44 protein-coding genes and 25 pseudogenes are annotated in these 57,671 nt (G+C 37.3%); 39 read left to right on the top strand and 30 right to left on the bottom strand.

Translation table 11 applies throughout. From position 1 onward, the window contains the following. Positions 1–231: 231 nt before the first annotated feature. Positions 232–645 (bottom strand): H-NS family histone-like protein, encoded by a 414-nt coding sequence (locus AYJ55_RS08825; protein WP_063655671.1) that lies wholly within the window; start codon positions 643–645, stop codon positions 232–234. A gap of 617 nt (positions 646–1,262) precedes the next feature. Between AYJ55_RS08825 and AYJ55_RS08830 the strand changes: the two genes are divergently transcribed. After that, positions 1,263–1,892, top strand: coding sequence for a thymidine kinase (locus AYJ55_RS08830; protein WP_063655674.1), 630 nt, complete (start codon positions 1,263–1,265; stop codon positions 1,890–1,892). Positions 1,893–1,941: 49 nt separating this feature from the next. Here AYJ55_RS08830 and AYJ55_RS08835 read toward each other — a convergent pair. Beyond that, positions 1,942–2,346: pseudogene (locus AYJ55_RS08835) on the bottom strand (transposase); the annotation flags it as partial. A 41-nt stretch (positions 2,347–2,387) separates the two neighbouring features. On the opposite strand from AYJ55_RS08835, the gene AYJ55_RS08840 reads away from it, so the two are divergent. Beyond that, positions 2,388–2,666 (top strand): hypothetical protein, encoded by a 279-nt coding sequence (locus tag AYJ55_RS08840; protein WP_063655680.1) that lies wholly within the window; start codon positions 2,388–2,390, stop codon positions 2,664–2,666. Here AYJ55_RS08840 and AYJ55_RS08845 read toward each other — a convergent pair. Continuing rightward, a complete protein-coding gene (locus tag AYJ55_RS08845) occupies positions 2,653–3,552 on the bottom strand; it encodes a transposase family protein (protein ID WP_063655683.1) in 900 nt (299 codons plus the stop codon). The genes AYJ55_RS08840 and AYJ55_RS08845 overlap by 14 nt on opposite strands. A 47-nt stretch (positions 3,553–3,599) precedes the next feature. Between AYJ55_RS08845 and AYJ55_RS08850 the strand changes: the two genes are divergently transcribed. Beyond that, a complete protein-coding gene (locus tag AYJ55_RS08850) occupies positions 3,600–4,292 on the top strand; it encodes a transposase family protein (RefSeq protein WP_063655686.1) in 693 nt (230 codons plus the stop codon). On the opposite strand, the gene AYJ55_RS08855 is transcribed toward AYJ55_RS08850, so the two are convergent. From AYJ55_RS08855 to adhE, 6 genes and pseudogenes are all read right to left on the bottom strand, one after another. Next, a protein-coding gene (locus AYJ55_RS08855; protein WP_162505424.1) for an IS3 family transposase occupies positions 4,208–5,373 on the bottom strand; the annotation gives its coding sequence in 2 pieces (ribosomal slippage) (positions 4,208–5,118 and positions 5,118–5,373; 1,167 coding nt in all). The two genes, AYJ55_RS08850 and AYJ55_RS08855, sit on opposite strands and share 85 nt — an antisense overlap. 204 nt (positions 5,374–5,577) lie before the next feature. Next, positions 5,578–6,477 carry a transposase family protein gene (locus AYJ55_RS08865; protein ID WP_063653812.1) on the bottom strand — a complete coding sequence of 300 codons (900 nt, stop codon included), beginning with the start codon at positions 6,475–6,477 and terminating at the stop codon, positions 5,578–5,580. Between the two features lie 85 nt (positions 6,478–6,562). Then, positions 6,563–7,002 (bottom strand): annotated as a pseudogene (locus AYJ55_RS32890) (transposase); the annotation flags it as partial. A 93-nt stretch (positions 7,003–7,095) separates the two neighbouring features. Further along, positions 7,096–7,557, bottom strand: a complete 462-nt coding sequence (locus AYJ55_RS08875; RefSeq protein ID WP_063654041.1) for an IS630 family transposase — start codon at positions 7,555–7,557, stop codon at positions 7,096–7,098. Beyond that, on the bottom strand, positions 7,554–7,919 hold the full coding sequence (locus AYJ55_RS08880) for an IS630 transposase-related protein (protein WP_063653415.1): 366 nt from the start codon (positions 7,917–7,919) through the stop codon (positions 7,554–7,556). The genes AYJ55_RS08875 and AYJ55_RS08880 overlap by 4 nt, the downstream gene beginning before the upstream one ends. Before the next feature lie 190 nt (positions 7,920–8,109). Next, entirely contained in the window at positions 8,110–10,776 is a 2,667-nt protein-coding gene (adhE, locus tag AYJ55_RS08885; protein WP_063655695.1) for a bifunctional acetaldehyde-CoA/alcohol dehydrogenase, read from the bottom strand. Positions 10,777–11,280: 504 nt separating this feature from the next. Between adhE and AYJ55_RS08890 the strand changes: the two genes are divergently transcribed. Further along, entirely contained in the window at positions 11,281–11,925 is a 645-nt protein-coding gene (locus tag AYJ55_RS08890; protein ID WP_063655698.1) for a YchE family NAAT transporter, read from the top strand. Between the two features lie 492 nt (positions 11,926–12,417). Here AYJ55_RS08890 and cls read toward each other — a convergent pair whose 3' ends face one another. Further along, positions 12,418–13,878 carry a cardiolipin synthase gene (gene cls / locus AYJ55_RS08895; RefSeq protein ID WP_063656273.1) on the bottom strand — a complete coding sequence of 487 codons (1,461 nt, stop codon included), beginning with the start codon at positions 13,876–13,878 and terminating at the stop codon, positions 12,418–12,420. Positions 13,879–14,314: 436 nt separating this feature from the next. Between cls and AYJ55_RS08900 the strand changes: the two genes are divergently transcribed. Beyond that, positions 14,315–15,028 carry a TonB family protein gene (locus AYJ55_RS08900; protein ID WP_063655701.1) on the top strand — a complete coding sequence of 238 codons (714 nt, stop codon included), beginning with the start codon at positions 14,315–14,317 and terminating at the stop codon, positions 15,026–15,028. A gap of 680 nt (positions 15,029–15,708) precedes the next feature. Here the strand turns inward: AYJ55_RS08900 and AYJ55_RS35790 are convergent. Genes AYJ55_RS35790 through AYJ55_RS31835 form a run of 3 tightly spaced genes read right to left on the bottom strand, consistent with a single transcriptional unit; the run spans position 15,709 to position 16,519 of the window. Then, entirely contained in the window at positions 15,709–15,819 is a 111-nt protein-coding gene (locus AYJ55_RS35790) for a transposase (RefSeq protein WP_245677292.1), read from the bottom strand. 11 nt (positions 15,820–15,830) lie between these two features. Then, positions 15,831–16,127 (bottom strand): transposase, encoded by a 297-nt coding sequence (locus tag AYJ55_RS34530; RefSeq protein WP_425393790.1) that lies wholly within the window; start codon positions 16,125–16,127, stop codon positions 15,831–15,833. After that, positions 16,049–16,519, bottom strand: a complete 471-nt coding sequence (locus AYJ55_RS31835) for an IS630 transposase-related protein (RefSeq protein WP_063654407.1) — start codon at positions 16,517–16,519, stop codon at positions 16,049–16,051. The genes AYJ55_RS34530 and AYJ55_RS31835 overlap by 79 nt, the downstream gene beginning before the upstream one ends. A 423-nt stretch (positions 16,520–16,942) precedes the next feature. On the opposite strand from AYJ55_RS31835, the pseudogene AYJ55_RS08915 reads away from it, so the two are divergent. Then, a pseudogene (locus AYJ55_RS08915) lies at positions 16,943–18,109 on the top strand (IS3 family transposase). 7 nt (positions 18,110–18,116) lie between these two features. On the opposite strand, the pseudogene AYJ55_RS35795 reads toward AYJ55_RS08915, so the two are convergent. Then, positions 18,117–18,908: pseudogene (locus AYJ55_RS35795) on the bottom strand (IS91 family transposase); the annotation flags it as partial. A gap of 94 nt (positions 18,909–19,002) precedes the next feature. On the opposite strand from AYJ55_RS35795, the pseudogene AYJ55_RS08925 reads away from it, so the two are divergent. The 8 genes and pseudogenes from AYJ55_RS08925 to rnd all read left to right on the top strand — a co-directional run. Then, positions 19,003–19,449: pseudogene (locus AYJ55_RS08925) on the top strand (integrase core domain-containing protein); the annotation flags it as partial. Positions 19,450–19,505: 56 nt separating this feature from the next. Then, positions 19,506–19,929 (top strand): annotated as a pseudogene (locus AYJ55_RS35800) (ATP-dependent helicase); the annotation flags it as partial. A gap of 189 nt (positions 19,930–20,118) precedes the next feature. Continuing rightward, positions 20,119–20,728 (top strand): annotated as a pseudogene (locus AYJ55_RS28470) (ATP-dependent DNA helicase); the annotation flags it as partial. Between the two features lie 106 nt (positions 20,729–20,834). Beyond that, positions 20,835–21,530, top strand: coding sequence for a tRNA (adenosine(37)-N6)-threonylcarbamoyltransferase complex dimerization subunit type 1 TsaB (gene tsaB / locus AYJ55_RS08940; protein WP_063655712.1), 696 nt, complete (start codon positions 20,835–20,837; stop codon positions 21,528–21,530). A gap of 40 nt (positions 21,531–21,570) precedes the next feature. Beyond that, positions 21,571–22,173 carry a Slp family lipoprotein gene (locus AYJ55_RS08945; RefSeq protein ID WP_063655714.1) on the top strand — a complete coding sequence of 201 codons (603 nt, stop codon included), beginning with the start codon at positions 21,571–21,573 and terminating at the stop codon, positions 22,171–22,173. A 421-nt stretch (positions 22,174–22,594) separates the two neighbouring features. Continuing rightward, positions 22,595–22,930 (top strand): AMP-binding protein, encoded by a 336-nt coding sequence (locus AYJ55_RS28475; protein WP_342668155.1) that lies wholly within the window; start codon positions 22,595–22,597, stop codon positions 22,928–22,930. A 136-nt stretch (positions 22,931–23,066) separates the two neighbouring features. Beyond that, a pseudogene (locus tag AYJ55_RS08955) lies at positions 23,067–24,445 on the top strand (AMP-binding protein); the annotation flags it as partial. A gap of 75 nt (positions 24,446–24,520) precedes the next feature. Next, positions 24,521–25,645, top strand: coding sequence for a ribonuclease D (gene rnd, locus AYJ55_RS08960; RefSeq protein WP_063656274.1), 1,125 nt, complete (start codon positions 24,521–24,523; stop codon positions 25,643–25,645). A gap of 821 nt (positions 25,646–26,466) precedes the next feature. Here the strand turns inward: rnd and minE are convergent. The 3 genes from minE to minC are packed head-to-tail and all read right to left on the bottom strand — an operon-like array spanning position 26,467 to position 28,243. Next, a complete protein-coding gene (gene minE, locus AYJ55_RS08965) occupies positions 26,467–26,733 on the bottom strand; it encodes a cell division topological specificity factor MinE (protein ID WP_032115886.1) in 267 nt (88 codons plus the stop codon). Positions 26,734–26,736: 3 nt separating this feature from the next. Further along, positions 26,737–27,549, bottom strand: coding sequence for a septum site-determining protein MinD (minD, locus tag AYJ55_RS08970; RefSeq protein WP_063655718.1), 813 nt, complete (start codon positions 27,547–27,549; stop codon positions 26,737–26,739). 22 nt (positions 27,550–27,571) lie between these two features. Next, positions 27,572–28,243 carry a septum site-determining protein MinC gene (gene minC / locus AYJ55_RS08975; RefSeq protein WP_063656276.1) on the bottom strand — a complete coding sequence of 224 codons (672 nt, stop codon included), beginning with the start codon at positions 28,241–28,243 and terminating at the stop codon, positions 27,572–27,574. A gap of 134 nt (positions 28,244–28,377) precedes the next feature. Between minC and AYJ55_RS08980 the strand changes: the two genes are divergently transcribed. The 5 genes and pseudogenes from AYJ55_RS08980 (at position 28,378) to AYJ55_RS09000 (ending at position 30,522) form a co-directional block, all read left to right on the top strand. After that, positions 28,378–28,650 (top strand): YcgL domain-containing protein, encoded by a 273-nt coding sequence (locus AYJ55_RS08980; RefSeq protein ID WP_063655720.1) that lies wholly within the window; start codon positions 28,378–28,380, stop codon positions 28,648–28,650. Between the two features lie 16 nt (positions 28,651–28,666). After that, positions 28,667–29,049, top strand: a pseudogene (locus tag AYJ55_RS28480) (lytic murein transglycosylase). 145 nt (positions 29,050–29,194) lie between these two features. Then, the gene (locus AYJ55_RS08990) at positions 29,195–29,854 is read left to right on the top strand and encodes a fumarylacetoacetate hydrolase family protein (protein WP_063655726.1); all 660 of its coding nucleotides are present in this window, start codon (positions 29,195–29,197) and stop codon (positions 29,852–29,854) included. Positions 29,855–29,887: 33 nt separating this feature from the next. After that, positions 29,888–30,118 (top strand): annotated as a pseudogene (locus tag AYJ55_RS08995) (YcgN family cysteine cluster protein); the annotation flags it as partial. After that, the gene (locus AYJ55_RS09000; protein WP_063655729.1) at positions 30,115–30,522 is read left to right on the top strand and encodes a GNAT family N-acetyltransferase; all 408 of its coding nucleotides are present in this window, start codon (positions 30,115–30,117) and stop codon (positions 30,520–30,522) included. The pseudogene AYJ55_RS08995 and the gene AYJ55_RS09000, both read left to right, overlap by 4 nt. Positions 30,523–30,873: 351 nt before the next feature. Here the strand turns inward: AYJ55_RS09000 and AYJ55_RS09005 are convergent, their stop codons facing one another. Beyond that, positions 30,874–31,872: a 2-hydroxyacid dehydrogenase gene (locus AYJ55_RS09005; RefSeq protein WP_063655732.1), complete on the bottom strand. Its 999-nt coding sequence runs from the start codon at positions 31,870–31,872 to the stop codon at positions 30,874–30,876. Between the two features lie 423 nt (positions 31,873–32,295). On the opposite strand from AYJ55_RS09005, the gene AYJ55_RS09010 reads away from it, so the two are divergent. The 5 genes and pseudogenes from AYJ55_RS09010 to AYJ55_RS09030 form a co-directional block, all read left to right on the top strand. After that, a complete protein-coding gene (locus AYJ55_RS09010; protein ID WP_063655734.1) occupies positions 32,296–35,004 on the top strand; it encodes a YdbH family protein in 2,709 nt (902 codons plus the stop codon). Further along, a complete protein-coding gene (locus AYJ55_RS09015; protein ID WP_063655736.1) occupies positions 34,916–35,110 on the top strand; it encodes a YnbE family lipoprotein in 195 nt (64 codons plus the stop codon). Before AYJ55_RS09010 ends, AYJ55_RS09015 begins: the two co-directional genes overlap by 89 nt. A gap of 11 nt (positions 35,111–35,121) precedes the next feature. Beyond that, positions 35,122–35,454: a YdbL family probable chaperone protein gene (locus tag AYJ55_RS09020; RefSeq protein ID WP_063655738.1), complete on the top strand. Its 333-nt coding sequence runs from the start codon at positions 35,122–35,124 to the stop codon at positions 35,452–35,454. A 281-nt stretch (positions 35,455–35,735) separates the two neighbouring features. Continuing rightward, positions 35,736–36,086: pseudogene (locus AYJ55_RS32905) on the top strand (hypothetical protein); the annotation flags it as partial. Positions 36,087–36,463: 377 nt separating this feature from the next. Continuing rightward, positions 36,464–36,776 (top strand): annotated as a pseudogene (locus AYJ55_RS09030) (helix-turn-helix domain-containing protein); the annotation flags it as partial. Between the two features lie 187 nt (positions 36,777–36,963). Here AYJ55_RS09030 and AYJ55_RS09035 read toward each other — a convergent pair. Beyond that, positions 36,964–38,155, bottom strand: a pseudogene (locus tag AYJ55_RS09035) (IS91 family transposase). Between the two features lie 86 nt (positions 38,156–38,241). Between AYJ55_RS09035 and AYJ55_RS25510 the strand changes: the two are divergent. The 6 genes and pseudogenes from AYJ55_RS25510 to AYJ55_RS09055 all read left to right on the top strand — a co-directional run. Further along, positions 38,242–38,409 carry a hypothetical protein gene (locus AYJ55_RS25510; protein WP_425393786.1) on the top strand — a complete coding sequence of 56 codons (168 nt, stop codon included), beginning with the start codon at positions 38,242–38,244 and terminating at the stop codon, positions 38,407–38,409. 164 nt (positions 38,410–38,573) lie between these two features. Then, a pseudogene (locus AYJ55_RS09040) lies at positions 38,574–39,161 on the top strand (integrase core domain-containing protein); the annotation flags it as partial. Positions 39,162–39,515: 354 nt separating this feature from the next. After that, the gene (locus AYJ55_RS09045) at positions 39,516–40,859 is read left to right on the top strand and encodes a basic amino acid/polyamine antiporter (RefSeq protein WP_063656277.1); all 1,344 of its coding nucleotides are present in this window, start codon (positions 39,516–39,518) and stop codon (positions 40,857–40,859) included. Between the two features lie 298 nt (positions 40,860–41,157). Beyond that, a pseudogene (locus AYJ55_RS35805) lies at positions 41,158–41,439 on the top strand (hypothetical protein); the annotation flags it as partial. After that, on the top strand, positions 41,436–41,618 hold the full coding sequence (locus AYJ55_RS09050; RefSeq protein WP_063655744.1) for a hypothetical protein: 183 nt from the start codon (positions 41,436–41,438) through the stop codon (positions 41,616–41,618). The pseudogene AYJ55_RS35805 and the gene AYJ55_RS09050, both read left to right, overlap by 4 nt. A 146-nt stretch (positions 41,619–41,764) precedes the next feature. Then, positions 41,765–42,214: pseudogene (locus tag AYJ55_RS09055) on the top strand (IS256 family transposase); the annotation flags it as partial. Between the two features lie 8 nt (positions 42,215–42,222). Here the strand turns inward: AYJ55_RS09055 and AYJ55_RS25520 are convergent. Next, positions 42,223–42,708 (bottom strand): annotated as a pseudogene (locus AYJ55_RS25520) (IS3 family transposase); the annotation flags it as partial. A gap of 31 nt (positions 42,709–42,739) precedes the next feature. Between AYJ55_RS25520 and AYJ55_RS09060 the strand changes: the two are divergent. Next, positions 42,740–43,087, top strand: coding sequence for an IS630 transposase-related protein (locus AYJ55_RS09060; RefSeq protein WP_063655750.1), 348 nt, complete (start codon positions 42,740–42,742; stop codon positions 43,085–43,087). Continuing rightward, positions 43,056–43,544: an IS630 family transposase gene (locus tag AYJ55_RS09065; RefSeq protein ID WP_063653499.1), complete on the top strand. Its 489-nt coding sequence runs from the start codon at positions 43,056–43,058 to the stop codon at positions 43,542–43,544. The genes AYJ55_RS09060 and AYJ55_RS09065 overlap by 32 nt, the downstream gene beginning before the upstream one ends. Positions 43,545–43,581: 37 nt before the next feature. On the opposite strand, the pseudogene AYJ55_RS09070 reads toward AYJ55_RS09065, so the two are convergent. Further along, positions 43,582–43,836, bottom strand: a pseudogene (locus AYJ55_RS09070) (transposase); the annotation flags it as partial. A 74-nt stretch (positions 43,837–43,910) separates the two neighbouring features. On the opposite strand from AYJ55_RS09070, the pseudogene AYJ55_RS09075 reads away from it, so the two are divergent. The 3 genes and pseudogenes from AYJ55_RS09075 to AYJ55_RS09085 form a co-directional block, all read left to right on the top strand. After that, positions 43,911–44,681 (top strand): annotated as a pseudogene (locus tag AYJ55_RS09075) (IS256 family transposase); the annotation flags it as partial. Beyond that, positions 44,665–45,030, top strand: coding sequence for an IS630 transposase-related protein (locus AYJ55_RS09080; protein WP_063653415.1), 366 nt, complete (start codon positions 44,665–44,667; stop codon positions 45,028–45,030). The pseudogene AYJ55_RS09075 and the gene AYJ55_RS09080, both read left to right, overlap by 17 nt. Further along, complete coding sequence (locus AYJ55_RS09085; RefSeq protein WP_063654041.1) at positions 45,027–45,488, top strand: IS630 family transposase; 462 nt, start codon at positions 45,027–45,029, stop codon at positions 45,486–45,488. Before AYJ55_RS09080 ends, AYJ55_RS09085 begins: the two co-directional genes overlap by 4 nt. A 688-nt stretch (positions 45,489–46,176) precedes the next feature. On the opposite strand, the gene ydgH is transcribed toward AYJ55_RS09085, so the two are convergent. Continuing rightward, complete coding sequence (ydgH, locus tag AYJ55_RS09090; RefSeq protein ID WP_063655753.1) at positions 46,177–47,127, bottom strand: DUF1471 family protein YdgH; 951 nt, start codon at positions 47,125–47,127, stop codon at positions 46,177–46,179. A 369-nt stretch (positions 47,128–47,496) separates the two neighbouring features. Between ydgH and pntA the strand changes: the two genes are divergently transcribed. Then, positions 47,497–49,029, top strand: a complete 1,533-nt coding sequence (gene pntA, locus AYJ55_RS09095) for a Re/Si-specific NAD(P)(+) transhydrogenase subunit alpha (protein ID WP_063655756.1) — start codon at positions 47,497–47,499, stop codon at positions 49,027–49,029. A gap of 12 nt (positions 49,030–49,041) precedes the next feature. Then, complete coding sequence (gene pntB, locus AYJ55_RS09100) at positions 49,042–50,430, top strand: Re/Si-specific NAD(P)(+) transhydrogenase subunit beta (RefSeq protein ID WP_063656278.1); 1,389 nt, start codon at positions 49,042–49,044, stop codon at positions 50,428–50,430. A 44-nt stretch (positions 50,431–50,474) separates the two neighbouring features. On the opposite strand, the pseudogene AYJ55_RS25525 reads toward pntB, so the two are convergent. From AYJ55_RS25525 to AYJ55_RS09125, 6 genes and pseudogenes are all read right to left on the bottom strand, one after another. Then, a pseudogene (locus AYJ55_RS25525) lies at positions 50,475–50,693 on the bottom strand (universal stress protein); the annotation flags it as partial. A gap of 22 nt (positions 50,694–50,715) precedes the next feature. Beyond that, positions 50,716–51,249 (bottom strand): IS630 family transposase, encoded by a 534-nt coding sequence (locus AYJ55_RS09105; RefSeq protein ID WP_162505291.1) that lies wholly within the window; start codon positions 51,247–51,249, stop codon positions 50,716–50,718. Further along, positions 51,173–51,538: an IS630 transposase-related protein gene (locus AYJ55_RS09110; RefSeq protein ID WP_063653415.1), complete on the bottom strand. Its 366-nt coding sequence runs from the start codon at positions 51,536–51,538 to the stop codon at positions 51,173–51,175. Before AYJ55_RS09110 ends, AYJ55_RS09105 begins: the two co-directional genes overlap by 77 nt. 32 nt (positions 51,539–51,570) lie before the next feature. Continuing rightward, positions 51,571–51,998 (bottom strand): annotated as a pseudogene (locus AYJ55_RS32910) (universal stress protein UspE); the annotation flags it as partial. A gap of 6 nt (positions 51,999–52,004) precedes the next feature. Continuing rightward, positions 52,005–53,183, bottom strand: a pseudogene (locus tag AYJ55_RS09120) (IS256 family transposase). A 56-nt stretch (positions 53,184–53,239) separates the two neighbouring features. Next, positions 53,240–53,540 (bottom strand): annotated as a pseudogene (locus tag AYJ55_RS09125) (universal stress protein UspE); the annotation flags it as partial. A gap of 30 nt (positions 53,541–53,570) precedes the next feature. Here AYJ55_RS09125 and AYJ55_RS09135 point away from each other — a divergent pair. Next, positions 53,571–54,736, top strand: a pseudogene (locus tag AYJ55_RS09135) (IS3 family transposase). A gap of 22 nt (positions 54,737–54,758) precedes the next feature. Here the strand turns inward: AYJ55_RS09135 and AYJ55_RS09140 are convergent. Continuing rightward, positions 54,759–55,138: pseudogene (locus tag AYJ55_RS09140) on the bottom strand (transposase); the annotation flags it as partial. A gap of 287 nt (positions 55,139–55,425) precedes the next feature. Next, positions 55,426–56,172: a fumarate/nitrate reduction transcriptional regulator Fnr gene (locus AYJ55_RS09145; protein WP_063656279.1), complete on the bottom strand. Its 747-nt coding sequence runs from the start codon at positions 56,170–56,172 to the stop codon at positions 55,426–55,428. 674 nt (positions 56,173–56,846) lie between these two features. Between AYJ55_RS09145 and AYJ55_RS34535 the strand changes: the two genes are divergently transcribed. Further along, a complete protein-coding gene (locus tag AYJ55_RS34535; protein WP_281181113.1) occupies positions 56,847–56,978 on the top strand; it encodes a hypothetical protein in 132 nt (43 codons plus the stop codon). Positions 56,979–57,671: the final 693 nt, after the last annotated feature.

Raw genomic sequence — 57,671 nt, forward strand, 5'->3', positions numbered from 1 at the left:
TGTACATTTTTATGTCGGCTTCTTTATTATAGGAAAAGGTATGGTTAGTTATTAGTGAAAAGTGCCTGGCATGTAAATGTATTTAGTATTTATCTTAGCGAGCAGAGTTTTACGCTTTGATATATATTAGACCTTATTAAGGTTGGTTATTTATTGTGTAATAAATGTTAATGATATGCGCAATAAAAATACCCTTTATATAAAGGGCATTTTTAAAGTAAGAAAGGACATTTAGATTAAAAAATCATCCATATTTTTACCCTTCGCTAGTGCTTTTTTGATGACAGCTGGTGTGCGACCTTGACCGGTCCAAGTTTTGATCTCGCCATTTTCATCTTTATATTGAAATTTAGCCGGTCTTGCTGCGCGCTTAGTACGGTTAGATGTTTTTGAAGGTGTTTTTGCAGTAACTAGATCATCTAGACTGAGTCCTTCCCCTTCCAGTAATTTAATATATTTTGCAATTTTTTGACTATGAGCTTCTAATTGTGCTCTCGCTTGATTTTCATCTTCGCGACGTTCATCTACAACGGTATTAAATTTATCATGTATTTCTTGCAATGATTCTAACGGCATTTCTCTTGCTATCGCACGTAAGGTACGAATGTTATTTAATGATTTAAAATATTTCAATGAATCGCTCATTTTCCTGGTCTCGAATTAAAATGAATGTTGGCTGATGTCTATTAATAATAGATTGCTATTTTATTTTCTGCAATAGTGAAGTTACAAAATAAGGTTAAATTTATTGTTTTTTTAAACTTAAACTTCTTTGCAAAAGCAATATAAGCTTTCACTGTAAAAATATTATATATCTTATATTAGATACCCTGGATACTTAAAAATCTATACGAAAATGATAGAACTGCTTTTATATTTGAATTTCATTCAGATGTAAAGATGATGTTTTTTATTATTATTCAACTTTATGGTATGTAACATAAATTAAATTTTAACTTAATATGTGTAAAAGAGTTTGCTTATTAAGCTTTTGTTGAGTTATCACTACTAGGTATCTAAGTTTTTTGATGAATGTTAGCTATTAATAATCTTTTCTTATCACATACCTTGTTAAAATAAAGATGTTGTTTGTAGAGGATGACATTTAAACATACTAACTTTTTCATGACTATAAACATTACTAAAAAATCTGTTTTGTTAGTTATCAATATTTATAATCAAATGAAATGAAAAATAATGTTTGATAATGTATGTGGTAAACTTTCAAAATGTTTGTCTAAATAGGTAAGAGGAAAGGGCTAATGGCTCAGCTTTATTTCTATTATTCAGCAATGAATGCAGGTAAATCAACTTCACTACTTCAGTCTTCATATAATTATAATGAACGGGGAATGAATACGCTTATTTTCACCGCTGAGATTGATACCCGATTTGTTCAAGGTAAAGTAACCTCCAGAATTGGTTTAGTTGCAGATGCAATTTTATTTTCGCAACAGACAGATATGGGGAGATTAATAAAAGAAAAAAATAGCTGTCAAAAAATTCATTGTGTGCTTGTTGATGAGTGTCAGTTTTTAACTAAAGAGCAAGTTAGTCAGCTTTGTGAAATTGTTGATTATGCCAACATACCGGTTTTGTGTTATGGATTAAGGACAGATTTTCGTGGTGAGTTATTTATTGGTAGTCACTATCTGTTAGCTTGGGCAGATAAACTTATTGAACTAAAAACCATTTGTTATTGTGGTCGTAAAGCAAGTAGGGTTTTGCGATTAGATGATAATGGGCTTGCTGTCTATCAGGGAGAACAGATTGAAATTGGTGGCAATGAAAAATATATCTCAGTTTGTCGTAGACATTATATGGATGCAATTAATCACACAAAATGTATTGAGGCGGGTGAAAAACCTTTTTCCGTTGTTCCATTTAAATAATTTTTAACTCCCCATATTGAGGGTGTTCATAATTCTGTGTCAGGGGATTTTATATTTTGATTATACCATCTAGGCGCCCTTTAAAATAGATGGACAATTGAGCAATGGTCAACGCCCAGTTACTAATCGGCATAGTCCATTTGTTGGATACCTGATTGATGCCAATATAAAGTAATTTTAATAAGCTGTTTTCATTAGGAAAAGCCCCTTTGGTTTTAGTTAATTTCCTAAACTGCCGATGAACCGCCTCTACTGCATTGGTCGTATAAATGGGTTTTCTAATGGCTTTAGGGTATCGAAAATAAGCACTGAGCAACTCCCATTTACTTCGCCAGGATTCTAGCACTATCGGGTATTTTTCACCCCATTTCGTTTCCAGTTCATCAAGGACAAGCTCAGCAGCCGCTTTAAAAATAGTTGCTGAATAGAGACTTGTATTTTTTGTCACGCTATAGACAATAAAAAGAGGTTTAACTTAGAAAATAACGGTTTGAAATGATCAACAAAGAGCGGTTGTTACGAGATAATCGTTTATGTAAAGCAATCATTGGATTATCAGTCGAAGAATTGAAAAATTTAGCCGCTGAATTTTCAGCTTGTTATTTGATTTATCGGAAAAAGAATCGAAAAGATCACGAGCGGCAGATGGGTGCAGGGCAGAAAGGATTTATCCCAAACCCATTAGATAAACTGCTTTTTATTTTATTAAGCGTGTTGCTTAATAGTGAAATAAGGGTATTTTCGGTGATTGAAGTAAATTTTAGGCTGTTCTGAGATGGAAATTCCAAAGACCGGCACTAAGGAGTAAAAAGGTATCATCAATAAAGGGTCTACGATTCCGTAAAATTTGGGTCATACAACCGAGGCGCTTGATACCCGCGATGGCGTGTTCAACCGTAATACGGATGCCCGAGATTATTTTATTTTCTTGTTTTTGTTCAGGCGATAAAGGTCTTTTTCGAGTTCCTTTTTTTGGGATTTGTGTATTAGGATGCTGTTTATCTATACCTTGAAAACCGGTATCGGCCCAGATGGTTACCTCAGGGGGAATATGGCGAATTATATCGACTTTATCGAGTAAGCGTTTATCGTGACGGCGCCCATTTTTGATCATGGGGATAAATCCAATTTTCCTCGTTTCGCCAGTCATAATAAGCCCTTTTCGAGTGGTCTGTCTTTTCTTTCCCGAATACATTTTTTTTCGCCGACGCAGATTCTTAGGCTTTTGGACAGGTCGCTCTGTCCCATCAATAAAGACGTCTTTAACTCCAGGAAAGGCGCGAAAAAATTCCTCAGCAGAGCGAATTTGACGAGCGGGCAAAACACATTCTCGCCCCAAGGTCATCTCTAAAACCGGCAATAATATTTTTACCCAGCGACATACCCGTGTTCTATCTAAACCAAAAAGAAGTCCTTGCAAATCATAGGTCGGATAACATTTTAAATACAATAAAATAAAAAGCAGTTTATCTAATGGGGTTGGGATAAATCCTTTCTGCCCTGCACCCATCTGCCGCTCGTGATCTTTTCGATTCTTTTTCCGATAAATCAAATAACAAGCTGAAAATTCAGCGGCTAAATTTTTCAATTCTTCGACTGATAATCCAATGATTGCTTTACATAAACGATTATCTCGTAACAACCGCTCTTTGTTGATCATTTCAAACCGTTATTTTCTAAGTTAAACCTCTTTTTATTGTCTATAGCGTGACAAAAAATGCAAGTCTCTATTCAGCAACTATTTTATTGTATTTAAAATGTTATCCGACCTATGATTTGCAAGGACTTCTTTTTGGTTTAGATAGAACACGGGTATGTCGCTGGGTAAAAATATTATTGCCGGTTTTAGAGATGACCTTGGGCCGCGAATGTGTTTTGCCCGCTCGTCAAATTCGCTCTGCTGAGGAATTTTTTCGCGCCTTTCCTGGAGTTAAAGACGTCTTTATTGATGGGACAGAGCGACCTGTCCAAAAGCCTAAGAATCTGCGTCGGCGAAAAAAAATGTACTCGGGAAAGAAAAGACAGACCACTCGAAAAGGGCTTATTATGACTGACGAAACGAGGAAAATTGGATTTATCCCCATGATCAAAAATGGGCGCCGTCACGATAAACGCTTACTCGATAAAGTCGATATAATTCGCCATATTCCCCCTGAGGTAACCATCTGGGCCGATACCGGTTTTCAAGGTATAGATAAACAGCATCCTAATACACAAATCCCAAAAAAAGGAACTCGAAAAAGACCTTTATCGCCTGAACAAAAACAAGAAAATAAAATAATCTCGGGCATCCGTATTACGGTTGAATGTAGTGGTCAACTAAAATTGGCCACCCTACCTGACTGTTCACGGAACAGTCGCTCTGATTCGTTTGGCGTTAATCCACCGTTATACCAGTGAGGTCTTATATCGCTATAGTAGTGGGTTATGTAGCGAATAATGGCTGACTGAGCAGTACTAAAGCTTTGGTAGCCAGTCGTTGGCACCCATTCGGTCTTCAGACTACGGAAGAATCGTTCCATCGGACTATTATCCCAACAATTCCCTCTGCGACTGATACTTTGGGTCATCTGATAACGCCACAATGCCTGCCTATACTGACGACTGGTATAATGACTTCCCTGATCACTATGGAACATCACCTGTTTCGGATGCCCACGTAGTTCCCAAGCCATTTGTAGTGCTTTGGCGGTTAATTCTGAGTCTGGTGCAAATGACATTGCCCAGCCCACCGGTTTTCGGGCAAACAAATCCAATACCACAGCCAGATAGGCCCATCGTGAGCCTGTCCAAATATAGGTTACATCGCCGCACCAAACCTGGTCAGGCTTTGTAACAGCGAACTGCCTATTGAGCAGATTTGGAATATCAATACGTTCATTTCCACCGCGGTTGTATTTATGTTTTCGCTCTTGGCAACTGACGATGATTAATTCTTTCATCAACTTACCCGCTAACCACCGCCCAAGTTTCACGTTGTGTGTATTGGTAACCATCGTGGCGATAGTCCTTGCGCCAGCAGAGCCGCCACTAACGTTCCACGCTTCGCTGACTAGGCTACGTTTTATCGTCCGCTCAATATCTGGCTCCTTAGGCTGACACCAATAGCGATAACTGCTTCGGTGAACATTAAAAATACGACACAAAGTTTTCACCGGATAAAGCACTCTTAGCTTTTCAACTACCGAAAATTTTTCAGTGAGTCGGACATTAAGAGCGCAGTAGCCTTTTTTAAGATGTCATTCTCCATTTCCAGCCGGTGGATTTTTTCCTTCATTTCTCTGAACTCAATTTGTTCAGGTGTTAATGGCAGACCAGGCGATGTTTTCCCTTGACGTTCTAAACGAAGGGCTCTTACCCACCGGCTAATCGCTGAAAGACTGACGTTCATGCCTTTCGCGGCTTCCTGGTAGGTGTAATTTTGGTCAAGGACTAATTTGGCGGTTTCACATTTAAATTCAGCAGTAATTATTTTACTCATTTCGGCACCTATAAAAATTATGAGGTAAGCATATCACCTCAACTTAGGTGGCCAAATTTAGTATGCCACTACACATCATGTTTTACTTGTAATGAATGGCATCGAGCCAGATAAAAGAATAGAGCGCCTCCAGAGGGCGTTGCCAGGCTTTAAGCGTGTTGCTTAATAGTGAAATAAGGGTATTTTCGGTGATTGAAGTAAATTTTAGGCTGTTCTGAGATGGAAATTCCAAAGACCGGCACTAAGGAGTAAAAAGGTATCATCAATAAAGGGTCTACGATTCCGTAAAATTTGGGTCATACAACCGAGGCGCTTGATACCCGCGATGGCGTGTTCAACCGTAATACGGATGCCCGAGATTATTTTATTTTCTTGTTTTTGTTCAGGCGATAAAGGTCTTTTTCGAGTTCCTTTTTTTGGGATTTGTGTATTAGGATGCTGTTTATCTATACCTTGAAAACCGGTATCGGCCCAGATGGTTACCTCAGGGGGAATATGGCGAATTATATCGACTTTATCGAGTAAGCGTTTATCGTGACGGCGCCCATTTTTGATCATGGGGATAAATCCAATTTTCCTCGTTTCGTCAGTCATAATAAGCCCTTTTCGAGTGGTCTGTCTTTTCTTTCCCGAATACATTTTTTTTCGCCGACGCAGATTCTTAGGCTTTTGGACAGGTCGCTCTGTCCCATCAATAAAGACGTCTTTAACTCCAGGAAAGGCGCGAAAAAATTCCTCAGCAGAGCGAATTTGACGAGCGGGCAAAACACATTCTCGCCCCAAGGTCATCTCTAAAACCGGCAATAATATTTTTACCCAGCGACATACCCGTGTTCTATCTAAACCAAAAAGAAGTCCTTGCAAATCATAAGTCGGATAACATTTTAAATACAATAAAATAAAAAGCAGTTTATCTAATGGGGTTGGGATAAATCCTTTCTGCCCTGCACCCATCTGCCGCTCGTGATCTTTTCGATTCTTTTTCCGATAAATCAAATAACAAGCTGAAAATTCAGCGGCTAAATTTTTCAATTCTTCGACTGATAATCCAATGATTGCTTTACATAAACGATTATCTCGTAACAACCGCTCTTTGTTGATCATTTCAAACCGTTATTTTCTAAGTTAAACCTCTTTTTATTGTCTATAGCGTGACAAAAAATGCAAGTCTCTATTCAGCAACTATTTTTTTTAATTCAGGGAGTAATTTGTCAGTAATATGCGTAATAGCTCCATCTGATATTTCCAGTCCATATAATTCTGCAACATGTTTTTGAATATCACGATAACTCACGCCTAATGCAAATAACGATAGGATTTTGTTATCAATATCCTCTGATAATTTTGTCTGATTTTTCTTAAATGAGCTGAGGCTCAAAAGCACCTGACCTGTCTCTGGGCGTTTTCAGTTCAAATTGACCTGATGTCGATTTAACCGTTTTTCGAGTATAGCCATTTTTACGCGTATCGATTGACCTTGTCGATAGGGTAGTGTTCTATTTCTGCCTGCAGGGCAGCTTCGGTCAGCTGTTTTATGAGTGGTGTGAGTATTCCATCCGTACCGAGTAAATTTTTACCTGATTGTAATTGCTTCAACGTTTCATCAAAATTAAATGATTGATTTCTCATATGTCATACCTCTTTTTTTTTGAGTTTAAGATATGACACAGATTTTTGAACACTACTCCTATATTAGGTTATAGCTAGGCGACTTAATTTTGATTACAGCATATGTATTAAAAACAGGTCATCGATAGTGCATCCTGTTTCCATCTTTTTACGTTTAGCTTGAGACCATTTATGTTCTATAGGATTTAAATCTGGTGAATACACAGGCAAATATTCTATCTGGTGTCCTGCGTTTATAATTGCCTGTTCAATATTCTTACCTTTGTGAAAGCTAGCGTTGTCCATAAAAATAACAGAATTTTCAGGAAGTTCTGGGAGCAATATTTTTGTGATCCAAACATAAAAAACATCACGGTTAATATTGCAATCAAATAATCCGATAGCAAAAAGGGTTGTTCCCAATAAAGCGCCAATAACATTTGTTCTTCCCTTAGCACCCCAGTTTTTCAGGCCAAAACAACGGTGACCTTTTGGGGAATAGCCGTGAGTTCGTGGAGTGTCATGTGAAAAACCACTTTCATCAATAAAAACAACAGATTTATCTTTTTTTTTCATACTGTTGTCTTTTTTGCTGATGTGCCAGCCTGTCGCTTTCGTTGGTTTTTGGATGGAATAGAGTTTTTTTTATAGGTTAATCCCAGCTTTTTAAGGGATTGCCAAATAGTCTTTTTACAAACACCGAATCGCTCTGCCCGTTCCTTTTGGTAAGCATCTGGATACTGTTCCACATCTTTTGCTAAAGCATTTTTATCGAGCTTCCTCTTACGTGGCGTTGAATTTTTTGGCTCTGGTCGTTTAAGCCAACGTACTAAAGACGCTTTTCCAATACGGAATTGTTTCGCAGTTTCTCGAATTGTTAAACCTTCGGCTTTCCTTACAGATATTACTTTACGTCGAAAATCAATTGTATAACTCATAACACACCTTGTAATCAAAATTAAGTCGCCTAGCTATATTATTCTTAAATGAAAATTAATTACGTAAAATAACTATTTTGGTTTTAAATTATTTTCAAATAAGGATCGGTAAAATATTTTGGGATTAAAAAAGCACCGAATATATTTTCAGTGCTAATTATTAAATAAATGGTTACAAATAAAATGTTTATTAAGTAGATTCTTTTACTAGATGACTTTTTTCCTCTGCTTGCAGAAATATATTTTTCTCTTCAGTAAAATTATTACCATAGTATGAATCTAACATAATTTGTTTTAGTTCAGCGATCAATGGAAAGCGAGGATTTGCACCAGTACATTGATCATCAAACGCATTTTCAGATAACTTATCTACTTTAGCTAAGAAATCCTTTTCTGCGACCCCAGCTTCACGAATAGATTTGGGGATACCGAGCATAGTTTTAAGTGATGCTAACCAACTAAGCAGTTTTTCCATTTTGTTAGCCGTACGATCACCTGGTGAGGTTAGTCCTAAATGATCGGCAATCTCACCATAGCGACGACGAGCTTGAGGGCGATCATATTGGCTGAATGCGGTTTGCTTTGTTGGATTGTCATTAGCGTTATAGCGAATGACATTTTCAATTAGCAGCGCATTGGCTAAACCATGGGGTATATGAAATTCGGAACCTAATTTATGGGCCATTGAGTGGCAAACACCTAAAAAAGCATTAGCGAAAGCAATACCAGCGATGGTTGCTGCATTGTGCACCCGTTCGCGGGCAATCGGATCTTGCGCTCCATTCAGATAACTTGTTGGCAAATATTCTTTTAACAACGTTAAAGCTTGTAAAGCTTGTCCATCAGAGTATTCACTTGCAAGAACTGAAACATAGGCTTCTAATGCATGGACGATAGCATCTAGTCCACCGAATGCTGTAAGTGATTTCGGCATATGCATAACAAGATTGGCATCAACAATTGCCATATTTGGCGTAATTGCATAATCGGCTAAAGGATATTTTTGGCCGGTAGCATCATCAGTAACAACAGCAAATGGCGTGACTTCTGAGCCTGTACCTGATGTTGTGGTGATGGCAACCATTTTGGCTTTAACACCCATTTTAGGGAATTTATGAATACGTTTACGGATATCCATAAAACGTAGAGCAAGCTCTTCAAAATGGGTTTCAGGATGTTCATACATTACCCACATGATTTTAGCTGCATCCATAGGAGAACCACCGCCTAAAGCGATAATCACGTCTGGTTTAAAGGTATGCATTAAAGCGGCACCTTTACGAACAATACTCAGAGTAGGATCGGCTTCAACTTCAAAAAATACTTCAGTTTCAACGTTAAAAGTTTTCAATACATTAACAACTTCATCAACATAACCATTATTGAATAAGTAACTGTCAGTAACAATAAAAGCCCGCTTAGCACCGTCAGTAGCAATTTCTTCCAACGCTAATGGTAGGCAACCACGACGAAAATAAATAGAATTAGGAAGTTTATGCCACAACATATTTTCTGCTCTTTTCGCTACTGTTTTAGTATTAATTAGGTGCTTAGGACCCACGTTTTCAGAGATAGAATTTCCACCCCAGGAGCCGCATCCTAATGTTAATGAAGGAGCTAATTTGAAATTATAAAGATCACCAATCCCACCCTGAGATGCTGGAGTATTAATTAAGATACGTGCGGTTTTCATTTTCTCGCCGAAATAATTAACTTGCTCAGTTTGATTGTCTTGATCAGTATAAAGACATGAAGTATGCCCAATACCCCCCATCTCAACCAATTTTTCTGCTTTTCCAACGGCATCAGCAAAATCTTTACTATGGTACATGGCAAGTAATGGTGAGAGTTTTTCATGGGCAAAAGGTTCGCTCTCATCTGTGGCTTTTACTTCTCCGATTAAAATTTTAGAGTTTAACGGCACTTTTATGCCGGCTAGTTCAGCAATTTTTGCCGCAGGTTGACCAACAATAGCCGCATTTAAATTACCATTTTTTAAAATAATGTTTTGTACCGCTTTAAGCTCTTTACCTTTTAATAAGTAACCACCATGAGTGACAAAACGTTCGCGCACTTGATTGTAAATTTCGTCCACAATGATAACTGATTGCTCTGACGCGCAAATAACACCATTATCAAAAGTTTTTGACATTAAAATTGAAGCAACTGCACGTTTAATGTCGGCAGAACTGTCAATAACGACAGGTGTATTACCTGCACCTACACCGATGGCAGGTTTTCCTGAGCTATAAGCTGCTTTCACCATACCAGGTCCACCGGTTGCTAAGATAAGATTAACATCAGGGTGGTGCATTAATGCATTTGAAAGTTCGACCGAGGGTTCATCTATCCAGCCAATGATATCTTTTGGCGCACCAGCAACAACAGCGGCTTGTAATACAATTTTGGCGGCGTTGTTAGTGGCATTTTTAGCGCGAGGGTGAGGGGAAAAAATAATCCCGTTACGCGTTTTTAGACTGATTAAAGATTTAAAAATGGCTGTTGATGTAGGATTAGTTGTTGGAACAATACCACAAATTAAGCCAATAGGTTCAGCGATGGTCATAGTACCAAAAGTAAGATCTTCGGACAGAACGCCACAAGTTTTCTCATCTTTATAAGCATTATAAATATATTCCGAAGCAAAATGATTTTTAATCACTTTATCTTCTATAATTCCCATGCCAGATTCTTCAACTGCTAATTTTGCTAAAGGAATGCGAGAGTCAGCAGCAGCAAGAGCAGCAGCACGAAAAATTTTATCAACTTGATCCTGGGTAAAATTTGCAAATTGTTGTTGTGCTTTTTTAACACGCACGACAAGTTCATTGAGTTCAGTAACATTAGTTACAGACATAAAGATTACTCCTAATAAATGTTAAATTTTTTTAGTCAATTAGCCTAGATTAGGAGCAATATAATTAAATATGAGGTGTCATATTATATAAGTGCTGATTAGTTTTTAGTAAGCTAATTGACTTAAAAAATTCACATTATAAAAATAAGCAAAAACGCTCATTATATTTATGAGAACTCAATAGATATATAGCTTACCATTTATAAATAGCGCTAAAGTGATCTTTATCAAAAAAAGTGCATACTGAATCAATTCAGTAATTAAGTTATATAAGAATAATTTCAATTAGCAATAGAAGTAAATATTGAAGAATTAAATTAGCAAAATTTTGTATGGCATCTAATTTAGAAACTTATTTTGTTATTATTGGAATTAGTTTTTGAATTTTAGCTAGATAAGTATGCTACGCTAAGATAAAGTGTTTTTCCTGCTAGGCTAAACATTTATTTGTTATGAATAATTAATTTTTAGCTAAGCGTTAATATTTGATTGAGGGACTCAATTGTGGTTGGTACTTTACTGGATCTTCCTCATTATATTAAGTTTTTTTTAGTTCTTTTTGCGTTAGTTAATCCGATAGGAATTTTGCCTGTATTTATTAGTATGACTCATTATCAATCTGTGGCAGAAAGAAACCGTACTAATTTAGTGGCTAATTTTTCTGTGGCAATTATTTTATGTAGTTCGTTATTGGTGGGAGAGGTTTTTTTAAAATTACTTGGTATCTCTATTGATTCTTTTCGTATTGCTGGCGGAATAGTTATTGCAGCCATTGCTATGTCTATGATTAGTGGTCGAATAGGTGAAGATAAGCAGAATAAACAAGAAAAATCAGAAACTGCCATTCGTGATAGTATTGGTGTTGTTCCTTTAGCTTTACCATTAATGGCAGGGCCTGGAGCAATTAGTTCATGTATTGTCTGGTCTTCTCGTTGGTTAGGATGGCAAAATTTAGTTGGTCTATCGCTAACGTGTATCTTTTTTGCTTTGTGTTGTTGGTTACTTTTTCGCTCAGCAACAATTCTAGTTAAGTATTTAGGTCAAACGGGAATTTATGTTATTATTCGTATTATGGGATTATTATTAATGTCACTTGGAATTGAGTTTATCATTACAGGGACTAAATCTGTTTTCCCCGGATTACTTTAAACGAGCAATAACATCATAACTCAGTGATATTTATAATTTATTCATAAAATTTTTGGATATTGATATTGTCATAAAACCTATATTAATAAATTTATTTATCTAATAATTGTAAGTTTTATGAATTATTAATCCATTATAAAACTAATTTCTATAGGTAAAACACTTTTTTACTAAGACCGCAATAGCAATATCCATTTTTATTTATGGTCTAATAGGGTGATTTAAAATTGAAATTTTTCCTGCTAGCTAATCCGCTTGATTATAATACATAGATGTAAGTTATAGTGGTGGCAATTTGCTCAATGGATTAATTTGGCTATTAACTGTGTGCATCCTAATTTATAAAGATTAGCCTTATTTTTATAACTAAGGTGTATAGTATGAATATCATTATCTGACAATTATGGGAAATAAATGTTATTGGTTGATTTATTAGTATTGGCTTAAATTTAACAAAAATAATTTTTTGTGGCTGATAATTTTATAAAAATATTACAATAATGGACTAAAAAAATAGCAAATACGTTCGATAACACGGTTCCATAATGGACGTTTATTCCAATTCTTCTGCATCAAAGGTGTAGAGCGAGCAATGTAATCATATTGAACTAATATTAGATCGCTACCAAAGCTTTTATCATCAATAATAACAGTAATTTCAAAATTAAGCCAAAGGCTTCTCATGTCTAGATTAACAGACCCAATTAAGCTTAATTCACCATCAACAGATAGGCTTTTAGTATGCAAAAGCCCATCATTGAACTGATAGATCTTAATGCCTGCTTCTAATAATTCAGAGTAAAATGCCCTGCTTGCCCAACGAACTAAAAAAGAATTATTCCGATTAGGAATGACCATTAATACTTCAACACCCCGCATCGCTGCAGTGCAAATAGCATGGATTAGATCATCACTGGGAACAAAGTAGGGTGTGGTAAGGATCAGCTGTTTGCGTGCAGAAAAAATTGCGGTCGTTAAAGATTGCTGGATTAATTCTTCCGGAAAGCCGGGCCCTGAAGCAATGACTTGAGTTGTATGTCCACTAGCTTGTTCAAACGGCATAATATTGGTGTCTGGAGGAGGAGGAAGAATGCGTTGACCGGTTTCCATTTCCCAATCAAACGCATAAACAATGCCAAGGGTTGTTGAGACTGGTCCTTCCATCCGAACAACAATATCTATCCATTGTCCCACACCGGCATTTTGCTTAAAAAAGCGAGGATCAACCATATTCATACTACCAACATAGGAAATATAATTATCAATAATAATTATTTTTCTATGTTGGCGCAGATCCATTCGTCGTAGAAAAAAGCGGAACAAATTTACTTTTAGTGATTCTATTAGTTCTATTCCGGCTTCACGCATTTTTTTTGGTTGATGGCTGTGAAAAAAAGACCAACTACCGGCAGAATCAATCATAATTCGGCATTTTACACCACGTTTTGCTGCATTAATCAGAGCTTCGGTAACCTCATCAACTAACCCTCCGTCTTGCCAAATATAAAATACCATTTCGATATTGTAATATGCTGAATTAATATCGCGTATAATGGTATTTAAAGCGTCTTGATAATTGGTTAAAAGTTGAATTTTATTTCCTTTAACGCCGCCAATTCCTTGTCTTTTTTCGCAGAGTTCAAATAAAGGTTCTGCCACTCGGCTGTTGCTTTTGCAAAAAATATGTTTAGATTGTTTGAGTTTTTCAAGCCAGGTTTCAACTGAAGGCCACATATTCTTTGCTTTAATTACTCGTCGCTTGCCAAGGTGTAACTCACCAAAAGCCAGATAAGCAATAACGCCAACTAGTGGGATGATGTAAATAATCAATAGCCAGGTTAGGGCAGAAGTCACTGGACGGCGTTTTAATAAAATGCGTATAGTAACCGTGGCAATCATTAGCCAGTACAGAAAAAGCACAGCCCAGTTTAATAGTATATAGAGGGTTGCCATAGGCAAAGATGTTCCTATCTTAGAGTTGGTTCGATATTATCGATTATCTGGTTATTCACTATAGCAAAATAAAATTTGTTATGAATATGAAAAGTACGATTTTTAGCTTAAGTGAAAGTAATTTAATGTATTTTATGAATATTTTAATTATTTTTATATTTTTTTGCTATATCCATGATATGTTAATTTGTCAGATCAAATAGTCACTTATTATTATACACTTCAAATGCTAAGCCTGGTTACTTTAAATGAATCAAACATGTTAATAATTGGTTTGTTTTTATAGCTTACCATGTTGATATCGTTAATGAAAAACTAGATCATTACCTAATTTTATCGTCAACAAGATACTTTTTTAATCTTAGCAGGCTATCCTTATTGAATATGATTACTATTTGCATTTAAAATAGAGCTTATTTTAAGAAAGAATTTTCTCATGCGTTGGATCCGTTCGGCATCGTTTATTGTCTTATCATTATTTCTTCATGCTTCGTTAGCGGTATCTTGGTTTTTATTACAGCCTACATTATCAGCTTCCTCAGCTGAATCTATGTCAGTAACCATGGTCGCTTTAGCTGCACCTAGTGGTATTAGCCAGTCGGTAAATGTTAATGAGTTAGTAACGGAAATCGCGCCTAAAATAGAGCCTGATGTTGAAGCCAAACTGGCGTTGCCTGTGAAAAAAAAGGTCACGCCAAAAAAGTCGATAGTTAAACAAAATTCTAAATCTAAGCAGTTAGTAGAAAATCATATTAAAAAAGCTATTATCGAACAGTCAAATCAACCACAAGCTAATGTCGTGAGCAAATTAGCAAGCGATGATCATGTTGGTGTTAATAACAATCAGCAGACTAACCAAATAGCTTCCTCATCAATTGCTATAGATGGCCCCAGAGCATTAAGAATTCAACATCCAGATTACCCTGATCGCGCTCGTAAACTCGGTAAAGAAGGTTATGTTAATGTTCTATATGATATTGATGAAAATGGTAGAGTCGTTAACTTAGAAGTAGTTGATTCATCACCTAGAGGTTTGTTCGAACGTGAAGTTAAGCGCGCTATGAATCGTTGGTATTATGAAAAAATTCCAACTAAGGGATTAAAAAAGACATTCCTGTTTAAAATCGATGGTTCAATTAATCTTTCTTAAATTGCTTTAGTCATAAAGCTTGCTTAAAGGCCAAGGTAAATTGGCCTTTAAAAATAGATTAGTCGGGGGATACGTTATCGGAGTTAAATAATTGGTAATGACGTTTTTCTTCAGGTAAATAACGGGGAGAATAGCAACATAAGTGAAAATGGCTTCAGTGGCTCGATAGCGTTGGCCTACTGGCCTACTGGCCTACTGGCCTACTGGCTCACTGGCAACTTTCTTGATGTATAAGAAATTAATACCCGAAATGGTTAGTCATTAACCTGCGTCATGATGAAATCCTTTTTATTTTCTTCTAAATTTTGTCAAAATTATGTTGAAAGTTGAGATAAGGAACGGAATAGATGGTTAAAAAACGATTAATTATCAATCAATTTTGAACAAAAGGATAGATCTACCCTATCATGAGTTTTTATCGCCACCGCAAACAAGCCAGATCATGGTGACGTGCCATAAGTTATTTACGATTCAATCCAAAATTCATTCCTGCGAAAAGTAATTTTTTCCCACATAAGAGACAAGCAAGTGGATCGACTTTAAAGACGTGTTGATACATGTTTCGCCAGGTGACTTTTTTAGCGGGTTTTTTATCTTCACGAGTTTCGCACCAATAAAAAAACGCTCTATTTTTAAGTTTAATTCAGCATAATATATATAGCTAGGCGACTTAATTTTGATTACAGCATATGTATTAAAAACAGGTCATCGATAGTGCATCCTGTTTCCATCTTTTTACGTTTAGCTTGAGACCATTTATGTTCTATAGGATTTAAATCTGGTGAATACACAGGCAAATATTCTATCTGGTGTCCTGCGGTTCAATATTCTTACCTTTGTGAAAGCTAGCGTTGTCCATAAAAATAACAGAATTTTCAGGAAGTTCTGGGAGCAATATTTTTGTGATCCAAACATAAAAAACATCACGATTAATATTGCAATCAAATAATCCGATAGCAAAAAGGGTTGTTCCCAATAAAGCGCCAATAACATTTGTTCTTCCCTTAGCACCCCAGTTTTTCAGGCCAAAACAACGGTGACCTTTTGGGGAATAGCCGTGAGTTCGTGGAGTGTCATGTGAAAAACCACTTTCATCAATAAAAACAACAGATTTATCTTTTTTTTCATACTGTTGTCTTTTTTGCTGATGTGCCAGCCTGTCGCTTTCGTTGGTTTTTGGATGGAATAGAGTTTTTTTTTATAGGTTAATCCCAGCTTTTTAAGGGATTGCCAAATAGTCTTTTTACAAACACCGAATCGCTCTGCCCGTTCCTTTTGGTAAGCATCTGGATACTGTTCCACATCTTTTGCTAAAGCATTTTTATCGAGCTTCCTCTTACGTGGCGTTGAATTTTTTGGCTCTGGTCGTTTAAGCCAACGTACTAAAGACGCTTTTCCAATACGGAATTGTTTCGCAGTTTCTCGAATTGTTAAACCTTCGGCTTTCCTTACAGATATTACTTTACGTCGAAAATCAATTGTATAACTCATAACACACCTTGTAATCAAAATTAAGTCGCCTAGCTATAAATAGACAAAATCTTATAAATTAAAAGCAACTTATTGTAATTTAAACAAATTTATACGTTTTAGTAACTTGCAAATTAACCATTGCTTTTAAGCCATTTCTGGAATTTTATATTCCTGTGCGAAACTCGTGATCTTGCTGGGCTAAAGGATAAACAACCTCCGTTAACATTTTTCGCATCCGTGCTGATGGACTTAAAAAGCCGTAATAGCGGATCATGTGAAATCATTTTTCTGGCACATGAGACGCAAACAGGGTAATAAATTCATCGGATGTCATGACTAGGTCTTCCTGTTTTTTCGTGCGGGGGCTCTGTAGTGGCATACTAAATTTGGCCACCTAAGTTGAGGTGATATGCTTACCTCATAATTTTTATAGGTGCCGAAATGAGTAAAATAATTACTGCTGAATTTAAATGTGAAACTGCCAAATTAGTCCTTGACCAAAATTACACCTACCAGGAAGCCGCGAAAGGCATGAACGTCAGTCTTTCAGCGATTAGCCGGTGGGTAAGAGCCCTTCGTTTAGAACGTCAAGGGAAAACATCGCCTGGTCTGCCATTAACACCTGAACAAATTGAGTTCAGAGAAATGAAGGAAAAAATCCACCGGCTGGAAATGGAGAATGACATCTTAAAAAAGGCTACTGCGCTCTTAATGTCCGACTCACTGAAAAATTTTCGGTAGTTGAAAAGCTAAGAGTGCTTTATCCGGTGAAAACTTTGTGTCGTATTTTTAATGTTCACCGAAGCAGTTATCGCTATTGGTGTCGGCCTAAGGAGCCAGATATTGAGCGGACGATAAAACGTAGCCTAGTCAGCGAAGCGTGGAACGTTAGTGGCGGCTCTGCTGGCGCAAGGACTATCACCACGATGGTTACCAATACACACAACGTGAAACTTGGGCGGTGGTTAGCGGGTAAGTTGATGAAAGAATTAATCATCGTCAGTTGCCAAGAGCGAAAACATAAATACAACCGCGGTGGAAATGAACGTATTGATATTCCAAATCTGCTCAATAGGCAGTTCGCTGTTACAAAGCCTGACCAAGTTTGGTGCGGCGATGTAACCTATATTTGGACAGGCTCACGATGGGCCTATCTGGCTGTGGTATTGGATTTGTTTGCCCGAAAACCGGTGGGCTGGGCAATGTCATTTGCACCAGACTCAGAATTAACCGCCAAAGCACTACAAATGGCTTGGGAACTACGTGGGCATCCCAAACAGGTGATGTTCCATAGTGATCAGGGAAGTCATTATACCAGTCGTCAGTATAGGCAGGCATTGTGGCGTTATCAGATGACCCAAAGTATCAGTCGCAGAGGGAATTGTTGGGATAATAGTCCGATGGAACGATTCTTCCGTAGTCTGAAGACAGAATGGGTGCCAACGACTGGCTACCAAAGCTTTAGTACTGCTCAGTCAGCCATTATTCGCTACATAACCCACTAACTATAGCGATATAAGACCTCACTGGTATAACGGTGGATTAACGCCAAACGAATCAGAGCGACTGTTCCGTGAACAGTCAGGTAGGGTGGCCAATTTTAGTTGACCACTACACTCTTATAGCGTAACGTGATGTTATCTTCGCCGGAATAATGTTTTAAGCGACTGAGCGAGACAGGGGGGGTTCTTTAGATAAAATCCGAGATAAAGGGTGACATGGGTAATATTGGAAAGAATATCAGAAAGATTAATATTCCACCCGCGCTTGTAGTGAGTGTTAAGTAATTGATTCCATGATGCTTTACTTCTTCCTTCAGCTTTAAGCTCATCGGGAATGGTGAGCGTGTAATAATGTTTTCTCAATAATGCCCTTATCCGATATCGCCACATTGTCATAATGTTTTCGCGATAAAAGCTGATATCCCGCCAGCTGTGGTTGAAAAATGAATATGCGGATGCCATTTTTGGTCTCGTCCCCAGGTATGGATGGCAGTGAAAACGCCCGGGTGATATTGAGGTCATGGCAGATGGTTAATATCACATCAGCGGCTAATCGATTCATTTCACCGAGAAGCCAACGGTTGGCGCGAATAATAGGCCAATATTCACAAGGCATGGTAAAAGTGATGTGCTGCCAAGGAACTTCGGGTAACCAAGCTAGCGTATTGTTAATCCATTGTAGGCAAGCTTTGACGCCACAATGTGGGCAGCTTCGACTAAATTTAACCCGTTTCTCAGAATTACATTGAGGGTCAGGACAGCGCCAAATTGACCACCCCATAAGCGAAGTGCCGTTTTACCATGGTTTTCATCACAACAGTGCGGACACTATCAGGGGGTTGGCGATTAAGCCAATTGAGCCAGCGTTGACCAAATTGAAAAACATGACTAAAACGCGGTGACATAAAAGGGACCAAAAGATTGAGACAATAGGTATCGGGTTATACCAGTACTAACAAGCAATGACAAGTCGTCGCCATAGGCGACCATCTTGATTGTAAGCTTTACACAACGAAAAGCGGGATAACGGCGGCAGATTTATTAAACGACAAGGTTCTGCCTTTTTACACCCAGCATGGATTACCGATTTTACGTATACTGACGGACAGAGGCAGTGAGTATTGTGGTAAAGTTGAGCATCACGATTATCAACTTTATCTCGCTATCAACGATATTGATCATACAAAAACTAAAGCTCGTTCACCTTAAACCAATGGGATTTGTGAACGCTTTCATAAAACCGTATTACAAGCGTTCTATCAAGTGGCTTTTCGTAAGAAAATCTTCGGTAATTTAGCCGAATTACAAGCTGATTTAGACAAATGGTTAGACGAATACAATAACCAACGCACTCATCAAGGAAAAATGTGTTGCGGTCGAATTCCTATGGCAACTTTACACGATGGAAAACAACTTTGGAGAGAGAAAGATTTAAATCAAATTTAACCTGACAGGTACTGTATAAATAACCGGTAACTGTCAGATCAAGTCTGAGCTAATGCACAGAAATTCGTGATCAGATACAATTATAAAAGTGTGCTGATAGCATTAGCCAGGCTACTTTAGATTTTCGATTAGCATTAGGTGAAAATGGATTTAGAGAGGATTTGCAGCAATTGCTTAATCAACAGTCGGCAGTGTATTGCAGCGTCTTGAGGATGCATTGGAATTTAGCTATGAGGTGATGAAACTGTCGCTGGGGCGTTCTATCGCGTTAGATGCTATTTTTGATCGAACAACAACTTATCGTAATCGGTTAAAAGAGACAACAATACCTGGGTTTAGCTATTGGTTTGAAAGTTTTGGCCGCCATTTTTATTAGCATTAACACCATTAACGGTGGCGGATAAATTTCATGACATGATAACCACTGAAAAAGGCAGTTGGATCTTTACTTCAGCTACGTTAGCAATCAGTGATAAACTAAAAGCATGTTGCTCAATAGTGAAATAAAGTTGCTTAAAATAAAAACAAGTTAGATACATCTAAAAAATACAAAAATAGTTTATTTTTTAATCTTACATAGGTTATTTTTAATGCAAAAATTGATGATTTTATCATCAGCGGCTGGTTTTTTTGTAAGTCATAATTAATTTTGCTATTGAGCAACAGGCTTTAAGTTATTTTAGCCAGCGTCTAGGTTTGGAGAAAGCCAATAATTTAATCTTACCAAATCCATTTGACTATCAGCGCCAAACATTACTTTGGGCGTTGTTTCTTTTTATGTACATCACTTCATATGATGCGTGAATTAACAGAAATGTTTCGCGATTATTTGAATTTACCTGTTTTGTTGCAGGGAGAAACCAGTAAAGCGCGATTGTTGTCACAATTTACAGCAGCAGGTAATGCATTATTAATAGCTACCAGCAGTTTTTGGGAAGGTGTTGATGTTAAAGGCGATGTTCTTTCTTGCGTCATTATCGATAGATTACCCTTTACGGTCGCCAGATGAACCATTATTGCGAGCGCGTATGCAAGATTGTCAGCTCCAAGGCGGCAATGCATTTTATGATGTCCAATTACCTTATGCGGTGCTTAATTTAAAGCAAGGGGTTGGCCGGCTTGTGCGTGATGTTAATGATTCTGGGGTTATTATTATTTGTGATAATTAGTATCGCGACCTTGTGGTGAAATTTTTTTTAATAGTTTACCGCCTTCGCCTAGGACACGTAGTTTGCAAGCGGCGATTGACTTTTTAGCAAAAACGTCATTAATTAAATAAATAGTGGCGATAACATATAAGTTTTTTCTTATTGATACCTTCTTATTCAACAAAATATGTTAGTGTTAGCAATTATTTAGTCATAAAAATAGCCAGGATCTAAAATATGGCAATCCATATATTAGCGATTGATACCGCCACTGAAGCGTGTTCTGTCGCCCTATGGCGCGATGGAGAAATTTTTACTCAATTTGCCGTTTCACCGCGGGAGCACACCCAAAAAATATTACCGATGGTAGAGCAGTGTCTTATTGATGCGCATTTGGATTTACAACATATCGATGTTTTAGCTTTTGGACGTGGGCCAGGCAGTTTTACTGGCGTTCGTATTGCTGTCAGTATTGCTCAGGGGTTGGCATTTGGGGCTAATTTACCTATGATAGGCATCTCTTCGCTGTTAACTATGGCGCAAGGAGCTTATCGTCAATTAGGTGTAAAAAAAGTATTGGTAGCGATAGATGCAAGAATGGGCGAAATTTATTCTGCTTGTTATGAACTTAAACCAGATGGGTTTTGGCAAGGTGAAGGAAGTGAGGCAGTGCTCAAGCCAGAGCAGTTTTTAGCCAAAATAAATGGCTTAAGCGGACAATGGGCTATTGCCGGGACAGGTTGGTCAGCCTATCCTATATTAAGAACGACAAATTTAAATTTATTGGAAAGTGGTATTTCTTTACCTGATGCGCAAGATATGTTGCAGTTAGCTTTACAAGAGTGGCAAAAAGGTAAAACAGTTGACGCTGAAGAAGCCCAGCCGGTTTATTTACGTAATGAGGTTAGTTGGAAAAAATTACCCGGCCGTTGATACTTGCTTAAAATTATTATGCCGTTTTAAGGGGTGGTTTATGAAAATAAAGTTAAACTACCAGGCTGCCATAAAGGTTGCTCTGTTTGCTAGTGTTGTTTTATTAGCTGGATGTGTTTCAATTCCCGCGTCAATTAAGGGAACGACACAAACACCGGTTGAAAGTTTATCAGCAGTGCGCGAGGCCCCTGAGCTTTATATTGGTCAAGAAGGGCGCTTTGGCGGTAAGGTGATTTCTGTTTTAAACAACAATAACCAAACTCGGCTTGAAATAGCAGTGATGCCATTAAGCAAATATGACGCTGCGCCAAAGTTAAATACACCATCGGTAGGACGTATCTATGCTTATATTGGCCGTTTTTTGGAGCCATCAGATTTTAGCGGCCGCTATATTACTGTCGTTGGGACAATTACTGGCATTGAAGTAGGAAAAATTGATTTAGTTTCCTACCAGTATGTCAAGATTGCTGTATCAGGTTATCAACGTTGGAATCAAATGCAATCAGTTGTATTGCCACCTTCAGGTTGGGGATATGGATCGCCATGGTATCCAAACTATCCTAATTCGCCTTATTATTGGAATTGGGGCCCTTGGGGTTATCCTGTTGGTGAGGCTAAAATACGAACTTATTTAACCGAATAATTATTAGTTTTATCAATGAGTCAGGGTAAATATTTTGCCATATTTACCCTGATTGGTTTTTGGATTGAGCAAATTTTGCGCTGCTAAAAGGTGCGGTTATGCGCTAATATGACAAAAAGCATTGTTTTTTCGAAAAAAAGTCGAGCGATATATAATTATTCCGCTAATTTTTATAGCTAACTGAAAATTAATCAAAATGTAGAAGCTGATAAATTAGCTTAGTTTAAACTTATTCGAGATTTGAAATTAAATAGTGATACATATCTCAGCATTAGCACAGAACGGTTCTCAAACTAGTATGCTGAGTTGGTATTTTGTTAACAAATTAATTTTTGTCGGTTACTTCACTTAGTTTCAAATCAGGAGTGTTACAGTGGAAAAAATCTAGCTAAAAAATTATCCATCTGATGTACCGGCAGAAATAGGACCGGTATCTGAAATATCATTAGCAGACTTACTAGAAAATACGGTTACTGAATATGCTAATCGTCCAGCTTTCATTAATATGGGTGAAATAATGACCTATCGTAAGCTGGAAGAACGTAGTCGAGAGTTTGCGGCCTATTTACAAAATGGCTTAGGTCTGCAAAAAGGCGCTCGTATTGCGCTGATGCTACCCAATTTATTACAGTATCCGATTGCACTTTTTGGTATTTTACGTGCAGGTATGGTCGTCGTTAATGTTAATCCGCTTTATACCCCCACGAGTTTCGCACCAATAAAAAAACGCTCTATTTTTAAGTTTAATTCAGCATAATATATAAATAGACAAAATCTTATAAATTAAAAGCAACTTATTGTAATTTAAAAAATTTATACGTTTTAGTAACTTGCAAATTAACCATTGCTTTTAAGCCATTTCTGGAATTTTATATGCCTGTGCGAAACTCGTGACCTCAAGAGAATTAGAACATCAACTTAATGATAGTGAAGCTATTGCGATTGTTATCGTATCAAATTTTGCCTATACATTAGAAAAAGTCGTTTTTAATACCCAAGTTAAACATGTCATTCTAACTTGTTTAGGCGATCAACTGTCTCGGCCAAAGGCGACGATTGTTGATTTTGTTGTTAAATATATAAAACGTCTGGTACCTAAATATTATTTTCCACAAGCGATCCCTTTTCGCCGAGTTATGCAAGTATGTGAAACCTGATATTTCTGGCGAGGATTTGGCTTTTCTCCAGTATACCGGCGGAACCACCGGCTCAGAGAAAGGCGCAATGCTTACCCATTATAATATGTTGGCAAATGTTGAGCAGGGCAGAGCCACTTATTTGTCTGCTATGCAGTTAGGTAAAGAAATTATTGTGACGGCGTTGCCGCTGTATCATATTTTTGCCTTGACAGTAAATTGTTTGTTATTTGTTAAAATTGGCGGTACTAATTTACTGATCACTAATCCGCGGGATGTTGCCGCAACAGTTAAAGAACTTGCGCGTTATTCTTTTACTGGCATTACAGGTGTTAATACATTATTTAATGCCTGGTTGCATAATGAAGAATTTAGAAAACTTGATTTTTCCCATTTGAATGTCTCTATTGGCGGTGGTATGCCGGTACAAAAGACAGCAGCAGAAGAGTGGCAACAACTGACGGGCAAGTGTTTACTGGAGGGCTATGGTTTAACTGAGTGTTCTCATTAGTGACGGTTAACCCATACAATTTAAGTAAATATAATGGTAGCATTGGTTTTTGCCTATGCCTTCAACTGAAGTCAAGTTTATTGATAATAGTGGTAATGAAGTTCCAATTGGCCTGCCTGGTGAGATGTTGGTACGTGGTCCTCAAGTCATGAAGGGTTATTGGCGCTCTCCTGCTATGACCGACGAAGTGCTGCAAGATGGCTGGTTAGCGACCGGTGATATTGTCAAGATCGATGAAAAAGGCTTTATCAAAATTGTTGATCGCAAAAAAGATATGATTTTAGTTTCTGGTTTTAATGTTTACCCGAGTGAAATTGAAGAAGTTATCTCTAATCATCCCAAAGTCATTGAAAATGCAGCAATTGGTGTGGTAGATGAAAATACTGGTGAAGCGGTAAAAGTCTTTGTTGTATCTACTGATCCTACTTTGACTACCGAAGAATTAAAACTCTATTGCCGTCAATATTTGACTGCCTATAAAGTGCTTAAGTTTTTTGAGTTTCGCTCTGAGTTACCTAAGTCGAATGTAGGTAAAATTTTACGACGACAATTAAGAAAAGAAGAGCAGAAAAAATATCAAGTATCGGCAGAAAATCATCAAGTAACACAAACATTAGATAGTTAATTTTGGTAAACAGCATCGGTAAAGTGGCGGCCAAGAGTGATGTTGTTAAAAATAAATCACAAAGAGAAAAACGTTTTGAATTATCAGTTGATTACCACAGATGCTCAACTTGAGAAAGTTTGTCAAGCAGCAGCGAAGGCTAACAAAATAGCTTTAGATACAGAATTTGTGCGAGTAAAAACTTATTATCCACAGTTTGGTCTTATTCAGCTATATGACGGTGAGCAACTGTCATTAATTGATCCTATTGCCATTACTAATATGGAACCGTTTAGAAATTTATTAACAGATGGCAAAGTGACTAAAATCTTGCATGCTGGTAGTGAAGATATAGAAGTATTTTTACATCACTTGGCTTGTGTTCCACGGCCGATGTTAGATACACAAATTATGGCAGCATTTCTTGGTCATCCAATTTCTAGCGGATTTGCAAGCTTAGTGAATGAATATTTAACGATTACGTTAGATAAGAGTGAGTCACGAACAGACTGGCTTATTCGGCCGTTGAGTGATAAACAGTGTCAATATGCGGCCGCTGATGTGTTTTTTTTATTACCTTTAGCCGAAGAAATATTGTCGTTGATTAATAAATTAGGCTATTTACCGGCGGCAACCGATGAATGTCAGCGAATTTTGTTACGTCGACAAGAGATATTATCACCCGCAGATGCATATAAAAGTATTAAAAATAGTTGGCAATTGCGGGCTCAACAGCTTGCCTGTCTTAAACAATTAGCTGCCTGGCGTCTTAACCAGGCTCGACGGCGTGATTTAGCGGTCAATTTTATTGTTAGAGAAGAACATCTATGGAAAATAGCGCGTTATTTGCCTAATTCATTGACACAACTGCATACTCTTGGTTTAACTGGGCAGGAGATCCTCTGCCATGGTCAGGATTTGTTGCAAATCGTCGCGACTTGTTGTGATATTGAGGAAAATGCGTGTCCGCAGCCGCTTTATCATCTTATCAATCATCCTCAATATCAAGAGGCATTTAAGGCGGTTAAAACATTAACTAAACAAATTGGCGAACAAGCAGAGTTGAATTCAGAGTTATTAGCTTCTCGACGCCAAATTAATCAACTGCTAGCGTTCCATTGGGGGTTGAAAAAATCAGACTATAAGCCCGATTTGTTGGCTGGCTGGCGTGGGCAATTATTAAGTGATCCTTTAAAGCAATTATTGGAATTATATTGTTAGCTGATTTGTTTTTAAAACTGTCTTTTTTGTTATCTTTTTGTTAATTGAACTAATTCATCGATTTGTAATAAATCTTTGAATTAGTTTGTCCAAGGTATAGTGTAATTAATTTAAAACTGTATCTTGAGCATGAGATTAAAAATATCTTTTCTTTCTGTGTTTCTCTTTCTATTAATTTAAATAAGTTATTTTTTATAACAATATAAATAATTTTATTTTATGCCAATATCACTAAATATAAAAACTATACTAAATAGGGTTACTATCCGACTCTACTAATAGAAATAAACCAGTTATTAATATTAATCCTGTTGATAATAAAGGAGTATCCTGCACGAGTTTCGCAAGCTACGAAAAAGAAGTATAAAGTTCAAAACAACACGAGTTTCGCACAGGCATATAAAATTCCAGAAATGGCTTAAAAGCAATGGTTAATTTGCAAGTTGCTAAAACGTATAAATTTGTTTAAATTACAATAAGTTGCTTTTAATTTATAAGATTTTGTCTATTTATATATTATGCTGAATTAAACTTAAAAATAGAGCGTTTTTTATTGGTGCGAAACTCGTGAACAAGAAAAAATTAGGATGTTTATATTTTGTCAGTTTATCCATGCATTAAAGATATCCACGAGTTTCGCACAGGCATATAAAATTCCAGAAATGGCTTAAAAGCAATGGTTAATTTGCAAGTTGCTAAAACGTATAAATTTGTTTAAATTACAATAAGTTGCTTTTAATTTATAAGATTTTGTCTATTTATATATTATGCTGAATTAAACTTAAAAATAGAGCGTTTTTTATTGGTGCGAAACTCGTGTTTTATTTTTTTTCGTCCGTTTCAGGTAAAGTTACATTTAACTCTAAAACCGAGATATCATCATTTTTTTGTTCAAATTGTACTGTGAGCATTTCTGGATCAATTTGGACGTATTTACAAATGACCTTTAAAATATCACGTTTCATTGCGGGTAGGTAAGCCGGCCCACAGTCATTACGTCGGCGTTCGGCAACAATAATTTGTAGCCTTTCCTTGGCAATATTGGCCGTTGATTTTTTTTTCGACAGGAAAAAATCTAATAAGGCCATATTTTATCCTCCAAACAAGCGCTTTAAGAAGCCTTTTTTTTCTTCTTCAATAAAACGAATAGGGCGGTTTTTACCTAAAATTCGATCAACGCAGTCACTGTATGCTTTGCCTGCATCAGATTTGGCATCGAGAATAACAGGCTCTCCTTGGTTAGAGGAACGTAAAACAGATTGATCTTCAGGGATCACACCAATCAGTGGGATACACAAAATTTCAAGTACGTCTTCCATACTCAGCATATCACCATGGGTGACACGACCTGTATTATAACGGGTAAGCAAAAGTTGCTCCTTGATGGGTTCTTCGCCACGTTCTGCACGGCGTGATTTAGAAGCGATAATACCGAGTATGCGATCTGAATCACGTACAGAAGAGACTTCAGGGTTGGTGGTAATAATTGCTTCATCGGCGAAATAAAGTGCCATCAATGCACCACTTTCGATACCTGCGGGTGAATCGCAGATAATGAATTCGAAATCTAATTTTTTCAGTCCATTTAACACTTTTTCAATGCCTTCGCGTGTTAATGCATCTTTATCACGCGTTTGTGAAGCAGGAAGTATATGAAGATTTTCCGTCCTTTTATCTTTAATAAGTGCTTGGTTGAGTGTGGCATCACCTTGGATCACATTCACAAAATCATACACTACGCGGCGTTCGCATCCCATAATTAAATCGAGGTTACGTAGACCAATATCAAAATCGATCACAACGGTTTTTTTTCCTCTTTGGGCCAGGCCGGTAGCGATGGCTGCGCTGGAAGTAGTTTTGCCTACGCCACCTTTACCTGAGGTTACAACAATAATGCGTGCCATGAAGTCATTCCTGTAATAAGGTCTAAATGATATTATTAACCGTCAATTCATTATTTACCAAACAAAGTCTAGCTGCTTTTCCGATAAAATCTGCAGGAATTTGTTCACTTAACCAAAATTGTCCAGCAATAGAAACTAATTCCGCTTGTAAGTGTGTACAGTAAATTTGACAATCATTATCGCCAGATGCGCCAGCAAGTACTCTACCACGCATCATGCCATAAATATGTATATTGCCATCAGCAATCAATTCAGCACCAGCACTAACATTAGCGTTAACAATTAAATCACAATTAGCGGCATATATGCGTTGTCCTGAACGAACATGGGTGGTAATAATACGCGTCTTGCTATGTTCAGTGGTAGCGATATTGGCAGTTTTTTTATTTTGACCTTCACTAAGTAAAGGTAGGCCAATATCAGTGATAGCCTGGCGCAATTTAGTATTGGTACATCCACTAACACCAACTATCTTTAAACCTGTCTGACTAATAATTTTATAGCAGGATAAAATAGTATTTACATCTAATAGACCAGTAACATTGAAGACAACAGGGGCATTTCTCAAAAACTCAGGCGCTTGGTCAATTTTTTCCTGAATTGCTTTTTTAATAGCTTCAGGATCTTCATTATGAATATGAAGAACGGTGAGAGTGAAGCTACTGCCTTTTAGTTCGATTGGTGATTGTGCCATCTGCATTCGACTCAGCATGTTGAACTGACCCATAGTGGAATTTTGGACGATGATATTAGAAAATACAATATTATGTTATAGTTACTTAATTAGTCAGGCAAGTCAAAAATGTTAATAAAAAAGAGCTAAATTGAATGTTTTGTGTCATTTATTGTAGTGCAAAGAAGGAACAAACTTATCTTTATGTAGAAAAAAAAGACAATTTTTCACGCGTTCCCAAACCATTATTACAGCAATTTGGTACTCCCCGATTTGTCATGACTCTCAGTTTGACAGATCGAAAAAAATTAGCCAATGCTGATATTGATAGGGTTAAAAGGGAGCTTATCGAGGTTGGTTATTATCTCCAGTTTCCGCCTCCGGTTGAAAATATAATGGAAGATTATCGCTTTTTAGTAAACAACTGATGGCCGCCTCAAAATTATGGATAAAGGCTATGTGTCGAAAAACCATCGTTTAAAAGGGTCTTGGGTCGGAGCAATGGGACAAACTCAGTTTATGCCCACCTCTTATCTACAATGTGCTATAAATGGTAGTGGTAATGGTCAGATTGATATCTGGCACAATAAAGCAGATGTTTTGCTTCAATTGCCAATTACCTTAGGTATGAAGGCTGGCAAATTTATTTACCTTGGGGTACACAGGTTAAGTTACCAATAGGTTTTGATGTTGGTTTCGCAGGGATAAAGAAAAAAGGAAAATCCGTAGAACAATGGAAAAAGCTTGGCATAGAAGTTCCTGTGATGGCTAATTTGGTGTTAACTACACAGACTTGGTTAATTATTCCAAAAGATCCGAAAGGCTAGATCTATCTGGTGACCGATAATTTTTGCACCATTATGCATTGGAATCGTTCTTACTATTTTTCATTATCTGTCTGTTTAATGGCTGAGGTATTGCTCAACAAATATAATAAATTGAGTATAAGCAACAATAAATAGGAGTAAGACTATGTATCAACACCATGATTGGCAGGGCGTTTTGCTGGATGTATCTGCTAATAAAGTGGTTTGTGTAGGCAGTAATTATGCCGAACATGTGCAAGAAATGAACGCAAAGCAGCATAAAGAACCAGTCATTTTCATTAAGCCGGAAACCGCGCTTTGTGATATCACTCAACCTATTTTGTTGCCAAAAGAGCTAGGCACAGTACATCATGAAATCGAGTTAGCTGTTTTGATTGGCACGACGCTGAAACAGGAAAATGATCAAGAGAGAATTAAATCAGCAATTAAAGGGGTTGCCGTGGCACTTGATTTGACTTTACGTGATTTACAGCAAACATTAAAAGCATCTGGCCAGCCATGGGAAAAATCCAAAGCTTTTGATGGTGCTTGCCCAATATCCGGATTTATTGCTGCTCATGAGTTTGGTGACCCACAAAAAGCGATCTTAAGTTTATTGGTTAATAACGAAATACGACAGGAAGGAAACACCGCCGATATGCTGACAGCTATATTACCTTTGATCAGTTATATATCGCGTTTTTTTACTTTACGCCCTGGGGATGTTATTTTGACTGGCACACCCAACGGTGTTGGCCCACTAGAAGTGAACGACGAGCTTACCCTTCATTTAAACGATCGAATTTTAAAAACACGAGTTATCTAATAAGAGGATTTTTATTTTATATGTCTCAGTCTTTATGAACCAGATTGTATCAAATTGATAAGGGATAATTTGATTACCTTCCGTTGGTTACCTAACACCTGTGCTTATCGTTTAATTGCTGAAGGAAAACCGCTGCCAGCCTGGCATCCACTAAAAACCGGTTCAAAATTAGCCATGCACTAAGCTAAAATATCCGTTCGGCATATTGCGGTTAGAGAAATTGAGGTGATGGATTGGGAAGTTCATATTATTAATACCCTTTGATCTTAGAGAAAAAAATGGAAAACCATTATTTAGAGCAATATGTTAGATTAGCTAATGTTAATGATATTGCATCACTTTTTGCTATTCGAACCAGTGTAAAAGAAAATCACCTTTCCAAAAAACAACTGATTGATAAAGGAATTACACTTGACGCATTACGCGATATTTTGTTTGCGTTACCTTGTGCCTGGATTTCGGAAATGGCTGGTAATCCTATCGGTTTTTCTATGGCGGATATGGAACAAGGCAGTATTTTTGCTTTATTTGTTCGTCCTGAGTTTGCTGGGCGAGGTTTCGGCAAAATTTTATTAACCAAAGCTGAAACGTTTCTTTTTCAACAATATAAAAAAATTTGGTTAACGACTGATGCTGCCATCACAACGGATACTATTGACCAATTTTAGATGACTAATAAAATAATCAAGTTAATAATATTAATTAATCAACTTTTCCAGTCGTATTTCTCCATTTTGTAAATTTTTAACCGGCAACCAACCCAGTTTTTGATAAAAACCGCAGGCACGACTCGCAGATTCGCTCAAGTTACCTAAGAAACTAATTATCAATTATGGCTGTTATATTCAGCAATCGACAACTGGAAGTTACTAGGCCGTTAGCGGCAGTTGCTGGTGGTATTCCACTTTGGATTATTCATTGGTTAATTAGCGATAGTTTTGTGCCATAAGCGCCCTAAAGCACTCATGGCAATGAGCTGCCAGAAACCCTAGCAATAAATATTGTTTTAATGTTAAAGATTAACCTTCAATTTTATTAGCACACGGCTCTCCTTGAGCAATCTGTTTAATATTTTGTAGGGTTGTTTCGCTAATATTATTGAGCGCTTCTTCGGTTAAAAAAGCTTGGTGTCCAGTGAATAGAACATTATGGCAGGCAGATAAGCGGCGAAAAACGTCATCTTGGATCACATCATTCGATTTATCTTCAAAAAATAACTCACGTTCATTTTCATATACATCCATCCCTAAGGCGCTAACTTTTTGTTGTTTTAGTGCTTCGATTGCCGCATTAGAATCAATTAAGCCGCCGCGGCTGGTATTGATCACCATAACCCCATCTTTCATTTTATTGAAGGATTGTTCATTGAGTAAATGATGATTTTCCTTTGTTAATGGGCAATGGAGACTAATAATATCGGCATGCTTTAATAAAGCATCTAAATCAACATACTCAGCACCAAGCTTTAATGCTGCTTCACTGGGATAGGGATCATAGGCAAGTAGTTTCATACCAAAACCTTTAAGAATGCGTAATGTTGCTAAACCGATTTTACCGGTACCGATAATGCCAGCAGTACGATTATGCATGTTAAAACCGGTTAATCCTTCCAGTGAAAAATTGGCATCCCGAGTACGTTGGTAAGCGCGGTGAATACGTCTATTTAGACAAAGCATTAAACCCACCGTATGTTCAGCAACAGCCTCGGGAGAATAAGCTGGTACGCGCACAACTTGAATGCCCAATTTTTTTGCAGCAACTAAATCGACATTATTAAATCCGGCACAACGTAAAGCTAAAATTTTAACTTCCAGCTTTGCAAGCTCTTTAAGTACTGCGTGACTGGCATCATCATTAACAAATATACAAACCGCATCAGCACCTGTGGCATTTTTAGCAGTTTGCGGTGTGAGTGGAAAATCAAAGTACTCGATATCAAAATTAAAATGCCCCTGTTTATTGATTTGATCGAAATGAATGCGGTCGTATTGTTTTGTACTATAAGAAACGACTTTCATTGGAGGCTCCAATATAAAATGAGTATAACTTTTGCACCTATAGCGATAAATATGCTTAGTGTTAATAGAATAGCACAAATAGAGGATTATATGAATCGATGGATAAAAATTTGTTGATAACATCGCTAACGTAGTTGTGTTGTAAATGTATTAATAACACGAATTTCGCACCAATAAAAAAACGCTCTATTTTTAAGTTTAATTCAGCATAATATATAAATAGACAAAATCTTATAAATTAAAAGCAACTTATTGTAATTTAAACAAATTTATACGTTTTAGTAAATTGCAAATTAACCATTGCTTTTAAGCCATTTCTGGAATTTTATATGCCTGTGCGAAACTCGTGAAATAAGATGGATCAATATTAAAGATCCATTATTATGGTTTTAATGAGGTTGATTAAAACAAAGGAATAGTAGAGTGCCTAAATTAATAAAATATATTATTTTGCTATTCATAATCTTGTTTTTTATTGTTGTCACCAGCTGGCTTTCAATCCCGCATTGGTTACCTAGAGTCAGTCAATTATGGCTACCCAAAGGTGCAACATTTTCAATGACGTTACCGAAAATCACCGGCAAAGGGATTGTTGTAGCCGATATGAAAATCGCACTAGGCAGCTGTGAATGGGTCAAGGTGGATCAATTAACTGTTTCTTTGGCAATTAAATGGCCAACAAAATGGATAATTCATGCTCAATCGTTAGTGAGTGACAATAATTGCTTATCCCAGTTAACAGACGATCAAGCTACACAATCTGAAATAGATATAAAACAGATCTTAACCACAATCCCGTCAATGGAATTAACAATTGAACAACTCGTCTTATATTCTTGGCCATTTTTGGCTGGCAAACTTCAGTTACAAGTAAGTCAAAGTCATCACTTGCACATCGATTATCAAGGTAAAAATGTACAATTTGTTGCACGAACAACAACGGCAGATTATTTCAATATAGAGAATATGTTTCTTCGGCTGAATGAAGATACGGTTAATTTAACCGGTAATATCGCGCTACCATTGAGTTCGACATTAATTCCCCAACAGGGAAAAATTGACGCGATTTTAACGACTAATCGCTATGCTAAACCGGTGATTGCGCAATTAAGTTGGGCAAATCGCTCAGGGACTTTACAGGTAACAGAACAACAGTCTCAAATACCATTACTCTTTTTGCCCTGGCAATTAGATGACCAGTATTTGACTATTAAGCAAGGAAAATGGCGTTGGCAAAATGGTGATCAATTATTATCAGGAAAAATCGATCTTCGTCTGGCTAATTGGCGTGATAATTTAGCTGATATGCGTATTAGTGGTCGCGCTAATATGTTGACGACGGGCGGGGAAGGCAAAGCTAATTTGGTGCTGACTGTTGAGCAGGGTAAATTAGATTGGCTAAATAGCCATATTCCATTTCAATTAATGGGACAGGTTAAAATTAATGATCTGATTATTGATATGCGAACCCCAACCCTGATTTCAGGTCCATTGCTCTCTCCGCGTATTACTTTTTTACCATCATCATTAATTAGAATGTATGGCAAGATAAATAAAACATTAACGCTTAATGAATTACGTCTACCGTTAGCGGGCACTTATTTGACGGCACAAGGGGTAACTGGGCGTTTGCAGGCAATCGCTGCTACAACTGACAGTTATTGGGGTAAGGTAAAATTACGTTTTGATGGACAAGCTAATAATTTTAAACCAGACCAAGGTCAATGGCGATGGCGTTATTGGGGCCATGCACAATTATGCCCCCTTAATGCCAATTGGGATCTTAGCGGTGATGGTTACTGGATTAACTCTTTATTGGTGGTAAACAGATTGAATACCGGATTTGATAAAATTCAGTATGGGATGGTTAATATGTTTCATCCCCATTTAACTCTATCAAAACCTTTAATATGGCAACGTGATGCTAAGCAAGCTAATTTTGCTGGTGAGCTTATTTTGCGTACTAATCGAATACAGTTTGGTCAAGAGAGCTTTTTACCAGCAACCGCGATCACAGCTAAAATAGTTGGTCGCAATCCAGCCGATTTCCAATTAGCGGGCGCACTTTCTGCGCAACAAATAGGCCCAATTCCATTTTTTATCCGTTGGGATGGTATACGATTAAGAGGAAATGCGCGTTGGCAAAATCAGAGTGTATTAGCATTTCAATCGTTGATCCCTGCAGATTTGGCTATCACCTTGCGAGAAGGTAATTTTTATGCTCAAGCTGCGTTTTCTGTGGCGCAAGGCCAAGGGGTGATTGCTGGTGGTCATTGGTCGGTTACTAATGCTGGATTGTGGTTAAAAGATGGTAGTGTTGATGGGATTGATTTTATTTTACCCTGGCGTTTACAAAATAGTCGCTTGCAGCTGGGGACCAAGTCACCGATCCAAATTAGGATCAAACAGATAAAAAGTCTGTTTGATATGCGTAATATAACGGCTGATCTTTATGGCTATTATCCAGCTAGCGCACAATTCCCCTTAGTGTTACGGGCAGTTAACGTTGATCTGTTAGGCGGTGTTGTTGGGTTAGTTAAATTACGTTGGCCGCAAATAGCGCCAGCCATACTCAATATTGATCGGATAGATTTAAGTCAACTATTAACTAGTCTTAGAACCACGACTCAGGTTGCGATGTCAGGAAAAATAAGTGGTCAATTACCTTTCTTCCTGAATAATCCGGATTGGATCGTGAAAGAAGGGTGGCTAGCAAACTCAGACAATATTACCTTAAGATTAGGAAAAGAGTTAGTGGATTCTATCGGTGAAAATAATTTATCTGCTAGAGTTGCTATGGCCTGGTTACGTTATTTGGAAATAAATCGCAGCCAAACCGAAATTAGTCTGAGTAATCTGGGTGATATCACGCTCAATGTTCAAATTCATGGCGTTAATCCTTTAGAAAGCAAAAATCGGCAAGTTAGATTAAATTATCGCCATCAAGAAAATATCTTTCAATTGTGGCGCAGTCTACAATTTGCTAATAATTTAGGCGATTGGTTAGAAAAAAATATTTCGCTAAAAAAGGTGAAAATCATTAATGAAAACGCAAATTTGGTATACGCTGATCTTATCAGCGGCATTTTTATTAACAAGTTGTGTTCGGTTAGAGGTGGCAACACCAGATAAGCCAATAAATATTAATATGAATGTCAAAATTGAACATGAAATTAAAATTAAAGTTGATCGCCAGATTGAGGGGTTACTAAAAAATAATAGTGATCTTTTTGGATAACAGATGACATGATGAAAAAATATATTTTACCTTTTTTATTGATATTGATGAGTGTCGTTGTCAGTTTTTCCGCCTTAAGCTTGTCAATTAGCGAAGCTAAGCAGCGTGGGCTGGTCGGCGAAACCCTAACCGGTTATCTGGCAGCAGTGGCAAAAGATAATGCTGAAGTGAACGCATTGGTTAACAGCATTAACCAGGCTCGTGAACAAAAATATGCCGAAATTGCGCAAAGTAATCAACTTAAGACTGAGCTAGTGGCCAAAATTGCCGGCCAAAAATTAATAGATGGGGCGAAAAAAGGTGAATATGTATTAGGTATTAATGGTCGCTGGACACAAAAATAAGATACTATAGCACTCTATTATTTTGGCAAATAGTATATGTCAGTGACGTCGTGTTTTGATGCTCAACTCAGCAAACATGCCCCTTCTAGTAAGGTCTAATTAAACGTGAACTCTGATTTAATAGCATTATATGCTGATATTGGAAAGCTATTATTGCGTGATCAATTGTTATTGAAAAAACGCTTAGCAGGGATAAAGAAAATGAAAAATCCCGCCAATCGGTTATTGAATTAGTTAAAACGGATATTGCTGCATGGCAGAAAAAAATTGCTCAGCGGCAAAGCGCTCTTCCAATAATTATTTATCCAGAAAATCTCCCTATCATTGAGAAAAAACAGGCAATTTATCAGGCGATCCGTGATCATCAAGTCGTCATTATTGCCGGTGAGACGAGGTCGAGCAAAACAACCCAGATACCCAAAATTTGTCTAGAGCTTGGCCGAGGGATAAAAGGCTTAATTGGTCATACCCAACCTCGTAGGTTGGCTGCTCGCTCAGTCGCTAACAGGATCGCTGAGGAGCTTAATATTCCTTTAGGTAGTGCTGTTGGCTATAAAGTCCGTTTTAATGATCAGGTAGGTGATAATACGTTCATTAAATTAATAACAGATGGAATTTTATTAGCAGAATTACATAATCACGAGTTTCGCCCGGGCATATAAAATTCCAGAAATGGCTTAAAAGCAATGGTTAATTTGCAAGTTACTAAAACGTATAAATTTGTTTAAATTACAATAAGTTGCTTTTAATTTATAAGATTTTGTCTATTTATATATTATGCTGAATTAAACTTAAAAATAGAGCGTTTTTTTATTGGTGCGAAACTCGTGATAATGATAAATTATTGCTGCAATATGACACGATAATTATCGATGAGGCGTATGAACGCAGCTTAACTGTATTAGTCTTATACTTAATCTGACCATTCTGATTTAAAAAAGAGCGTTACCGGTTTTAATTAACATCATTAGATAATTAAATAAAAGGTAATTCTATGTATCAAACATAAATTGGGTTACTTAACCTCGCTGAAGAGCTTAATAACGTCTCAAAAGCCTGTAAGATGGGGGTATCCCGAGATACGTTTTTATCGCTACCAGGAACTTGTTAATGATGGTGGGATAGACGCTTTAATTAATCAAAATCGACGGGTACCTAACGTAAAAAATAGAGTAGATGAACAAATTGAAAGCGCTGTAGTTGAGTATGCGATTGAATACCCTGCACACGGACAACACCGCAGTAGTAATGAACTAAGAAAAAAAGGAATTTTTGTTTCGGGAAGTGGTGTTCGTTCTATTTGGCTACGTCATCATCTTGATGTATAAGAAATTAATACCCGAAATGGTTACTCATTAACCTGCGCCATGATGAAATCCTTTTTATTTTCTTCTAAATTTTGCCAAAATTATGTTGAAGGTTGAGATAAGGAACGGAATAGATGGTTAAAAAACGATTAATTATTAATCAATTTTGAACAAAAGGATAGATCTACCCTGTCGTGAGTTTTTATCGCCACCGCAAACAAGCCAGATCATGGTGACGTGCCATAAGTTCTTTACGATTCAATCCAAAATTCATTCCTGCGAAAAGTAATTTTTTCCCACATAAGAGACAAGCAAGTGGATCGACTTTAAAGACGTGTTGATACATGTTTCGTCAGGTGACTTTTTTAGCGGGTTTTTTATCTTGCTGGGCTAAAGGATAAACAACCTCCGTTAACATTTTTCGCATCCGTGCTGATGGACTTAAAAAGCCGTAATAGCGGATCATGTGAAACCATTTTTCTGGCACATGAGACGCAAACAGGGTAATAAATTCATCGGATGTCATGACCAGGTCTTCCTGTTTTTTCGTGCGGTGGCTCTTATAGCGTAACGTGATGTTATCTTCGCCGGAATAATGTTTTAAGCGACTGAGCGAGACAGGGGGTTTCTTTAAATAAAATCCGAGATAAAGGGTGACATGGGTAATATTGGAAAGAATATCAGAAAGATTAATATTCCACCCGCGCTTGTAGTGAGTGTTAAGTAATTGATTCCATGATGCTTTACTTCTTCCTTCAGCTTTAAGCTCATCGGGAATGGTGAGCGTGTAATAATGTTTTTTCAATAATGCCGTTATCCGATATCGCCACATTGTCATAATGTTTTCGCGATAAAAGCTGATATCCCGCCAGGTATTCTTTTTAGTCACCCCGCTGGCTGTGGTTGAAAAATGAATATGCGGATGCCATTTTTGGTCTCGTCCCCAGGTATGGATGGCAGTGAAAACGCCTGGGGTGATATTGAGGTCACGGCAGATGGTTAATATCACATCAGCGGCTAATCGATTCATTTCACCGAGAAGCCAACGGTTGGCGCGAATAAATAGGCCAATATTCACAAGGCATGGTAGAAGTGATGTGCTGCCAAGGAGCTTCGGGTAACCAAGCTAGCGTATTGTTAATCCATTGTAGGTAAGCTTTGACGCCACAATGGGGGCAGCTTCGACTTTTGCAGGTAAATTTAACCCGTTTCTCAGAATTACATTGAGGGTCAGGACAGCGCCAAATTGACCACCCCATAAGCGAAGTGCCGCAAGCCATAATCTTTACCATGGTTTCCATCACAACAGTGCGGACACTATCAGGGGGTTGGCGATTAAGCCAATTGAGCCAGCGTTGACCAAATTGAAAAACATGACTAAAACGCGGTGACATAAAAGGGACCAAAAGATTGAGACAATAGGTATCGGGTTATACCAGTACTAACAAGCAATGACAAGTCGTCGCCATAGGCGACCATCTTGGCTCTAATTTGGCTGCGCCATAATCTCGAAAATTTTACAAAACGCCTAAAAGCGCTTGAAGATAAAATCGCAACAGAAGGAATTATCCTATCAGAATCACAAATCAGTGCTCTAGAAAAAAAAGCGCAAGATGATGAAACCTGTGCACGAGTTTCGCACCAATAAAAAAACGCTCTATTTTTAAGTTTAATTCAGCATAATATATGAATAGATAAAATCTTATAAATTAAAAGCAACTTATTGTAATTTAAACGAATTTATACGTTTTAGTAACTTGCAAATTAACCATTGCTTTTAAGCCATTTCTGGAATTTTATATGCCAGGGCGAAACTCGTGCTGTGGTGAAATTGAAACAGCGCATCCAAGTTATCTGGGTTTACAAGATACTTTTTATGTCGGTCATTTAAAAGGCGTTGGTCGTGTTTATCAACAAACTTACATTGATACTTACAGTAAAGTCGTTCATTGTAAGCTTTACACAGCAAAAAGCGCGATAGCGGCGGCAGATTTATTAAATGACAAGGTTCTCCCTTTTTATTCCCAGCATGGGTTACCGGTGTTACGTATACTGACGGACAGAGGCAGTGAGTATTGTGGTAAAGTTGAACATCACGATTATCAACTTTATCTCGCTATCAATGATATTGATCATACAAAAACTAAAGCTCGTTCACCTCAAACCAATGGGGTTTGTGAACTCTTTCATAAAACTGTATTACAAGAGTCCTATTAGGTGGCTTTTCGTAAGAAAATCTATAGGGCTTTAGATGAATTACAAGCTGATTTAGATAAATGGTTAGCGGAATATAATAACCAACGCACTCATCAAGGAAAAATGTGTTGCGGTCGAACTCCTATGGCAACTTTACACGATGGAAAACAACTTTGGAGAGAGAAAGATTTAAATCAAATTTAACCTGACAGGTACTGTATAAATAACCGGCAACTGTCAGATCAAGTCTGAGCTACTACAATCTGTTAAAGTTGCAATTGCACCGAACGGAATAGCCTTACTGTGATGCTGAAGTTTAAAAATTACTCTATAGCCAACTTGGGTAGCAAAATGGGCTATGGCGATTGTGCCACGGGTAGAAGCCACTGTTTGTAATTAGATTCAATATCAACACCATCAGGTAGAGTTTCGGTTGCGAGAGTAATTTGGTTTGTCCGATAACTACTAACCAAATTATGACAAATAGATTTTAGGATATTTTCTTTGAACAATAAAAAATTAAATTTGACGGCTTTAACCGCATTAGTATTAAGTTCAATGGTTGGAGCCGGTGTGTTTAGTCTGCCTCAAAATATGGCTGAAGTCGCTAGCCCCCTAGCACTTATGATAGGCTGGAGTATCACAGGTATTGGTATTTTATTTCTTGCTATATCTTTGCTATTACTTTCACGTATTAGACCGGATCTAGATGGAGGAATTTATACATACGCTAAAGAAGGTTTTGGCGAACTAGTTGGTTTTTGTTCAGCCTGGGGCTATTGGCTATGTGCTGTTATCGCTAATGTTTCCTATTTGGTGATCGTCTTTGCGGCCCTGAGTTTTTCTACTGATCGCTCAGGTAATGTCATTTTTGGTGATGGTAATACTTGGCAATCTTTGATCGGTGAGTCTATCTTACTATGGATCATTCATTGGTTAGTATTAAGAGGTACACAGACTGCCGCCGGTATCAATAAATTAGCGACTTTAGCTAAATTAATTCCCCTTAGCCTGTTTGTCATCCTTGCTATTTTTGCGTTTAAGATAGATATCTTTAAATTTGATTTTAGTGGTGCTGAAATGGGCATACCAATTTGGCGACAAGTCAAAAATACAATGCTAATTACGTTATGGGTATTTATTGGTATCGAAGGGGCTGTGGTTGTTTCAGCACGCGCTCAAAGACGTAAAGATGTTGGTTTAGCAACGTTACTTGCCGTAATCTCAGCCTTAAGTATTTATATATTAGTTACCTTGCTCTCCTTAGGCATCGTTCCCAGAGCAGAACTTGCTGCAATGAAAAATCCCTCAATGGCATCACTTATGATCCATATGATGGGAAATTATGGCGAGATTATTATTGCAGCCGGTTTGATTGTTTCTGTTTGCGGTGCATATTTAAGCTGGACAATAATGGCGACAGAAATTCCTTATATCGCTTCGCTACATGGTTCATTTCCTAAAATATTTAAATATCAAAATAAAAATAATGCCCCCTCTTCATCTCTTTGGCTTACAAACGGTGCTGTACAATTAGCGTTAATATTAATTTGGTTGAGTGGCAGCAACTATAATATGTTATTAACGATAGCCTCAGAAATGATTTTGGTGCCTTATTTTTTAGTGGGCGCTTTTCTAATCAAAATCTCTTTTGAGCGTGCTAGCAAAGGATTACTTATTATTGGTACAGTAACAAGTTTATATGGTTTATGGCTACTTTATGCTTCAGGAACAATCAATCTACTGTTATCTGTTATTCTTTACATGCCCGGTTTATTTATCTTCCTCTATGCGCAAAACCAAAACAATAATAAAAAATCACTCAGCCGATTAGAAAGAAGTGCAATAATTATAATTATTTTCTCTTCTATCCCCGCATTTTGGTATTTACTTCATATTTAATTAAAGAGATTTAACAATAACCAACATAGTTGCAATCAGGTCTATGGCGATTAGTTCAACCTTCTATAGACAAAAAAAGCCCTTGCATACTAATTGCCGATGATACACACGAGTTTTGCCCTGGCATATAAAATTCCAAAAATGACTTAAAAGCAATGGTTAATTTGCAAATTACTAAAACGTATAAATTTGTTTAAATTACAATAAGTTGCTTTTAATTTATAAGATTTTGTCTATTTATATATTATGCTGAATTAAACTTAAAAATAGAGCGTTTTTTATTGGTGCGAAACTCGTGTCTATCATGGATGCCCGTTGGTTTGTTGAAGTTTATCATCGAGAAGTTAAACAAAATTGTGGTATTGAACGCTGTCAGGCTCGCACGAGCTGAGCGCAAAGAAATCATATTTTTCTCGCTATTTCTGCGTGGTTTGAACAACATAAACGTCGTATATCTGAAAAAATAACCCTTTATCAACAAAATTGGGACGTAATCAAAAATGCTATTACTGAGCACATCGGTAGTGTTCAAAAATCTGTGTCATATCTTAAACTCAAAAAAAAGAGGTATGACATATGAGAAATCAATCATTTAATTTTGATGAAGCGTTGAAGCAATTATACTCAGGTAAAAATTTACTCGGTACGGATGGGATACTCACACCACTCATAAAACAGCTGACCGAAGCTGCCCTGCAGGCAGAAATAGAACACTACACGAGTTTCGCACAGGCATATAAAATTCCAGAAATGGCTTAAAAGCAATAGTTAATTTGCAAGTTACTAAAACGTATAAATTTGTTTAAATTACAATAAGTTGCTTTTAATTTATAAGATTTTGTCTATTTATATATTATGCTGAATTAAACTTAAAAATAGAACGTTTTTTTATTAGTGTGAAACTCGTGCACTACCTATCGACAACGTCAATCGATACGCGTAAAAATGGCTATACTCGAAAAACGGTTAAATCGACATCAGGTCAATTTGAACTGAAAACGCCCAGAGACAGGTCAGGTGCTTTTGAGCCTCAGCTCATTAAGAAAAATCAGACAAAATTATCAGAGGATATTGATAACAAAATCCTATCGTTATTTGCATTAGGCATGAGTTATCGTGATATTCAAAAACATGTTGCAGAATTATATGGACTGGAAATATCAGATGGAGCTATTACTCATATTACTGACAAATTACTCCCTGAATTAAAAGCCTGGCAACAACACCCTCTGGAGGCGCTCTATCCTTTTGTCTGGCTCGATGCCATTCATTACAAGATAAAACATGATGGTCACTATATCAATAAGGCAATCTACACAGTACTTGGACTAACCACCGATGGGCATAAGGAATTGTGTAGTGGTCAACTAAAATTGGCCACCCTACCTGACTGTTCACGGAACAGTCGCTCTGATTCGTTTGGCGTTAATCCACCGTTATACCAGTGAGGTCTTATATCGCTATAGTAGTGGGTTATGTAGCGAATAATGGCTGACTGAGCAGTACTAAAGCTTTGGTAGCCAGTCGTTGGCACCCATTCGGTCTTCAGACTACGGAAGAATCGTTCCATCGGACTATTATCCCAACAATTCCCTCTGCGACTGATACTTTGGGTCATCTGATAACGCCACAATGCCTGCCTATACTGACGACTGGTATAATGACTTCCCTGATCACTATGGAACATTACCTGTTTGGGATGCCCACGTAGTTCCCAAGCCATTTGTAGTGCTTTGGCTGTTAATTCTGAGTCTGGTGCAAATGACATTGCCCAGCCCACCGGTTTTCGGGCAAACAAATCCAATACCACAGCCAGATAGGCCCATCGTGAGCCTGTCCAAATATAGCTAGGCGACTTAATTTTGATTACAAGGTGTGTTATGAGTTATACAATTGATTTTCGACGTAAAGTAATATCTGTAAGGAAAGCCGAAGGTTTAACAATTCGAGAAACTGCGAAACAATTCCGTATTGGAAAAGCGTCTTTAGTACGTTGGCTTAAACGACCAGAGCCAAAAAATTCAACGCCACGTAAGAGGAAGCTCGATAAAAATGCTTTAGCAAAAGATGTGGAACAGTATCCAGATGCTTACCAAAAGGAACGTTGTAAAAAGACTATTTGGCAATCCCTTAAAAAGCTGGGATTAACCTATAAAAAAAACTCTATTCCATCCAAAAACCAACGAAAGCGACAGGCTGGCACATCAGCAAAAAAGACAACAGTATGAAAAAAAAGATAAATCTGTTGTTTTTATTGATGAAAGTGGTTTTTCACATGACACTCCACGAACTCACGGCTATTCCCCAAAAGGTCACCGTTGTTTTGGCCTGAAAAACTGGGGTGCTAAGGGAAGAACAAATGTTATTGGCGCTTTATTGGGAACAACCCTTTTTGCTATCGGATTATTTGATTGCAATATTAATCGTGATGTTTTTTATGTTTGGATCACAAAAATATTGCTCCCAGAACTTCCTGAAAATTCTGTTATTTTTATGGACAACGCTAGCTTTCACAAAGGTAAGAATATTGAACAGGCAATTATAAACGCAGGACACCAGATAGAATATTTGCCTGTGTATTCACCAGATTTAAATCCTATAGAACATAAATGGTCTCAAGCTAAACGTAAAAAGATGGAAACAGGATGCACTATCGATGACCTGTTTTTAATACATATGCTGTAATCAAAATTAAGTCGCCTAGCTATAAGAGCGCAGTAGCCTTTTTTAAGATGTCATTCTCCATTTCCAGCCGGTGGATTTTTTTCTTCATTTCTCTGAACTCAATTTGTTCAGGTGTTAATGGCAGACCAGGCGATGTTTTCCCTTGACGTTCTAAACGAAGGGCTCTTACCCACCGGCTAATCGCTGAAAGACTGACGTTCATGCCTTTCGCGGCTTCCTGGTAGGTGTAATTTTGGTCAAGGACTAATTTGGCGGTTTCACATTTAAATTCAGCAGTAATTATTTTACTCATTTCGGCACCTATAAAAATTATGAGGTAAGCATATCACCTCAACTTAGGTGGCAAAATTTAGTATGCCACTACATATTACTGAAAAATTACTCCCTGAATTAAAAGCCTTGGCAACAACGCCCTCTGGAGGCGCTCTATCCTTTTGTCTGGCTCGATGCCATTCATTACAAGATAAAACATGATGGTCGCTATATCAATAAGGCAATCTACACAGTACTTGGACTAACCACCGATGGGCATAAGGAATTGTTAAGACTCTATATGTCTGAAACAGAAGGAGCACATCATTGGCTGAGCGTTCTGACTGACTTACATAACCGTGGTATACAAGATATTTTAATCGCTTGTGTTGACGGATTAAAAGGGTTTCCAGAAGCGATAGCCAGTATTTTCCCGCAGACAGTCAGCTATGCGTAGTTCATCAAATTCGCAATAGCTTACGTTATATTGCCAGTAAAGACCAAAAAGCCTTTATGGCTAAGCCGGTTTATCGTGCAGATACTAAAGCGGCTGCTGAGCTTGCCCTTGATGAACTGGAAACGAAATGGGGTGAAAAATACCCGATAGTGCTAGAATCCTGGCGAAGTAAATGGGAGTTGCTCAGTGCTTATTTTCGATACCCTAAAGCCATTAGAAAACCCATTTATACGACCAATGCAGTAGAGGCGGTTCATCGGCAGTTTAGGAAATTAACTAAAACCAAAGGGGCTTTTCCCAATGAAAACAGCTTATTAAAATTACTCTATATTGGCATCAATCAGGTATCCAACAAATGGACTATGCCGATTAGTATAGCTAGGCGACTTAATTTTGATTACAAGGTGTGTTATGAGTTATACAATTGATTTTCGACGTAAAGTAATATCTGTAAGGAAAGCCGAAGGTTTAACAATTCGAGAAACTGCGAAACAATTCCGTATTGGAAAAGCGTCTTTAGTACGTTGGCTTAAACGACCAGAGCCAAAAAATTCAACGCCACGTAAGAGGAAGCTCGATAAAAATGCTTTAGCAAAAGATGTGGAACAGTATCCAGATGCTTACCAAAAGGAACGGGCAGAGCGATTCGGTGTTTGTAAAAAGACTATTTGGCAATCCCTTAAAAAGCTGGGATTAACCTATAAAAAAAACTCTATTCCATCCAAAAACCAACGAAAGCGACAGGCTGGCACATCAGCAAAAAAGACAACAGTATGAAAAAAAAAGATAAATCTGTTGTTTTTATTGATGAAAGTGGTTTTTCACATGACACTCCACGAACTCACGGCTATTCCCCAAAAGGTCACCGTTGTTTTGGCCTGAAAAACTGGGGTGCTAAGGGAAGAACAAATGTTATTGGCGCTTTATTGGGAACAACCCTTTTTGCTATCGGATTATTTGATTGCAATATTAACCGTGATGTTTTTTATGTTTGGATCACAAAAATATTGCTCCCAGAACTTCCTGAAAATTCTGTTATTTTTATGGACAACGCTAGCTTTCACAAAGGTAAGAATATTGAACAGGCAATTATAAACGCAGGACACCAGATAGAATATTTGCCTGTGTATTCACCAGATTTAAATCCTATAGAACATAAATGGTCTCAAGCTAAACGTAAAAAGATGGAAACAGGATGCACTATCGATGACCTGTTTTTAATACATATGCTGTAATCAAAATTAAGTCGCCTAGCTATAACTGGGCGTTAACCATTACTCAATTGTCCATCTATTTTAAAGGGCGCCTAGATGGTATAATCAAAATATAAAATCCCCTGACACAGAATTATGAACACCCTCAAATTTCATGCATTTTTCGCTCGAAGTCTTTACAAAAATCATCCATCAGGCAATAAAGTTCAGTAAGATTTTCCATCATTGTTTAACAATTCTCTACTCTTTAACCAGATTGTTAGAGTATTTTAACGAAATATGCGCATTCAACTATTTGAATAGCAAGACTTTCACTTTATTTCTTATCACGAACTCAGGTTAAATTATGGTCTGCAAGGCAGCCTGGTTGCCTATCCTTATGGATTGACCTTAGCGCACCTATTGGTGAAACAGGCAGCATTAGTGGTTGCAAAGAACGCAGTTGGTATGCCATTAATAACAACTTGTTTAGATAGCAAAAAACCAAACTGACTTGAATTAGATAGAAAGAGAAAATTTAGCAGAATTTTACGGTTATGGAACATGATATGCAATCGTTGAATATGCATAAAAAAGAAAAAAATATTCGTTTTGTTTGTTATTAAAGCACAGTTATTTATTATTTTATCTATTACTGAAAAGAAAAACGGACAATTGAGTCCGTTAAATATTTATTTATCTAACTATAAGATAATATTGTGATTTTTTATTATTTATAAAGATCTGCACTAATAGTAACGCTACCGCCATTGGCTTGCCATTCACGTGTGATATGAAAATATTTTGCCCCTTTTTTCTCTGCACGTTTAGCAATTTGATATCTTATCTCTGGAGTGGAAGTATAGAAACCGGAGAAAGTAATTGAATCGAAAGGAACCGTTTGCGCAGCTGCTGCTTTATTTACTTCTTCAATATGATATCCACTAGGTAGCGTTACGTCCGTTTTACCCGGACCTGACATTGACGTTTCAAAAAAGCGGCCTACGTTTTCCTTTGGCGCTGAAGATGAAGCCACACCAGGTATTTTAACTTTTTTAGCTTCTTCACCTCCTTTAGCTAATAAAGCTTTACCCGTTTCTGTATCGGCAGGTACTACAGCATTACCATTTTGCACTATTCGTTTTGGTGCATCTGCGGCATAAATATAAGCAGTAGCAAGTGTGTTACCGCCATCATTTAAAGCAACATTACGGACGACATAAAAATAAGCAGCACCTTTTTTCTTGGCTTTTTTAGCTAGCGCCTCATTAAGTGCGGCTTCAGAGCTATACAAACCACTGACAGTAACCGTATCAAATGGCAATAATCTTACTGCTTCTGCTTTCGGCAATTCTTTGATGCCAGCAAAGATGCGATAGGGGGGATTGGCTACTTTTGCAGCATCTTTACGATACAGATCAGCAACTACTCGTAAATTACCACTATCGCCTACATCATCTAGGCTTTGAATATAGTAAGAGTAGGCGACTTCTTTATCCGCTCGACGAGAAACTGCATCGGATGCTTCATAGATGGCATTAAAGCGGCCTGTGACAGCGATCCTTTGATAAGGCTTTAATTCTTGAGCTTGTTCCGGTGTTAATTCTACAGCGGCTTGCACAGTTATTATACTGCTTAGTGAAAGTACCGCAATTGTGATGGCCGTTATTTTCAGCTTCATACAAAATCCTTCCGCATTACACAATTTACTATCAAAATGCTGAATTAATAGTCGTATCATACAGATAATAATTATTACATGTAATAACTGCAATTGTCCCATTGTTTTCTTATGAAACTATTAATTTAGTTGAATACTGACTATTTTTATAAACTAATATCAAGTCTTAAACTATTTGACTAATATCATTTTTTGACGAAAAAATTTAATTTAATGTCGTGGAAATCCGATAGATTATGGTTCATGATTACTATTTTCAGTAGGTTTCAATAATGTTTTTTCACTCAATATGACAGATATATATAATATAATTAGTTATGTTAGTAGGGAATAAACATCAAGCAATTTTGAACTAGATAAGGGATCATTATGCATATTGGTGTACCAAAAGAAAGAATTACCAATGAAACACGTATTGCAGCAACACCATCAACAATAAAGCAGCTAATAAAATTAGGTTTTTCTGTCATCGTTGAGCGAGAAGCTGGTCAGCTTGCTAGTTTTGAAGATACTGCTTTCGAGCAAGCAGGTGCTGAAATTGTCGAGCAACAATCTGTATGGAATGCAGATATTATTTTTAAAGTTAATGCGCCGCTAGAAGCTGAAATTGCCCTTATTAAAGAAGGTGCAATATTAATTTGCTTCATTTGGCCGGCACAACAACCAGATTTAATGCAAAAATTAGCAGCCCGTAAAATCACTGTATTAGCAATGGATGCAGTGCCACGTATCTCTAGGGCTCAGTCACTTGATGCTTTAAGCTCTATGGCTAATGTTGCAGGTTATCGGGCGGTGGTAGAAGCAGCTTATCAATTTGGACGTTTTTTTACTGGCCAAATTACTGCCGCCGGCAAAGTACCGCCAGCTAAAGTCACGGTTATTGGCGCAGGGGTTGCCGGTTTAGCAGCGATAGGCGCAGCGGGTAGTCTAGGGGCTATTGTGCGGGCATTTGATACCAGGCCAGAAGTAAAAGAACAAGTACAAAGCATGGGGGCTGAGTATCTTGAATTGGACTTTAAACAGGATCAGGCACGCAGTGATGGTTATGCTAAAGAGATGTCCGAGGCTTTTATTCAAGCGGAAATGGCTTTATTTGCTAAGCAAGCAAAAGAAGTGGATATTATTATTACCACCGCATTGATACCAGGAAAACCTGCACCAAAGTTGATTACTAAAGAGATGGTTGACTCGATGAAGCCTGGTAGTGTAATAGTTGATTTAGCAGCGCAGTCGGGCGGTAATTGTGAGTTAACCGAGGCAGATAAACTGATCGTTACTGATCATGAGGTTAAAATTATTGGCTACACCGATTTACCCAGCCGCTTACCGACACAATCCTCACAACTTTATGCGACTAATATTGTTAATTTAATCAAGTTGCTTTGTAAGGAAAACAATGGGCAACTAGCCATTGATTTTGATGATATTGTTGTACGCGCAATCACTGTTATTAAAGAAGGGCAAATTACCTGGCCGTCTCCTCCTATTCCTGTATCTCAACAACCACAAACAAAAAATCAACTGATAAAATATGAAGAAAAACCACCAGCAAAAAAAATCTCTCCTTGGTTAAAATATATTTCTCTGTTGTTGGCGATTATACTTTTTGGTGGTTTTGCGCGTATAGCGCCTAAAGACTTCCTTTCTCACTTTACCGTGTTTGCACTGGCGTGTGTTGTTGGCTACTACGTAGTATGGAACGTCAGCCATTCACTGCATACACCGCTTATGTCAGTAACCAATGCGATTTCAGGTATTATTGTGGTGGGCGCGTTGCTGCAAATTGGTAGTGGAGGTTGGGTCATTTTCTTCTCATTTATTGCAGTACTTATAGCCAGTATCAATATTTTTGGTGGATTTACAGTCACGCAACGTATGCTGAAAATGTTTCGTAAAGGATAAGGAGTTAAAATGATGTCGAGTGGAATGGTAACAGCGGCATATATCGTGGCGGCCATCTTATTTATTTTCAGCCTGGCAAGTTTGTCTCGTCACGAAAGTTCTAAGCGGGGTAATATATTAGGTATTATCGGAATGGCAATCGCTTTAATTGCAACAATCTTAGGTCCCGATGCGCATAATATTGGCTGGATTATTATTGCAATGGTTATTGGTGGACTTATTGGGGTGCGTTTAGCAAATAAAGTCGCAATGACTGAGATGCCAGAATTGGTTGCTATTTTGCATAGTTTTGTCGGTCTGGCTGCTGTTTTAGTTGGTTTTAATAGCTTTATTGCTCACGATGTATTCTCAGATAGGATAATGGAGAATATTCATCTGACAGAAATTTTCCTGGGTATTTTTATTGGGGCGGTAACATTTACTGGTTCAATTGTTGCTTATGGTAAATTATGCGGAAAAATAGCTTCTAAACCCTTAATGCTTCCTAATCGCCATAAACTTAATTTATTGGCGTTATTAATTTCATTTATTTTGCTATTTATTTTCGTAAAAACGACAGCTACTGGTTTGCAAGTATTTGTCTTATTAATGATGACCATCATTGCTTTAGCATTTGGCTGGCACTTAGTTTCCTCAATTGGTGGTGCAGATATGCCGGTTGTGGTATCAATGCTAAACTCTTATTCAGGATGGGCCGCTGTTGCTGCAGGTTTTATGCTAAGTAACGACTTGCTTATTGTTACTGGCGCGCTAGTGGGTTCTTCAGGTGCGATTTTATCTTATATTATGTGTAAAGCCATGAATCGCTCATTTATTAGTGTTATAGCCGGCGGGTTTGGCACTGACGGGATATTAATCGATGATGAACATAGCCTGGGAAATTATCGGGAAACTACAGCGGATGAAGTTGCTGAGCTGTTAAAAAATTCCCATTCGGTGATTATTGCTCCCGGTTATGGTATGGCGGTGGCTCAAGCTCAATACCCTATTCACGATATTACGGTAAAATTACGTGAAAAAGGGATTAATGTTCTCTTTGCGATCCATCCTGTTGCCGGACGTCTGCCTGGTCATATGAATGTATTATTAGCTGAAGCGAAAGTACCTTACGACATCGTTTTGGAGCTCGATGAAATAAATGATGATTTTGCTAGTACAGACACGGTATTAGTGATTGGGGCAAATGATACTGTTAACCCAGCCGCACAAGATGATCCCAATAGCCCAATAGCGGGAATGCCAGTCCTGGAGGTTTGGAAAGCGCAAAATGTTATTGTATTTAAACGCTCAATGAATACCGGTTATGCAGGCATTCAGAATCCGTTATTTTTTAAGGAAAATACCCAAATGCTATTCGGTGATGCCAAAGTTAGCGTAGAAGCTATTTTGCGCGCTTTATAAGTTTTTTAATAATAATGGCCCTATTTGAGCGGGCCAATGGGTTGTTAATCATTTGCTGGATTTATTGGACAGACAAAACCGTCCGGTTTAATGGCCAATAAATCACATTTTAACTTATCAATGATCTGTTCAGCAGTATTGCCTAAAAAAGCCGCTGAAATACCTGTTCTGCCTAAAATACCCAATACAACAATACCTGCATGTAATTCGTCACAGATTTCAGGGATTTTTTTCTCAGCGTATCCTTCAACAACATGGGTATATAGCTAGGCGACTTAATTTTGATTACAGCATATGTATTAAAAACAGGTCATCGATAGTGCATCCTGTTTCCATCTTTTTACGTTTAGCTTGAGACCATTTATGTTCTATAGGATTTAAATCTGGTGAATACACAGGCAAATATTCTATCTGGTGTCCTGCGTTTATAATTGCCTGTTCAATATTCTTACCTTTGTGAAAGCTAGCGTTGTCCATAAAAATAACAGAATTTTCAGGAAGTTCTGGGAGCAATATTTTTGTGATCCAAACATAAAAAACATCACGATTAATATTGCAATCAAATAATCCGATAGCAAAAAGGGTTGTTCCCAATAAAGCGCCAATAACATTTGTTCTTCCCTTAGCACCCCAGTTTTTCAGGCCAAAACAACGGTGACCTTTTGGGGAATAGCCGTGAGTTCGTGGAGTGTCATGTGAAAAACCACTTTCATCAATAAAAACAACAGATTTATCTTTTTTTTCATACTGTTGTCTTTTTTGCTGATGTGCCAGCCTGTCGCTTTCGTTGGTTTTTGGATGGAATAGAGTTTTTTTTATAGGTTAATCCCAGCTTTTTAAGGGATTGCCAAATAGTCTTTTTACAAACACCGAATCGCTCTGCCCGTTCCTTTTGGTAAGCATCTGGATACTGTTCCACATCTTTTGCTAAAGCATTTTTATCGAGCTTCCTCTTACGTGGCGTTGAATTTTTTGGCTCTGGTCGTTTAAGCCAACGTACTAAAGACGCTTTTCCAATACGGAATTGTTTCGCAGTTTCTCGAATTGTTAAACCTTCGGCTTTCCTTACAGATATTACTTTACGTCGAAAATCAATTGTATAACTCATAACACACCTTGTAATCAAAATTAAGTCGCCTAGCTATATTTTTCATCAATGGTAAATCTTTGTCTTAATTTTTTCATTGCAAGAAGGTGCTGTGCCCGCAGAGCCTGATTATAGATATTTGGATCAAAATCTGGTATTCAATAGCGATATTTATTGGCGCGACAGGGTAGGCACTAACGAGATGAATATGTGGATTTTTAACAATCCTATGACTGATATTTTCTGTTTCCTGGATTAGTTTAATATTAAGTTTATCATGATAGGATTCTTCATTAGATAAATTAACTGCAACAGCAATAGCGCCATCATTAGGCCATACTTTATCTTTTACCGTCCAGACTGGGCAAGGGCATTTACGAAGTAGATGCCTATCAAGGGAAGTGAATATCATGGAATCAAAATGGTCATTTTGATGCACCATTTTTAATAATAAATGAGGGTGTTCATAATTCTGTGTCAGGGGATTTTATATTTTGATTATACCATCTAGGCGCCCTTTAAAATAGATGGATAATTGAGCAATGGTTAACGCCCAGTTACTAATCGGCATAGTCCATTTGTTGGATACCTGATTGATGCCAATATAGAGTAATTTTAATAAGCTGTTTTCATTAGGAAAAGCCCCTTTGGTTTTAGTTAATGTCCTAAACTGCCGATGAACCGCCTCTACTGCATTGGTCGTATAAATGGGTTAGGGTATCGAAAATAAGCACTGAGCAACTCCCATTTACTTCGCCAGGATTTCTAGCACTATCGGGTATTTTTCACCCCATTTCGTTTCCAGTTCATCAAGGCTCAGCAGCCGCTTTAGTATCTGCACGATAAACCGGCTTAGCCATAAAGGCTTTTTGGTTTTTACTGGCAATATAACGTAAGCTATTGCGAATTTGATGAACTACGCATAGCTGAACTTCTGTCTGCGGGAAAATACTGGCTATCGCTTCTGGAAACCCTTTTAATCCGTCAACACAAGCGATTAAAATATCTTGTATACCACGGTTATGTAAGTCAGAACGCTCAGCCAATGATGTGCTCCTTCTGTTTCAGACATATAGAGTCCTAACAATTCCTTATGCCCATCGGTGGTTAGTCCAAGTACTGTGTAGATTACCTTATTGATATAGTGACCATCATGTTTTATCTTGTAATGAATGGCATCGAGCCAGACAAAAGGATAGAGCGCTTCCAGAGGGAGTTGTTGCCTGGCTTTTAATTCAGGGAGTAATTTGTCAGTAATATGCGTAATAGCTCCATCTGATATTTCCAGTCCATATAATTCTGCAACATGTTTTTGAATATCACGATAACTCATGCCTAATGCAAATAACGATAGGATTTTGTTATCAATATCCTCTGATAATTTTGTCTGATTTTTCTTAATGAGCTGAGGCTCAAAAGCACCTGACCTGTCTCTGGGCGTTTTCAGTTCAAATTGACCTGATGTCGATTTAACCGTTTTTCGAGTATAGCCATTTTTACGCGTATCGATTGACGTTGTCGATAGGTAGTGTTCTATTTCTGCCTGCAGGGCAGCTTCGGTCAGCTGTTTTATGAGTGGTGTGAGTATTCCATCCGTACCGAGTAAATTTTTACCTGATTGTAATTGCTTCAACGCTTCATCAAAATTAAATGATTGATTTCTCATATGTCATACCTCTTTTTTTTGAGTTTAAGATATGACACAGATTTTTGAACACTACCTAATAAATCATGTTTGTCAGCAATAACTTCTTGAATAATCGCTTCATATGGTTTGTTATGCCATATTACTTTAATTTCAATATCAATGCCGGCTTCTAAATAGTAGTGTGCTTGCTGTTTTATCCATACTTTTCGCTGACTAATAACGCCTTTGCGCATAGCATTGTGTTCTTCAGGGGATAATAAGGTTGTCATGTCATAAGAGAGATCATAAATGGGCAAGAAAGCCTTAATGCGTCCACCATTGTGTTGTACTATTGTAGTGGCATACTAAATTTGGCCACCTAAGTTGAGGTGATATGCTTACCTCATAATTTTTATAGGTGCCGAAATGAGTAAAATAATTACTGCTGAATTTAAATGTGAAACCGCCAAATTAGTCCTTGACCAAAATTACACCTACCAGGAAGCCGCGAAAGGCATGAACGTCAGTCTTTCAGCGATTAGCCGGTGGGTAAGAGCCCTTCGTTTAGAACGTCAAGGGAAAACATCGCCTGGTCTGCCATTAACACCTGAACAAATTGAGTTCAGAGAAATGAAGAAAAAAATCCACCGGCTGGAAATGGAGAATGACATCTTAAAAAAGGCTACTGCGCTCTTAATGTCCGACTCACTGAAAAATTTTAGGTAGTTGAAAAGCTAAGAGTGCTTTATCCGGTGAAAACTTTGTGTCGTATTTTTAATGTTCACCGAAGCAGTTATCGCTATTGGTGTCGGCCTAAGGAGCCAGATATTGAGCGGACGATAAAACGTAGCCTAGTCAGCGAAGCGTGGAACGTTAGTGGCGGCTCTGCTGGCGCAAGGACTATCGCCACGATGGTTACCAATACACACAACGTGAAACTTGGGCGGTGGTTAGCGGGTAAGTTGATGAAAGAATTAATCATCGTCAGTTGCCAAGAGCGAAAACATAAATACAACCGCGGTGGAAATGAACGTATTGATATTCCAAATCTGCTCAATAGGCAGTTCGCTGTTACAAAGCCTGACCAGGTTTGGTGCGGCGATGTAACCTATATTTGGACAGGCTCACGATGGGCCTATCTGGCTGTGGTATTGGATTTGTTTGCCCGAAAACCGGTGGGCTGGGCAATGTCATTTGCACCAGATTCAGAATTAACAGCCAAAGCACTACAAATGGCTTGGGAACTACGTGGGCATCCAAAACAGGTGATGTTCCATAGTGATCAGGGAAGTCATTATACCAGTCGTCAGTATAGGCAGGCATTGTGGCGTTATCAGATGACCCAAAGTATCAGTCGCAGAGGGAATTGTTGGGATAATAGTCCGATGGAACGATTCTTCCGTAGTCTGAAGACCGAATGGGTGCCAACGACTGGCTACCAAAGCTTTAGTACTGCTCAGTCAGCCATTATTCGCTACATAACCCACTACTATAGCGATATAAGACCTCACTGGTATAACGGTGGATTAACGCCAAACGAATCAGAGCGACTGTTCCGTGAACAGTCAGGTAGGGTGGCCAATTTTAGTTGACCACTACATCCTTAGGCCGACACCAATAGCGATAACTGCTTCGGTGAACATTAAAAATACGACACAAAGTTTTCACCGGATAAAGCACTCTTAGCTTTTCAACTACCGAAAATTTTTCAGTGAGTCGGACATTAAGAGCGCAGTAGCCTTTTTTAAGATGTCATTCTCCATTTCCAGCCGGTGGATTTTTTTCTTCATTTCTCTGAACTCAATTTGTTCAGGTGTTAATGGCAGACCAGGCGATGTTTTCCCTTGACGTTCTAAACGAAGGGCTCTTACCCACCGGCTAATCGCTGAAAGACTGACGTTCATGCCTTTCGCGGCTTCCTGGTAGGTGTAATTTTGGTCAAGGACTAATTTGGCGGTTTCACATTTAAATTCAGCAGTAATTATTTTACTCATTTCGGCACCTATAAAAATTATGAGGTAAGCATATCACCTCAACTTAGGTGGCCAAATTTAGTATGCCACTACAATACATAGCACGTCGAAGTGCAGGTTGGTCATCCTGATTGGATCGATAGCAACTAACAGATTACGGTAATTAGCCATAATGGTTCCTCTTAGAGGCTAGGTAACATTTATATCACTAAAGATAAACCAATATGGGTTGGGATAATAGATAGTAGCATAGCCAAATCACAAAAAATAATAAGTTAATGTGATCTGACTTACATTTATATCGTTGTTTAGGCTGAGGTTTTACCTGCAATTTCGGTCAGCTTATACATATCATTAATTGTGATATATTTACCTTTAACGCTAAGAGTATTATTTTTTTGGAAGCGACCTAACAGACGACTAATTGTTTCAACGGTTAATCCAAGATAATTACCAATATCATCCCGAGTCATTGTTAGGCGGAATTCTTTAGCTGAAAAGCCACGTTGAGCAAAACGGCGTGACAGATTATAAATAAAAGCAGCCAATCTTTCTTCAGCATTTTTTTTCGAAAGCAGTAATATCATTTCTTGATCATCTTTAATTTCACTGCTCATTAATTTCATTATTTGCTGTCGCAAATTAGGCATTTTACCGGAAAGATCGTCAAGTGTTTCAAAAGGGATTTCACAAACCATTGAAGTTTCAAGAGCTTGGGTAAAGCTTAAGTGTTGATTATTGATTATAGCATCAAAACCTACAAGATCACCTGCTAAATGGAAACCGGTAATTTGTTCATCACCTTCCTCGGTAATGGTATAGCTTTTTATGGTACCAGATCTAATGGCATACAGTGATTTTAATTCATCACCTGCTTTAAATAGAGTCTGTCCTTTTTGGATTGGTTTTTTACGTTCAATAATATTATCGAGTTGATCCAGTTCATGTTCATTCAATGTGAATGGAATACAAAGCTGGCTAATACTGCAGTCCTGGCAATGGATAGCGCAGCCACCAGACTGGATTCGGCGAACAACGCGTTTTTCTGGGATCATATTACTTGACTCATTATGATAAGAAATATTGATTTTAGTCAATTTTAACACATATTCTACGCTTGAGTAAAAGAATTTATAATTAGTTGTATTGTTATTTAACTAATATTATCAATATATGCAGTTCACTTGACAGTCATTTATTTACTTAAGCTAATTGTTATAACTTATAGAAAAGTAAAAATAAAATCAAATTTTGTCTAATAATGTATTAAATTTTAATTAGTTTTAAAAATGTTATTATTTTTAACTTTAAACTTTATTTATTTGTTTTTAGTGAAATTTATTTTCTAATAATATTACTTAATAAAGTTTTTTTATTATAAAACATATTGATATCGATAGATTTTATTAATCAATATATGATTAAAACCAACGTTTTTTTAAATTTTATCAATTAATTAATAACTTACACGAGTTTCGCACCAATAAAAAAATGCTCTATTTTTAAGTTTAATTCAGCATAATATATAAATAGACAAAATCTTATAAATTAAAAGCAACTTATTGTAATTTAAACAAATTTATACGTTTTAGTAACTTGCAAATTAACCATTGCTTTTAAGCCATTTCTGGAATTTTATATGCCTGAGCGAAACTCGTGACTTATAGAAATAGTTTTATTGGTTTTTTATTATTTTTTTTATAGAAAATAGCTAAGCAGGTAGTGAAGAGTGAAAGGTTGGCAATTAGGCATTGCTATTATCATCATGTTGCAGATTAACAACTGCTATGCTGCAATGCTGTTTTTTTTCTGCGCAAACAATATTATGTCGATTCTCAGAGCGGCAACACTGGTCTGGTAATTTTGATCCTTCGATTAGTAATGAAAAAGACATTTTTAGTCAAAAAAAAAGCTAATGCCAACTTTCCAGACTAACCAAAAAACGCAAATAAATTCCATGTCAATGAAATGTTATATAAGTTATTTCATTGATATTAAAAATCAATATAATCTGCTATCCATAATATATGTAACTCAGTAAGTGACGCCGTCACTAAAAGGTGTTTAAAACAACAAAAAATAATATAAATGATAAGTTGAGGGCCAATTTTATTACCACAAATAGTACCAAAAAATTTTATTTTAATAATTTAAGCCAGTTTTCTAGTCACAAAGAATTAAAATAGAATGAAAAATTTTGATGCTATGGAGATTGAATTTTATATAAATTACAAAATAAATCATAAAGTTAGTTTTGGGACGAGATTTCTTAATGAAATAGATGGATGGTATTAATTATAAATTAACTGAATTTGATTTAATTGCTCAGTGGTATTACTACACGAGTTTCGCACAGGCATATAAAATTCCAGAAATGGCTTAAAAGCAATGGTTAATTTGCAAGTTACTAAAACGTATAAATTTGTTTAAATTACAATAAGTTGCTTTTAATTTATAAGATTTTGTCTATTTATATATTATGCTGAATTAAACTTAAAAATAGAGCATTTTTTTATTGGTGCGAAACTCGTGTACTAATAAACTATTGTTTTAT

This window comes from Candidatus Arsenophonus triatominarum (assembly GCF_001640365.1).
GTDB lineage: Bacteria > Pseudomonadota > Gammaproteobacteria > Enterobacterales > Enterobacteriaceae > Arsenophonus > Arsenophonus triatominarum.

Bases quoted from the DNA above. Each gene is read 5' to 3' on its own strand.
- AYJ55_RS08825 (WP_063655671.1), bottom strand. From the start codon at position 645: ATGAGCGATTCATTGAAATATTTTAAATCATTAAATAACATTCGTACC.
- AYJ55_RS08830 (WP_063655674.1), top strand. From the start codon at position 1,263: ATGGCTCAGCTTTATTTCTATTATTCAGCAATGAATGCAGGTAAATCA.
- AYJ55_RS08840 (WP_063655680.1), top strand. From the start codon at position 2,388: ATGATCAACAAAGAGCGGTTGTTACGAGATAATCGTTTATGTAAAGCA.
- AYJ55_RS08845 (WP_063655683.1), bottom strand. From the start codon at position 3,552: ATGATCAACAAAGAGCGGTTGTTACGAGATAATCGTTTATGTAAAGCA.
- AYJ55_RS08865 (WP_063653812.1), bottom strand. From the start codon at position 6,477: ATGATCAACAAAGAGCGGTTGTTACGAGATAATCGTTTATGTAAAGCA.
- AYJ55_RS08875 (WP_063654041.1), bottom strand. From the start codon at position 7,557: ATGAAAAAAAAAGATAAATCTGTTGTTTTTATTGATGAAAGTGGTTTT.
- AYJ55_RS08880 (WP_063653415.1), bottom strand. From the start codon at position 7,919: ATGAGTTATACAATTGATTTTCGACGTAAAGTAATATCTGTAAGGAAA.
- adhE (WP_063655695.1), bottom strand. From the start codon at position 10,776: ATGTCTGTAACTAATGTTACTGAACTCAATGAACTTGTCGTGCGTGTT.
- cls (WP_063656273.1), bottom strand. From the start codon at position 13,878: ATGGCAACCCTCTATATACTATTAAACTGGGCTGTGCTTTTTCTGTAC.
- AYJ55_RS08900 (WP_063655701.1), top strand. From the start codon at position 14,315: ATGCGTTGGATCCGTTCGGCATCGTTTATTGTCTTATCATTATTTCTT.
- AYJ55_RS31835 (WP_063654407.1), bottom strand. From the start codon at position 16,519: ATGAGTTATACAATTGATTTTCGACGTAAAGTAATATCTGTAAGGAAA.
- tsaB (WP_063655712.1), top strand. From the start codon at position 20,835: ATGGCAATCCATATATTAGCGATTGATACCGCCACTGAAGCGTGTTCT.
- AYJ55_RS08945 (WP_063655714.1), top strand. From the start codon at position 21,571: ATGAAAATAAAGTTAAACTACCAGGCTGCCATAAAGGTTGCTCTGTTT.
- minE (WP_032115886.1), bottom strand. From the start codon at position 26,733: ATGGCCTTATTAGATTTTTTCCTGTCGAAAAAAAAATCAACGGCCAAT.
- minD (WP_063655718.1), bottom strand. From the start codon at position 27,549: ATGGCACGCATTATTGTTGTAACCTCAGGTAAAGGTGGCGTAGGCAAA.
- minC (WP_063656276.1), bottom strand. From the start codon at position 28,243: ATGGCACAATCACCAATCGAACTAAAAGGCAGTAGCTTCACTCTCACC.
- AYJ55_RS08980 (WP_063655720.1), top strand. From the start codon at position 28,378: ATGTTTTGTGTCATTTATTGTAGTGCAAAGAAGGAACAAACTTATCTT.
- AYJ55_RS08990 (WP_063655726.1), top strand. From the start codon at position 29,195: ATGTATCAACACCATGATTGGCAGGGCGTTTTGCTGGATGTATCTGCT.
- AYJ55_RS09005 (WP_063655732.1), bottom strand. From the start codon at position 31,872: ATGAAAGTCGTTTCTTATAGTACAAAACAATACGACCGCATTCATTTC.
- AYJ55_RS09015 (WP_063655736.1), top strand. From the start codon at position 34,916: ATGAAAACGCAAATTTGGTATACGCTGATCTTATCAGCGGCATTTTTA.
- AYJ55_RS09020 (WP_063655738.1), top strand. From the start codon at position 35,122: ATGAAAAAATATATTTTACCTTTTTTATTGATATTGATGAGTGTCGTT.
- AYJ55_RS09045 (WP_063656277.1), top strand. From the start codon at position 39,516: ATGGTTGGAGCCGGTGTGTTTAGTCTGCCTCAAAATATGGCTGAAGTC.
- AYJ55_RS09050 (WP_063655744.1), top strand. From the start codon at position 41,436: ATGAGAAATCAATCATTTAATTTTGATGAAGCGTTGAAGCAATTATAC.
- AYJ55_RS09060 (WP_063655750.1), top strand. From the start codon at position 42,740: ATGAGTTATACAATTGATTTTCGACGTAAAGTAATATCTGTAAGGAAA.
- AYJ55_RS09080 (WP_063653415.1), top strand. From the start codon at position 44,665: ATGAGTTATACAATTGATTTTCGACGTAAAGTAATATCTGTAAGGAAA.
- AYJ55_RS09085 (WP_063654041.1), top strand. From the start codon at position 45,027: ATGAAAAAAAAAGATAAATCTGTTGTTTTTATTGATGAAAGTGGTTTT.
- ydgH (WP_063655753.1), bottom strand. From the start codon at position 47,127: ATGAAGCTGAAAATAACGGCCATCACAATTGCGGTACTTTCACTAAGC.
- pntA (WP_063655756.1), top strand. From the start codon at position 47,497: ATGCATATTGGTGTACCAAAAGAAAGAATTACCAATGAAACACGTATT.
- pntB (WP_063656278.1), top strand. From the start codon at position 49,042: ATGTCGAGTGGAATGGTAACAGCGGCATATATCGTGGCGGCCATCTTA.
- AYJ55_RS09110 (WP_063653415.1), bottom strand. From the start codon at position 51,538: ATGAGTTATACAATTGATTTTCGACGTAAAGTAATATCTGTAAGGAAA.
- AYJ55_RS09145 (WP_063656279.1), bottom strand. From the start codon at position 56,172: ATGATCCCAGAAAAACGCGTTGTTCGCCGAATCCAGTCTGGTGGCTGC.